A 57,671-nucleotide genomic window follows, 5' to 3' on the forward strand; every position below is an offset into this window, starting at 1 on the left:
TCGGAGACGTCGCAGTACTGGAACAGCGCCGTGCCCCCGGCCGCGTCGATCGCCTGGGCCACCGCCCGGCCGCCCTCGGTGTCGATGTCGGTGACCAGTACCGACGCGCCATCCGCTGCCAGCCGTTGCGCGGTGGCGGCCCCGATGCCCCGGGCCGCGCCCGTGACCAGGGCGGTGCGGCCGTGAAAACGCCCGGCTGCGCCGGGCGGGGGGGCAAAGGACTGGGGGTCGGGCATGGTGCTCCCTGTCGCTGCGGGCCGGCGAATTCATTAATTATGAAAACTTATTGGGAGGTGTGTGTCTACCGTCACTCCGGCCCGCAACGCCGACCACCGCCCGCCTGCGGGGAGAGGAGCGTCGTTCCGCGCAGGCCGAAGCGGTGGGTCCTGCCTTTTTCGTCGCCGGAACCGGGCGCGCTCCCCAGAGGAGCGGCTCGGCCGCGCCCGCCGCGGTCACGGTGGCGAAACACCCGGGGGAGGGGAGACCCCGGGCATCGCCCGGTCCGGCCCCGAAGGGACCGGCGGGCGCGGCGGCCCCGAACCATGCGTCCGAGTGGTCCCCGACGCGGATCCCAGGCAGCGCCGCCCCGGGCCGCAACCGCACCGCGAACCCACCCCGTGGGCACCGGCCGCGCACGTCCAGTGCCCACCCCACCCAGCCGAGGGCGGATGCGCGCCACCGCTGCCGTTCCCAGGGGGTGACCGCTGTCGGGTAGCGTCCCCGGTCCGCGCTCCCGGGCGTGTCCTGATTTTCCGTCCCGTCAGCCGGGCACGGCCCCCGTCGGCGCCTCCACCGGTTTTCGACGGGCCGGGGGCGCGATCTCTTCACCGCGCCGACAAAAAATCGAGCGCCGGCCAACAGGGGAGCAACCACACGGTCGGTTCGTCCGAATTCCGCCGGTGACCAGGGGAGAAGCCGCCCAGGGCGGACGTTTGCCCCGATCGCGACACATCCCCTCAGGGGTGGGGGCAGTGGCCTTTCAGGTGAAAAACGGTTCCGATCCACCAATCCGCTCGAAAAACGGCAACGGATAAGGAATGGGTCCGACGATCGATCGTGGGCCCGGTCCGTGTCGATCCACCTGGAAGGTCATCATGCGCACCATCTACCGACGTACCCTCGCCGTCGGGGTCTCCGGACTCTTCGCCTCCGCCCTGCTGCTGGGCGCCTCCGCGCCGGCCCAGGCCGCGGCCCCGCCCGCGCAGGGCTCCGCGAGCTCCTCGGGCCTGCTGGGCGGACTGTTCGGCGGTGGCGGCCTGATCAGCATCTTCATCGGCAACTACCAGATCAACAACTGACCTTCGCCGCGTTGCCGGCATCGAGGCCGCACCCCCATCGGGGTGCGGCCTCGCGCTTTGCGCGCGGGACCTTACCAAACGTCACCGAGCGGGATGCACGGCAAAAAATTTGTTTTCTGCCCGTTTCGTCGGGATGAAACGCCGGTTCGGTGGTCCTGTCCATCGGCCGGACAGCCGCAGCCGCAGGGGTTTTCGCTCCCGGGCCGCCTTGCTCGCCGTAACCGGGGAATGGCGTCCAGTCACCTCAAGTGACCTTGCTCACCCAAACTTCTTTCCCATTGGCCGCGAACCACCACCGATTGGAGTTTTCGGAGTGAAAGGAGGCCAAGGCGCACATGTCCTCGCGTGCCTCGCCGCCACAGCAGCGGATCGCGCCGCCACCGCGACCCGACTGACCCCCGCCCCGGGCCACACCGTTCCCGGCCCCCGACGCACTGGCCTGCGCCGGCTCCCCCCAAGAGCCCCGGCGCGATTGGAAGGTAAGCGATGACGAACGCCTCCGGATCCCCCCGTCTGCCCCTCACCGCCGCCCAGACCGGACTCTGGTACGCCCAGCAGCTCGACCCGGCCAACCCGGTCTACGCGATCGCCGAGTACATCGAGATCGAGGGTCCGCTGGACGTCGCCACCTTCCGCGCCGCGGTGCGCCGGGCCGTCCTGGAGACCGACGCCATCCACCTGCGCTTCGGGGAGGAGGACGGCCGGCCCTGGCAGCAGGTTGACCGCCCCGACGACTGGCAGCTCACCGTCGTCGACCTCACCGGCGAGACCGACCCCGCGGAGGCGGCCCGTGCCTGGATGCGCGACGACCTCGCCCAGCCTCTGGACGTGCACGGCGGCGCCCTGTTCGCCGAGGTGCTGTTCAGCCTGGGCCCCGAGCACTACTTCGTGTACCAGCGCGTCCACCACCTGCTGCTGGACGGCTACGGCGCCGTGCTCGTCCTGGGCCGCATCACCGAGATCTACGACGCGCTCGTCGCCGGCACCGACCCCGGCCCCGCGCCGTTCGGCTCGTTCACCGACCTCCTCGACGCGGACGCCGCCTACCCGGGCAGCCCGCAGCACGCCGACGACCTGGAGTTCTGGCGTGAGCGCACCGCCGGGACCGAAGAACCCGTCGGACTGGCCGGAACCCCGGCGCGCATGCCCCGCACGCTCCTGCGCGCCACCGCCCACCTGTCCCGTGCCGAGGCCAAGGCCGTCCTGGCCACGGCCCGCGCCCACCAGACCGGTATGCCGGCGGCGATCCTGACGGCGACCGCCGTCTACCTGCACCGCCTCACCGGTGCCCGCGACATCACCCTGGGCCTGCCGGTGACCGCACGCAAGGGCGGTCACGCCCGCTCGGTCCCCGCGATGCTCTCCAACATCGTTCCCCTGCGCGTGCGGGTACGCCCCGACGCCCCCGTCGGTGAACTCCTGCGCGAGGTCGCCGCCGAGACCCGTGCGGTCCTGCGCCATCAGCGGTTCCGCTACGAGGACCTGCTGCGCGCCGAGGGTGCCGCCGGGCGCCGGCTCACCGGCCCCTCGGTCAACATGCTGCCCGTCGCCGGGACGATGACCTTCGCCGGCCTCCCCGCCACCGCGCACAACCTCGCCATCGGCCCCGTGGACGACCTGTCCGTCATCGTGCACGGCGTCACCGCCGAGCGCGACATCCGCGTGGACTTCGACGCCAACCCCGACCTCTACGCCGCCGAGGACCTGGCCGACCACCAGCGCCGCTTCCTCGACCTGCTCGGCGCCTTCGCCGCCGCCCCCGAGACCCCCGTGGGAGCCCTGGCGCTGCTGGCCGAGCCCGAGCGCACCGCCCTGTTGGAGTCGGGGCGCGCCCCCGAGCGCGAGCGCCCCGCCCACACGGTCGTCGCCGAGTTCCAGCAGCGCGCCCGGCAGACCCCCGGGGCCACCGCCCTGGTCGCCCCCGACACCCGCCTCACCTTCGCCGAACTGGACGCCCGGTCCAATCAGCTGGCCCGCCACCTGCTCGCCCGGGGCGCACGCCCGGGAACGATCGTGGCCGTGCGCCTGCCACGCTGTGCGGACCTGGCCGTCGCCCTGCTCGCGGTGCTCAAGTCCGGTGCGGCCTACCTTCCGCTGGACCCCGGCTACCCCGCCGACCGGTTGGCCGCGATGACCGCCGACGCCCGCCCCGTCCTGACCCTGGCCCACACCGGGACCGCCGCGCACGACGCACCCGGCACCGTCGTGCTGGACGACGCCGACACCCGGGCCGCGCTCAAGGCCCTGGCCGACACCACCATCGGCGCGGGCGAGCGCCCCCGTCCCATCACCCCGGCCGACCTCGCCTACGTCATCTACACCTCCGGGTCCACCGGGCGCCCCAAGGGCGTGGCCGTGGAGCACGGTTCGCTGCTCAACCTGTTCCACTCCCACCGCGAGCAGGTGTTCGGTCCGGCCCGCGAGCGCGCCGGGCGCCCGCTGCGCGTGGCCCACACCGCGGGGCTGTCCTTCGACGCCTCCTGGGACCCCATCCTGTGGCTGGCCGAGGGCAACGAACTGCACCTGGTCCCCGACGAGGTCCGCCGCGACCCCCAGGCGCTGATGGCCCACCTGCATGCCGCGCGGATCGACGCCATCGAGACCACCCCCTCCTTCGCCCGCGCCCTGCTGGGCGAGGGACTGGCCACCCCGGGCGGCCCCACCGTCGTCGCCCTGGGCGGGGAAGCGGTGGACGCCGACCTGTGGCGTGCCCTCGCCGCGCTGGACCACGTCCGCGCCTACAACTTCTACGGCCCCACCGAGACCACCGTGGACAGCCTGATCGCCCCCATCACCGCCGACACCGAGCCCGACATCGGCCGCCCCGTGCCCAACACCCGCGCCTACGTCCTCGACAGCGGTCTGCACGCGGTCCCCGACGGCGCACCCGGCGAGCTCTACCTCTCCGGAGCCAACCTGGCCCGCGGCTACCTCGACCGCCCCGCCCTGACCGGCGAGCGGTTCGTCGCCGACCCCTTCGCCGCCGACGGCGCGCGCATGTACCGCACCGGCGACGTCGTACGCCGCCGCCCCGACGCCACGCTGCAGTTCCTGGGCCGCGCCGACGACCAGGTCAAGATCCGCGGCTTCCGCGTCGAGCCCGGCGAGATCGAGGCGGTCCTGCTGTCCCACCCCGACGTGGAACAGTCCGCGGTGGTGGTGCGCACCGACGCCGGGGACCCCCGCCTGGTCGGCTACGTCACCGGCACGGCCGACCCGGTCGAACTGCGCGAGCACACCGCCCGGATGCTGCCCGGCCACATGGTCCCCGCTCAGATCATGGCGCTGGACACGCTCCCGCTGACCCCCAACGGCAAACTCGACCGTGCCGCGCTGCCCCGCCCCGACGTCACCGGTACCGCGGGGGCCCGGGAACCCGGCACCCCCGAGGAGACCCTGCTGCGCGACCTCTTCGCCGACACCCTCGGCCTGGACGAGGTCGGCGTGGACGACGACTTCTTCGCCCTGGGCGGCCACTCCCTGTTGGCCACCCGGCTCATCGGGCGCATCCGCGACGCCCTGGGCACCGCACCGCCCATCCGCGACCTGTTCGAGCACCCCACCGTGGCCGGGCTGGCCACACGCCTGTTGGCCGGGGGGACCGACCGGCCGGTGCTCGCCCCCCGCGAGCGCCCCGAACGGATCCCGCTGTCCTACGCCCAGCGCCGCCTGTGGTTCCTCAACCGCTACGACCCCGCCTCGCCCGCCTACAACATCCCGGCCGCACTGCGCCTGCGCGGAGACCTCGACCCCGCGGCACTGCGCGGAGCCGTCGCCGACCTGGTTGACCGGCACGAGTCCCTGCGCACGGTCTTCCCCTGGACCGAGGAGGAACCGCGCCAGAACGTGCTGGCCGCCACCGATGCCGGACTGGACTACGCGGCCGTCTCCTGCACCGAGGCCGACCTCGCCCGCCTGCTGCGCGCGGAGTCCGCGCGCGGTTTCGACACCTCCGCAGAGCTGCCGCTGCGGGTCCGGCTGTTTCGCCTGGACTCCGGCGAGCACGTGCTGCTGCTGGTCCTGCACCACATCGCCGGCGACGGCTGGTCCCTGGCCCCGTTGGCCCGCGACCTGGCCGCCGCCTACTCCGCCCGCGTCACAGGAGGAGCACCCGCGCTCGCGCCGCTGCCGGTGCAGTACGCCGACTACACGCTGTGGCAGCGCGAGGCCCTGGGCGACGAGGACGACCCCGACAGCGACATCGCCCGCCAGCTCGCCTTCTGGCGCCGCACCCTGGCGGGGACGCCCGAGGAACTGGCCCTGCCCACCGACCGCCCCCGTCCCGCCGAGCCCAGCGGCCGCGGCGGCGCGGTTCCCGTGGAACTGCCCGCACGCCTGCACCGCGACCTGGCCGCCCTGGCCCGTTCGCGCGGCGCCAGCCTCTTCATGGTCCTACAGGCGGGGCTGGCCGCGCTGCTCACCCGCCTCGGCGCGGGAGAGGACCTGCCCATCGGCACCCCCGTCGCCGGGCGCACCGACCCCGCGCTGGACGATCTCGTCGGCTTCTTCGTCAACACCCTCGTCCTGCGCACGGACACATCCGGTAACCCGACCATGGGGCAGCTCGTGGACCGGGTGCGCGCCACCGACCTGGCCGCCTACGCCCACCAGGACGCCCCCTTCGAGCGCGTCGTCGAAGAGGTGCGCCCCGCGCGCTCCGCGGCCCGCCACCCGCTGTTCCAGACCATGCTCACCCTGCAGAACACCCCCGAGGCCCGGCTGGAGATGTCCGGTCTGCACGTCGGGACCGAACCGGGCGCCGACTCCGGCGCGGCCAAGTTCGACCTCTCGCTGAGCCTGGCCGAGCGCTTCGCCGAGGACGGAACCCCCGCCGGGGTGGTCGGCACCCTGGAGTACAGCGGCGACCTCTTCGACGCCTCCAGCGTCCGGGTGATCGCCGATCGCCTGGTCCGCGTCTTCCAGGCCCTGGCCGCCGACCCCGACACCCCCCTGTCCGAGACCGACATCCTGGCCCCCGGCGAACTGCGCGCCCTGGAGGCGGGCGCCCGAGGGCCCGTCCGCGCGGTGCCCGACACAACGATCGTCGGGCTCTTCACCGACCAGGCCCGCCGGACCCCCGGAGCGACCGCCGTGGTCGCGGGGAACCAGCGGCTCACCTTCGCCGACCTCGACGCCCGCTCCGACCGGTTGGCCCGCGTCCTCGCCGGACACGGCACCGGTACCGGCGACGTCGTGGCCGTCCTCCTGCCGCGCTCGGCCGACACGGTCGTGGCGCTGCTGGGCGTGCTCAAGAGCGGCGCCGCCTACCTGCCGGTGGACCTCTCCTACCCCAGTGAGCGCATCGCCCACATGCTCGCCGACTCCCGGCCCGCCCAGGTCGTCACCGGCGCGGCGGCCACGGTCAACATCGCCGTGGACGCCCCCGTGCTGCGCCTGGACGACCTTCCGCTGACCGTGCCCCGGTGCCCGGCGCCGGTCGGCCCCGCCGCCCACGACCTGGCCTACGTCGTCTACACCTCCGGGTCCACCGGGCGCCCCAAGGGCGTGGCCGTGGAGCACCGGGCCCTGGCCAACCTGTTCTACTCCCACCGCGAGCAGGTGTTCGGTCCGGCCCGCGAGCGCGCCGGACGCCCGCTGCGCATGGCCCACACCGCCGGTGTCTCCTTCGACGCCGCCTGGGACCCCATCCTGTGGCTGGTGGACGGCCACGAACTGCACGTGATCGACGACGAGACCCGCGGCGACGCCGAGCGCCTCACCGCCCATCTGCACGCGGTCGGCGCCGACGCCATCGAGACCACCCCCGCCTACGCCCGCCAGCTCGCGGCACTGGGACTGTTCGCCGACGGCGCCGGGCCGAGGGTCGTCGCCCTGGGCGGCGAGGCCGTGGACCCGGCCCTGTGGCGCACCCTGCGCGAGGTCCCCGGGCTCACCGCGCACAATTTCTACGGCCCCACCGAGGCCACCGTGGACAGCGTCACCGCCTCCGGCGACGACGAGCCCGAGCCCGTCATCGGCCGCCCCGTGGCCAACGTCGGGGCCCGGGTGCTGGACGCCCGACTGCGCCCGGTCCCGGCCGGCGTGGTGGGGGAGCTCTACCTGACCGGCGCGGGCCTGGCCCGCGGCTACCTGGGGCGTCCGGCCCTGACCGCGGAGCGTTTCATCGCCGACCCCGTCGCCGCCGACGGCACCCGCATGTACCGCACCGGCGACCTCGTCAGCCGCCGCCCCGACGGGGCCCTGCGCTTCGTGGGCCGCGTTGACGACCAGGTCAAGATCCGTGGTTTCAGGATCGAGCCCGGCGAGATCGAGGCGGTGCTCGCCGAGCACCCCGACGTCGCCCAGGCCGCCGCGGTGGTCGGCACCTCCAAGGCCGGCGACCCGCGCCTGGTCGCCTACGCCACCGCCCGGCCCGGCACCCGCCTGGACACCGCGGACGTGCGCGCCCGCGCCGCCGAGCGGCTGCCCGACTACATGGTGCCGGTGGCCGTGGTGGAACTCGCCGAACTGCCGCTGACCCCCAACGGCAAGCTCGACCGCGCGGCCCTGCCCGAGCCCGAGCCGGGCCCCGGCCAGGGCCGCCCGCCCCGCGGCGGTGACGAGTCGCTGTTGTGCGGCCTGTTCGCCGAGGTCCTCGGGGTGCCCACCGTGGGCGCCGACGACGACTTCTTCGCCCTGGGCGGCCACTCGCTGCTGGCGGTACGCCTCATCGCCCGGGTCCGAGCGGTCATGGGGGTCGAACTGGAGATCCGCACCCTCTTCCAACAGCCCACCGCCGCCCGCCTGGCAGCCGCCCTCGACAGCGGGCAGCGCGCCCAGCCGCCGCTGCGCCCGATGCCCCGCCCCGAGCGGCTTCCGCTGTCGCCGGCACAACAGCGCCTGTGGTTCCTCAACCGCATGGACGACACGGCCGCCGACTACAACATCGCGATGGCCGTGCGCCTGACCGGCGAGCTGGACACCCGGGCACTGCGCCTGGCCCTTGGCGACGTCACCGCCCGCCACGAGAGCCTGCGCACGGTCTTCCCCGACCTCGACGGCGTCGCCCACCAGCACGTCCTCGCCCCCGAGGAGGCCGCTCCGCCGCTGCTGATGTCGTTCCCCGGCTCCGAGGAGGCCCTGCGCGCGGAGATGGCGCGCGTCGCCGGCACCGGCTTCGACCTGGTGCACCAGACGCCGCTGCGCGCCCACCTGTTCCGCCTCCGCCCCGACGAGCACGTGCTGCTGCTGGTCCTGCACCACATCGCCGGCGACGGCTGGTCCACCGCGCCCCTTGCCCGCGACCTGTCCACCGCCTACACCGCGCGAGTGCACGGCACCGCGGCGCTGTGCTCCGACCTGACCGTGCAGTACGCCGACTACGCCCTGTGGCAGCGATCGGTCCTGGGCGAGGAGAGCGACCCGGCCAGTCCGGTCAGCCGCAGCCTCGACGCCTGGCAGCAGCGCCTGGCAGGCGCACCCGAGGAACTGCGCCTGCCCGCGGACCGCCCCCGCCCGGCCTCCTCGGCGCAACCGGCCGCCACCGTCGCGGTACGCATCGACGCCGCCCTGCACCGCCGACTGCTGGACCTGGCCCGCGGCTCCTCGGCCAGCCTGTTCATGGTCCTGCAGACCGGTCTCGCCGCGCTCTACACCCGCCTGGGAGCCGGAGAGGACATCGTGCTGGGCAGTCCCGTCGCTGGGCGCACCGACCCCGCGCTGGACGACCTCGTCGGGTTCTTCGTCAACACCCTGGCGTTGCGCACCGACACCTCCGGCAACCCCGGCTTCGCCGAACTGCTGGAGCGGGTGCGCGCCGGCGACCTCGACGCCTTCGACGACCAGGACGTGCCCTTCGAACGGGTCGTGGAGCGGCTGCGGCCGTCCCGTTCGCTGGGCCGCCACCCGCTGTTCCAGACCATGCTGACCCTACAGAACACCGAGACCCCCACCCTGGAGTTGCCCGGCCTGGATGTCCGGCCCGAACCGGAGGTCAGCGGGGGAGCGGCCAAGTTCGACCTGTCCTTCAGCCTCGCCGAGAGCGAGGACCACCTCGGTGCGGCCGACGGCATCCTGGGCACCCTGGAGTTCAGCACCGCCATGTTCGACGCCGCCACCGCCACCACCATCGCTGAGCGCTACGTGCGGCTGCTGGAGGCCGCCGCGGCCAACCCGCGCACCCCGATCGGACGCCTCGACATCCTGACCCGCGCCGAGCGCACCGGGCTCCTGGAGAAGGGGCGCGGCCCCGAACGCGTGGCGCCCGCCGCCACCGTCGTCAACCTCTTCGAGTACCAGGCCCAGGCCGCCCCCCGTGCCGTTGCGGTGGTCGCCGGCGGCGAGCGCCTGGACTTCGGCACGATCAACGCCCGGGCCAACCTCCTGGCCCGCACCCTCGTCGAGCAGGGAACCGGCCCCGGAGACGTCGTGGGGGTCCTGCTGCCGCGCTCGGCCGCAACGGTCGTGGCGCTGCTGGGCGTGCTCAAGTCCGGCGCGGCCTACCTGCCCCTGGACCCCGATTCGCCCGACGAGCGCCTCGCGGGGATGCTCGACGACGCCGGCCCGGCCCAGGTGATCACCGTTCCCGAGCTGCGGGAACGCTTCGCGGCACGCCACCCCGCCCTGTTCCTGGGCGACACCGCCCCGGGCGGACCGTCCCGGCCGGGGGCCGGGGCCGACCTGTCCGACACCGAGCGCGTCCGCCCCTTGAGCGGCACCGACACCGCCTATGTCATCTACACCTCGGGTTCGACCGGGCGCCCCAAGGGGGTGGAGGTCGAGCACGCCGCACTGGTGAACCTCTTCGCCAGCCACCGGGCCGAACTGTTCGCGCCCACCCGTGAACGGCTCGGCCGGCGCCCCAGGGTCGCCCACACCGCGGGCGTCGCCTTCGACGCCTCCTGGGACCCGATGCTGTGGCTGGTGGACGGACACGAACTGCACGTCATCGGCGACGACGTGCGCCGGGACTCCGCCGGCCTCGTCCGTTACCTCGCCCACGAGGGAATCGACGCCATCGAGACCACCCCCAGCCACATCCGCCGACTCCTCGCCGAAGGTCTGCTCGACGACGACCGGGGCCCCGGAGTGGTCGCCCTGGGCGGCGAGGCGGTGGACGCCGACCTGTGGCGCACGCTCACCGAGCACGCCGGGGTACGCGCCTACAACTTCTACGGGCCCACCGAGACCACCGTGGACAGCCTGGTCGCCCCCATCGAGGTCGGGCAGGCCCCCACCATCGGGCGCCCCGTCGGCAACAGCCGGGCCTACGTGCTCGACGGCGGTCTGCACCCCGCTCCCGTCGGCGCCGTCGGTGAGCTCTACATCGCCGGCGCCGGCCTGGCCCGCGGCTACCGCAGCCGTCCAGCGCTGACCGGTGAGCGGTTCGTCGCCGACCCCTTCGCACCCGCGGGGGAGCGGATGTATCGCACCGGGGACCTGGCGCGCTGGCGCGCCGACGGAACCCTGGAGTTCATGGGCCGCGCCGACGACCAGGTCAAGGTCCGGGGTTTCAGGATCGAGCCCGGCGAGATCAGCGCCGTCCTCGCTGAGCACCCCGACGTCGCCGAGGCCGCGGTGGTCGCCCACACCGGCGACAACGCCGGAACCCGCCTGGTCGCCTACGTCGTCGGCCGCACCCGTCCGGGGCCCGGCCCCGACGAACTGCGCCGCCACCTCGCGGCCACCCTGCCCGAGTACATGATGCCCGCGCTGTTCGTCCCGGTCGAAGGGCTGCCGTTGACCCCCAACGGCAAGCTCGACCGCGCCGCCCTGCCCGACCCCGGCGAGGGCGCGGCCACCGACCGGATCCACGGTGTCCCGCGTACTCCGCGCGAGGCCGAGCTGTGCACGCTGTTCGCCTCCGCCCTGGACCTGCCGCGCGTGGGCGTGCACGACGGGTTCTTCGAGCTGGGCGGCCACTCGCTGCTGGCCCCGCAACTGGCCGCGCGGGTCGGCGAGGCGCTGGGCGCCCCGGTCACGGTGCGGATGCTCTTCCAGGCGCCCACCGTCGCCGAACTGCTCGCCGCCGTTGACGACGGCGCCGAGGAGGGGGGCCTCGACCGGGTCCTGGCCCTGCGCCCCACCGGTTCGGCGACCCCGCTGTTTTGCGTCCACCCCGCCGGCGGTCTGGCCTGGAGCTACTCCGGGCTGATGCGTCACCTGGGCACCGAGCACCCCATCTACGGCCTCCAAGCGCCCGGCCTGGTTCCCGGTGAGCGCGACGCGGACCCCGCAGCCACCCTCACCGCACTGGCCGACGACTACATCGACCACATGCAGCGGGTCCAGCCCGAAGGGCCCTACCACATCCTGGGCTGGTCCTTCGGCGGCAACATCGCCCATGCCCTGGCCGCACGGCTGCGCGAGCGGGGCGAACAGGTGGACACCCTGGCGATCCTGGACGCCTACCCCACCAAGCAGGAGTCCAACGCCGACTTCGGCGGGGAGAGCGCCATGTTCGCCGCACTGGTGCACGCGCTGGGCTACGAGGCCGAACCCGAGGAACTGGTCGGCCTGGACGCCACCAAGATCCTGGAGATCTTCCACCGCAACCACAATCCCATGAGCAGCCTGGACGAGGCGACCATCCGCTCCATGGTGCACAGCTTCGGCCACCACGCCGCACTGCTGCGCACCGAGGAGCCGGCCCGTTTCGACGGCGACCTGCTGTTCTTCACCGCCACCCTGGACCGCAACCCCGGCGACCCGCTGGCCCGGACCTGGGAGCCCTACGTCTCGGGCGCCATCGAGGACCACCCGGTCGAGTGCGCCCACGCCCAGATGACCCAGGACGGACCCCTGTCGGTGATCGGGCCGGTCCTGGCCGACCGCCTGGAGCGTGCGGTGCGCAACGCCCGCTAGCGATCACCTCCCTCTTCGACCCGAACCGGCGCTTCGCCGGGACAGCACAGAAAGGCACCACCATGCAGAACCCCTTCGACGACTCCGACGCCCGTTTCCTCGTGCTCGTCAACGACCAGGACCAGCACTCCCTGTGGCCGGGATTCGTCTCCGTGCCCGCCGGCTGGGTCGTCCTGCACGGCCCCGACGACCGCCAGGTGTGCCTGGACTACATCGAGCGCAACTGGACCGACATGCGCCCGCGCCGCGTGCGCGAGCTCGACCGCGTCTGATCCAGACCCCAGCGCCGCCCCGTGCCCGCCGCGACGGGCACGGGGACGGCGGCCCTTCCCGTATGAGGAGAGACACCAGACATGGGCCACCCGGCACACGTCATAGAAGTTGACGGGCTCACCAAGTCCTTCGGGGCGCATCGCGCTCTCAAAGGCATCGACCTGCATGTTCCCCGCGGTCACGTCCTGGGGCTGCTCGGGCCCAACGGCGCGGGCAAGACCACCACCGTGCGTATCCTGACCACGCTGCTGCGCCCCGACGCCGGACGCGTCATGGTCGCCGGGCACGACGTGGTGCGCGATCCGGCCGCCGTACGCCGCCGGATCGGGTTGTCCGGCCAGTTCGCCGCGGTCAACGAGAAGCTCACCGGTTACGAGAACCTGCGCATGGTCGCCCGCCTCTACGGGATGACGCGCCGCAGGGCAGCGCAGCGGGCCCGCGAACTGCTGGAGCGCTTCCGTCTCGCCGACGTCGGCGACCAGCGCGCGGGTGCCTACTCCGGGGGCATGCGCCGGCGCCTGGACCTGGCCGGTGCGCTGGTGGCCGAACCCGACGTGGTGGTCCTGGACGAGCCCACCACCGGACTCGACCCGCGCGGCCGGCTCGACACCTGGGAGGTCGTGGGCGAACTCGTCGCCGACGGCACCACCGTGCTGCTGACCACCCAGTACCTGGAGGAGGCCGACCAGCTCGCCCACAGCATCGCCGTCATCGACCAGGGCGTCGTCATCGCCCGCGGGACCGCCGACGAGCTCAAGGCCAGGGTCGGGGGAGGCCGCATGGACTTCGTGGTGGCCGACGCCGCCGACGTGCCGGCCGCGGCCGGGCTCATCGCCCGCAGCGGTGCCGCCGAACCCGTGGTGGACGCCACGGCCCGGCGGATCTCGATCGCGGCGTCCGGCGGCCACGCCGCGCTCACCGACGCGTTGGGCGCCCTTGAACGCGACGGCATCCAGGTCCTGGACGCGGCCCTGCGCAGGCCCACCCTCGACGACGTGTTCCTGGAGCTGACGGGGCACGCTGCCCGGGAACCCGGGCCGGCTCCGGCACTGGCCGGTGCGGGAGGTACGGCGTGAGCGTCCTCACCCGGGCCGCCACCGACTCCGGTGTCGTGGCCCATCGCAACCTGCTCAACATCGTGCGCACACCGGGATCGCTGGTCACCGGTGTCGTGCAGCCCGTCATGTTCGTCCTGCTCCTGGCCTACGTCTTCGGCGGCAGCCTGGGCGGGGACGGTTACCGCGAGTTCCTCATCGGCGGGATCTTCGCCCAGACCCTCACCTTCAACGCCTCCTTCACCGCCATCGGCCTGGCCAACGACCTCCAGAAGGGCCTCATCGACCGGTACCGGTCACTGCCGATGTCGCGGGTGTCGGTGATCCTGGGGCGTACGCTCTCGGACCTGGCCACCAGCACGCTGTCCCTGGTGGTGACCGCCCTGTGCGGGCTGGCCATCGGCTGGCGGGTCAACAACGGACTGGGCGACGCGATCCTCGGCTTCGCGCTCCTGCTCTTCTTCGCCTTCGCGGTGTCGTGGATCGGCGCGGCCATCGGCCTGGCCGCGCGCAGCGTCGAGGTCGCCCAGAGCCTCGGACTGATCTGGTTGTTCCCGGTGACGTTCGTCTCAGGAGCGTTCGTGTCCATCGCCGCGATGCCCGGTCCGCTGCGCGTCATCGCGGAGTGGAACCCCGTCACGGCGGTGGCCTTCGCCGCGCGCGAGCTGTTCGGCAACCCGGCCCCGGCCGGTCTGCCCCAACCGTCGGGCTGGCCGGCGGAGAACGCGGTGCTCTACGCCCTGTTGTGCTCGGTCGCCATCATCGCGGTGTTCGCACCCCTGGCCATGCGCCAGTACCGCCGCATCAACCGCGGCTGAGAGGGCGCGACCGGTGCCCGGGGCCGATGGTTGACGTCGGCGGGGCCCTGCCCGCAGGCGTTTTCGGGCCGGGCCGCCACGACCCGAGCACTGCACGCGGTTCGTAAGGTATCGGGTGGATCGTTGGCGTTTCGGAGTTTTCGCGGCGGTACGTAGCAAGGCTCCCCGCCCGGACAGGGCGGGGACGACACACGATCGATGAGGAGTCAACTGATGGGGATCGGCACGACGGGCGCGGTGGTCACAGGGCTGGGCGCCACGACACCGCTTGGCGGCGACGTGGCCTCCACCTGGGCGGCGCTCGTGGCGGGGGAGAACGGGATCAGCCCGATCGAGCAGGACTGGGCGGTCAACTTCCCCGTGCGCATCGCCGCCCAACTGCGCGTGGAGCCCACCGAGGTCCTGGACCGGGTGCAGGCCAGGCGGCTGGACCGCTGCGAGCAGATCGCCCTGGTCGCGGCGCGCGAGGCGTGGGCCGATGCGGGTAGCCCCGACGTTGACCCCGAGCGCCTGGCCGTGGTCGTGGGCACCGGAACCGGCGGCGCCCTCACCATGCTGGGCCAGCACGACATCCTCAACGCATCGGGCAGCCGCCGCGTCTCCCCGCTCACCATCCCCAAACAGATGGCCAACGGCCCCGCGGCCTGGGTCAGCATCGAACTGGGTGCCCGCGCCGGTGCGCACACTCCCGTCAGCGCGTGCGCCTCGGGCGCCGAGGCCATCGCCCTGGGCCTCGACCTCATCCGCCTGGGGCGCGCCGACGTCGTCGTGGCCGGAGGCGCCGAGGCGTGCATCCATCCCCTGACCCTCGCCGGATTCGCCCAGGCCCGCGCCCACTCCACCCGCAACGACGAGCCCGAGCGGGCCTCGCGCCCCTTCGACAGCGGTCGTGACGGGTTCGTCATCGGAGAAGGCGCCGCCCTGCTGGTCCTGGAGAGCGCGGAGTTCGCGGCCGCGCGCTCCGCCCGCATCCACGCCGCCCTGGCCGGCACCGGAGTGAGCTCCGACGCCCACCACATCACCGCCGGCAGCCCGGAGGGCCAGATGCGGGCCATGCGCATGGCGCTCTCCTCGGCGGGCCTCGCCCCCGAGCAGGTCGCACACGTGCACGCCCACGCCACCTCCACACCGGTGGGCGACGCCATCGAGGCCCGCTCGATCACCGAGGCGATCGGTGTGCACCCTTCCGTCACCGCGACCAAGTCCATGACCGGCCACCTGTTCGGCGCGGCCGGTGCCCTGGGGGCGTTGTCGACGGTCCTGTCGGTGCGCGACGGGGTGGTGCCCCCGACCCGCAACATCGACGAGCTCGACCCCGAGATCGGCCTGGACGTGGTCACCGGCGCGCCCCGCCGCGGCCCCGTGAACGCGGCGGTGACCAACTCCTTCGGCTTCGGCGGCCACAACGTCTCACTGGCGTTCACCTCGATGCCCTGACCCGCCCGCACCCGCGTGCCGGGACGGCGACACGCCCCCGTCCCGGCACGCGGCCACGTCTTTGCCTCCTGGGGGACCGGAACCCGGACCACCAGGAAAGACGCCTGCCGTTCAGACGCCGGGCAGCCGGGGTACGGCCGCGCGCAGCGTCCGGGTGGAGGCGTGCTGCGGCGCGTGCAGCACCTGACGGGTCGGCCCCTCCTCCACGACGCGCCCCCGATGCAGCACAGCGGTGCGCTCGCACAGCCGTTCCACCACCGCCAGGTCGTGGCTGATCAGCAGGTAGGACAGTGCGTGGCGTTCGCGCAACCGCTCGAACAGCTCCAGGACCCGCGCCTGCACGGTCACGTCCAACGCACTGGTCGGCTCGTCCAGGACCAGCACACGGGGCTGCACCGCCAGGGCCCGGGCGATCCCGACCCGCTGGCGCTGTCCGCCCGACAACTCGTGCGGGAAACGACGGGCGTGTTCGGCGTCCAGACCGACATCGGCGAGCAGCTCGACGACCCGCGCGGCCTCGGCCCCGCGCGGCACCAGGCGGTGCACCCGCAGCACCTCCGTCAAGGCCGAACCCACCCGCATCCGCGGGCTCAGCGCGCCCTCGGTGTCCTGGAAGACGACCTGCACCGCCTTGCGGTAGGCGCCCAGGCGCCGCATCCCCAGCACGTCGGCGCCGTCGTAGCGCACCGTCCCCGACTGCGCCCGCACCAGGCGCAGCACGGCCCGTCCCACGGTGGACTTCCCCGATCCGCTCTCGCCGATCAGTCCCAGCCCCGCCGGGCCGTCGGGCAGGGTCAGGCTGACCCGGTCCACCGCCAGGGTGCCTCCGTAGCGCACCGTCAGATCCCGTACCTCAAGCACCGTCGGCCTCCTCTTCGCCCGACCCCAACCGCAGGACCGCGGCGAGTAGTTCACGGGTGTAGTCCGCACGGGGTGCGGTGAGCAGTTCCGGCGCCGGCCCCTGCTCCACCAGCCGGCCGGCGCGCATGACCGCGATCCGATCGCACAGGGCCCCCAGTACGGCCAGGTCGTGGCTGATGAACAGCACCGCCACCCCCTCGCTGTCGCGCAGCGCCCCCAGCAGCGCACAGATCTCGGCCTGCACGGTCACGTCCAATGCGCTGGTCGGCTCGTCGGCCACGAGCAGCCGGGCGCCCAGCGCCAGCGCCAGCGCGATCGCGACACGCTGGAGCTGGCCACCCGAGAGCTGATGGGGATAACGCCTCAGGTGCGCTGTCTCCAACCGCACCTTCGCCATCGCCTCCGCCGCCCGCTGCCGGGCCCGGCCCCGCGAGTCCCCGTGCAGCCGCAGGGCCCGCAGCATCGTCGTCCCCACGGTGAGCACCGGGTTGAACGCCCCGGCGGGACTCTGCGGGATGAGCGCCATGGTGCTCCCGCGCAACTGTTGGAGCCGCCGCCGGCGCGCTCCCACGAGCTCCTCGCCGGCCAGGACCACGCTGCCCGTGACCCGGGCGCCGGCGTACTCGCTCAGGCCGAGTACGGTCAGGCCGGTCAGGGACTTGCCCGCCCCGCTCTCGCCGGCCAGACCCAGGATCTCGCCCTCCGCCAGGTCCAGGCGGGCGAGGTCCACCACCGCACGCGTGCCGAAGGACACCGTCAGATCCCGCACGCTCAACAGCACCGCCATGACTACCCCGCCTCCGTGGTCCCGGGGCGGCGCCGCGGCATGCGCCCCCGTGGTGACGTCGAGCGCGGGTCCAGACGGTCGCGCAGCGCGTCCCCGGTGAGATAGCTCAGCGCCGCGACCCCCATGATGGCCAGCCCGGGGAAGGTGCCCACCCACCAGTGGGTCGCGAAGTGGTTCTGCGACTCCTGCACCATCAGCCCCCAGTCCGCGGTCGGCGCCTGCGCGCCCAGCCCCAGGAACGACAGCCCGGACGCCACCAGGATGACCCCGCCGATATCGGTGGACGCCTGGACCAGCAACGGGGTGGTGGTGCCGGGCAGTACGTGGCGCAACATGATCCGGCAGTGCCCCAACCCCAGCGCCCGGCACGCCTCGACGTGGCGCCGCCCCGCGACCGACGCGGCCTCACCGCGTACCAGCCGCGCGTACCAGGGCCACCAGGTGAGCGCCAGGGCGATGGTCAGCCCCACGACCCCGCGCGGCAGCACCGCTGCCAGCGCCAAGGCCAGCAGCAGCGCGGGGACGGCCAGGAAGACATCGGTGAGGCGCATCAGGATCTCGTTGACCCACCCCCCGAAGTATCCGGCGACCAGTCCCACGGCCGTCCCCACCACCACCGCCGAGGACACGACGAGTACCGCGATCGCCGGGCCCGTCCGCAGGCCGTACACGACCCGCGAGAACACGTCGCGCCCCAGGTTGTCCGTGCCCATCCAGTACGTGGCCGAGGGCGCCAGCAACCGCGCCGAGGAGTCGGTGGCGGTCCCCGCGTGTTCGGGGTGGGGGACCAGCAGGGGGGCGGCCAGTGCGGCTGCCGCGAGCAGCACGAACACTCCCGCGCAGACCGCCAGGGCAGTGTGCGTGACCGGTCGGCGATCAGTGGTCACCGGAGCCCCATCCGTGGGTCGAGGGCCGCCTGCAGCAGGTTGACGAGCAGGTTGGCCGCGATGTAGAGCAGCGCCACCAGCAGGGTGACGCCCACGATCGCCGGCAGGTTGACGACGTCGGCCGAGGCCGCGGCGTAACCGCCCAGCCCCGGGTAGGCGAAGATCGCCTCCACCAGGAAACTGTTGACCAGCGAGTAGCCGAAGATCAGCGCGCAGGTCTGTAGGACCGGGTTCCAGTTGGGGCGCAGCGCGAAGCGCGCCAGCACGGTCCGTTCGGGAAAGCCCAGGGCGCGGGTCATCTGCACGTGCGTCTCGCCCAGCGTGTCCAGGACACCGGCCCGCACCAGCCGGGTGATGACCGCGACCGGGTAGGCCGCGACCACCAGCGCGGGCAGCACCAGGTGGTCGAAGACGCTCGCGGCCATCGGCAGGTTCCCGGTGAGCAGCGCGTCCAGCAGCGGCATCCCGGTTATGCGGACCAGCGGGTTGGCCGCCAGGACCGCAGGGTCGTAGCTGCCGGCCACCGGCAGCAGCCCCATCCGGGTGGCGAAGAACATCTGCATGAGCAGAGCCAGCCAGAACACCGGTACCGACCCGCCGAGGACCGCACCCGTGCGTACCAGCAGGTCGGGCGAGCGGTGCGCCCAGCGCGCCGCGACCAGCCCGGCGGGCACCCCTACCAGCAGTCCGATGAGCAGTCCGGCCAGGACCAGTTGCAGGGTGTTGGGGAGCAGGGCCAACAGGTCGTCGAGGACCGGCCGGTGGGTGCGCACCGAGATCCCCCAGTCGCCGCGCAGCACCCCACCCAGGTAGCCGCCGATCTGCTGGGGCAACGGGAGGTCGAGCCCCAGCTCCGCACGGACCCGGTCCCGCTCGGCGGGGCCGGCGCGCGGCCCCGCCCAACCGGCGGCAGGATCGCCGGGTACCACGCGTGCGATGACGAAGGTCAGGACGACCACGCCGAACGCGACGAGCGCGGACAGCCCGATCCTGCGGGCCGCGTAGCTGAGCACCGTGTCTCCTGGAGGACGTAAGGGGCGGGGCACCCGTGCACGGGTGCCCCGCCCGGGCCGGGCCGTCGGGGTCAGGCCGGCGTGTAGTCGTGCACGAAGGCGACGTTGGCGTACATCGGGTTGTCCACGAACCCGCCGACCCCGGTGCTGACCGCGCGCAGGTAGCGGCGGGTGCCCAGGAACAGCGCGGGGGAGTCCTCGACGAGGATCTCCTGCATCTGCCGGTACATTTGCGCGGCCCCGTCCTCGTCGGTGGCCGTCACCGCGCCCACGTCGTCGATGAGGGCGTCGAGCTCGGGGTTGGAGTAGTACGCGAGGTTGAACACGCTCTCCTCCTCGGTGCGGAAGAGGTTCTGATACCACGAGATCGGCTGGGGGTCGTCGGGCCACCAGTACATGAGCAGGATGTCCTGGCGGTCCTCCGGGTCGGCCTCAAGCGCCCGCGGCCACTGCGCGGAGTCCCAGGGCAGAGCCTCCACGCCGAGTTCGACGCCCACGTCGGCCAACTGCGACTGCATCAGGCTGACCATGGTGGCGATGTCCTCGTCGCCCTCGGTGTAGGTCAGTTCCAAGGACAACTGCTCGCCGTCGCCGTAACCCGCCTCCCGGAGGAGCTCCTCGGCGGCCCCGGGGTCGTGCCCCAGAAGACCGGCGTCGTCCTGGTGGCCGAGCAGGCCCTCGGGGATCACCCCGTCGGACTCCACGAACACGCCCTCGGAGGTGTCGATCAGTTCGGCGTAGTCGATCGCGTGCGCCACCGCTCGGCGGACCAGGGGGTCGTTCAACGGAGCCTTCTCCGTGTTGAGCAACCCGAACAGGTTCTGCCAGGAGGTGGTGTCGGTGACGGTCACGGTGTCGTCGTCGCGCAGACCGTCGAGCAGCTGCGCGGGCATACTCTGCACGTAGTGCGCCTGCCCCGACTCCATGAGCTGGGCGGCGGTGGAAGGCTGGGACACGACCCGGTACAGCACCTTCTCGTAGTGCGGACCCTCCCAGCCCTTCCAGTAGTCCGCGTACTGGGTCAGGGCCAACTCGTTCTCGTCGCCGGGACGCCACGACTCCACCGTGTAGGGGCCGGTGCCGAACGACACGGCCTCGAAATCCTCGTCGGAGGACGGGATCTCGTAGACGTAGGCGCCGTAGGAGGCCGAGCTGATCAGGTCCAGCGGAGCGGCGTAGGACAGCTCGAACTCCACGGTCGAGGCGTCGGGAGCGCTGATCGACTCCACCGGGTCCCACAGGTAGGCGGCCCCCGAGCCCTTGTCGATGGTGCGTTCGATGGCGTCCTTCACCGCCGTCGCGTCCATCGGCGCCCCGGAGTGGAAGGTGACGTCCTCCCGCAGGGTGAACGTCCAGGTGGTGCCGTCGTCGGACCTCGACCATTCGGTGGCCAGCAGCGGCTCGACCGCTGAAGTCTCAGAGTTGTACCTGGTCAGCGTCTCGTAGATGTTGGGGAAGGCGAAGAGCTCGTTGGAGTAGGAGGCGGCGGGGTCCCACTCGGTGACCACCTCGGTGGGGGCCAGGTAGGTGAAGGTCGTGGAGTCGGCTTCGGAGGTTCCGTATCCGCCTGCGGAACACGCCGATACCAGCAGGGTCGCGGCGGTCGCCGCCGCGCCCAGGGGCAGAGCACGGTGGCTGCGAGAGCGTGCGGGGGAGGGCTCTGTCGGTGTCATCTTCTTCTGCTCGTCGTCGATGGGCCGGTCCGCGGCGTTGCCGCGGGCGGTGCGGGCCGTTGCCACCGGTTCGGGGACCGAGGACAGCGATCGGGCGGTGTCCTCCCGGTCGGAGGTCACATCCTGCTCAGAGGCCCCGCGGCCTTCACGCGCACCCGGACTGCCGGCTCGCGCAGATAGGACAACGGGATCTCGTCGATCTCGATGATCTCAACAGAGTCGGGTGCGGCGCCCGCCGCAATGGCACTCTCCACGGCCGCCCCGCGCGCCTCGTCCAGGACCCGGGCCCGGTCGCTCTCGCGCGACCCCACGGAGAAGACGCGGTTGACGTTGCCGCTCACGGTGCCGATCGCCGCGCCGATGGCGTTGGCCACGTCGTAGTGGTCGGGGCGGATGACCGTTGTGACCCCGGGCAGGCCCTCGGGAACGAGCACGCTTCCCCCGCCCACCGCGATCAGCGGCAGGTCGCCCCGGGTGACCTTGATCCGGTCCACCGCATCGGCGATGCGCTGGTCGCACACCTTCAATGCGGCGGCCAGCAGGGGATGAGTACTCGGCGCAGGTGCGCGGTCGCCGATCGTGGCGCGCCCCGCGGCAACGGCGGCGTCGGACAGGGTCGCCGTGGGGCCGCCGAAGACGAGGGCCTTCTCGCCCAGCTCGTAGCCCACGCTGCGCGGACCGACCGTCACACCGCCGGGCGAACCAGCGACCGTCGTGCCGCCGCCGATCGCGATGCTGACCAGGTCGGGCATCCGGAAGTTGGTGGCGACACCGCCGATCTCGACCCCGAAGGCCGACTCCCGCGGGAACGACTGGGCCAGGGCGCCGATGTCGGTCGAGGTACCGCCAACGTCGGCCACGAGCGCATCCGACACCCCGGTCAGGTAGGCCGCCCCGCGCAGGCTGTTGGCGGGGCCGCTGCCGATGGTCAGCACCGGTGTCCGCGCGGTGGACTCCAGGCTCATCAGGGTGCCGTCGTTCTGTGCGAAGTAGGGCACCGCGTGGTCCAGTCCCTGCTCCCGCAGCGCCTCTTCGATGGCCCGGATCACGTGTACCGCGACCCGGCCCAGTGCGGCGTTGAGGATCGTGGCGTTCTCCCGCTCCAACAGCCCCAGCGATCCCACCTGGTGCGACAACGAGACGGGAATGTCGCCCAGCTCCCGCCGCACCGTGGCCAGCGCCAGCTCCTCGTGCCGCGGCGAGACCGGTGCGAAGACGCTGGAGACGGCCACCGCCTCGGCCCCGCTCCGGGCCGCCTCCGCGCAGAAGCGCGCAACGGCGTCGGTGTCGAAGGGGGTGCTGTCGCTGCCGTCCAGCTCCAGTCCGCCGCGCACGATCGCCGAGTGCGCGCTCACGGCGGTGCGCAGGCTCGCGGGCCAGCCGTACATGGGGCGAACCGCGTTGGAGGCGGGTGCGCCCACGCGCAGCGCGGCCACCCGCACCAGGTTGCTGCGCTCCAGGAGGGCGTTCGTGGCGTGCGTGGTGCCGATCATGACGTGGCCCACCCGCTCCGCCGCCACACCGGGAGCGGCGAGCACCGCCTCCAGCGCCGCACCGATCCCACCGTTGACGTTGGCGGTGGTGGCGACCTTGGCGCGGGCGAGCGGGGCGCTGGAACCGTCCAGCACCACCGCGTCGGTGTTGGTGCCGCCCACGTCCACGCCGATACGCAGGTCGGTTCGTGGTGTCGTGCCGGTCATCGGGTCTCCTCCGCCGCAGTGGTGCCGCCCGTCGAGCCGATCGGCTCGTAGTCGAAGTCGTAGCCGAAGGCACGGGGCCCCACGAGCTCCAGGCCCCGGGGACTGCGCCAGATATCGGGGGAGGGCAGTACCAGCAGGCTCACGCGCTGGCCGTAGCGCAGCAGCTCGGTGAAGATCACGTCGCTGGTCTGGGCGTCCAGGAGGGTGATGATGTCGGGGACGGATGCCAGGATCTCACCGTCCTCCATGACCACCAGGTTCTCGTTCTGGATCTCCACGCGGACGAGGCGGCCCTTGTCCTCGCGGATGCCGTCGATGAGGACGCTGCCGCGCACGAAGCCGTCCACGGTGCGCCGGTACACGTCGCTGACCTTGCCGTTGATCAGGACCCGACCGTCGAGGTGGCGAAGCACCCCGCCGATGCGGTCGTGGCGTGCCGAGGAGATGACCTCACCGATACGGATGGCCTTGCTCACGCTGCCCAGCACCGTGGCGGTGCGGGCCTGGGCGCCGGTCAGGATGTGGTCGGAGGTGCAGGCGAACCCGCCGAAGGCGACCGCCACGGCTCGCGCGACGCGCTCCAGCCAGTGGGCGTCCATGTCGCGGAACATCATCGAGTGGCCGCGCTCGTCCACCAGGGCGGTGGGGGTGGCGGGGATGCCGGCGAGGTGCATGCTGATCATCTGCATCTCGGGGTAGGCACGTCCCATGCCGTCGGCGTCCACCAGTGGCAGTCCGGCGTGGGCCGCCCACATCACCGGGAGCAGGGCGTTGTTGCCGCCCACCTCGCTGGCCATCATCGCGTGGACGGGGCGACCGGTCTCGCGCTCGATCATGGCCCGCAACCATCGCCCCTGCTCGGGGTTGCCGATCTTCTCCAGCGTGATGTCGGGGGAGCCCAGGCCGGCGACCGGAAGCACCAGTTCGTCGTCGGGGACGGCATCCACCGGGATCACCTCGACCGGTCCCAGCTCTTCCACCGCCTGGAGCGCGGCGAGCAGGCCGACCTGTGTCGATCCGCCTCCGCCGGCACCCAGTATGGCTGCGCCTCGGGCATAGTCGGGCAGATTGTTCACGTCGAGTAGCACTGTTCGATCCTAGGAACATCCGACCTTTTGTGCCTTGGGCCCTCGGCACCCCGGTTTTCGGTTTTTTGGTCGTGGTGCACAATAAACACCATGCCGAAACTGTCGGAAGTGCTTTCTAGTCCAGGATTGGAAGCGCTTTCGTATGTGATTGCGGATGTTCCTGAGCGGAACGTGGGCGACGTCACCATGATATGGGACCCGGGGGAACTCGCCAAAGTTCCGTCGAATACCGCTGTCGTACTGGCATCGCCCATGACACAGGCGATGAGCGACTACCAACTGGACGTATGGTGCCGCACGGTCGGCCAGCGCCGGGTCAGCGCTCTGCTGCTGCTGGGCTATCCGGCCGAGGACGTCCCCCGCACCGCGCAGCGGATGGCCGCGCGCTACGGATTCGTCCTGGCCTGTCTGCCTCTCGGCGCCGACGAGAGCGCGGTACTGCGCGACCTGGCGCGGGCGGTTGACGGAGGGGCCGGCGAAGCCCTCAGCCGCGCGGTGCGACTGGCCCGGCTGCTCGCCGAGACCGGGAAGTCCGCGGAGTCAGCGGACTTCGACCCGAGCCGCCTGTGCGAACTCGCTCAGGAGGCGACCGGGATCGTGTTCGTCGCCCGCCGTCCCCGCGCGGGCGAGATCGGCGCACCGGTCCTGGCCGACGGGGTCGAGGTCGGCCACGTCAGCGCCGTGCTGCCCGGCGGGTCCGGCGACGCCTTGGCCGAGGTCGGGGTCCGCCTCACGGTGGAGGCCGCGATGCGGCTGATCGCGGTGCGCGACCGCGCCGACGAACTCCCCGTGCGCACCCGCGGCCAAGTGCTGCGCGAGATCCTGGTCGCGAGCGGTCAGCACCTCAACGAGCTCGTCCCGCGCGCACGTGCGCTCGGCCTGGCCATCGACGATTGGCACCTGGTGCTCGCGGTCGAGACGACCGGGCGCCAGCAGAGCGAACTGGAACGCGTGACCTTCGCCGAGATCGTCGGCGGCGCCGCTCTGCGCTCCGTCGGGCGCAGTGCCGGTGGCTCCGGCGAGGGGAGCGGCACCGGCTGGCACCTGGCCTTCGCCGAGGGCACGCCACTGCTGGTGCGCACCTGGCGGCGCGACCCCGGGGTGCGTGCGGCCCACCAGATCAGAACGACCGCGACAGCCATCCGCGCCGAACTCGCCGAGCGTTTCCCCGACTGGCAGGTCCGCTGCGGTGCCGGCAGCGTGCACGAAGGCGTCGAGGGGCTGCGCACCTCCTGGGCGGAGTCACGGGCCGCTCTGCTCAGCGACATGCCCGGTCACGGATCGGTACCCGACCCGGTCGTGCTCTTCGACGACCTGGGCCTGCACCGGATGCTGGTGGAGTGGTTCGCCACCGGTGCCGCCCGCACCGCCGTGCGCGACATCCTCGCACCGTTGGACGCACAGGGGCCGGCCAAGGCGGCGACGATGGTGCGGACCCTGCGGGTCTATCTGGACAACCAGGGGTCCATCAGTTCCACGGCGACGGCGCTCAACCTGCACCGCAACGCCATCACCTACCGGTTGAAGCAGATCACCGCCCTGTTGGAGACGGACCTGTCCGACCCCGACCACCGGCTCGCCGTGCACCTGGCCTGCCGGGCCTGGCAGTACCGCGCCGAGGAGTAGCGTCCACCGCGTCCCCCGGGCGGGCCGCGTCACGCCATTGCTGGTGGCGGGGTGTTTTGGCGACCTCTTGACGCACCGCATGTTTATGGTGGACCCCCTCGGGCAGGCGAGGGCGTGGTCCGGAAGCGAGGCCGAACGAGAGTCCGGCTCACGTGCTCCCGGCGGAGTATCCGCCGGAGACCACAGTGGGCGGGTTCCGGCGCGAACACCCGCCGCTCTCGATCGCCGCTCCCGACCTGCTCGACGAAGGAAGTCATGACCGTCCCCGACGTGCAGCGTCGCCCGTCGTATTCGAGTCCCCATGGCCGGCCCCCAGGGGCCTACGCAGCAGGGCCGGTAGCCGAGCGCCGGACCCTTCGCGCCTTCGACCGTGTCCGCCCCGACTCCACAGGAGCGCTTGTGCCCACTGGCTTTCACAAGACCCGTACCGCCGTCAACCTCATCTGGAACGCGAAGGCCGACCACTCCACCAGGACCAGCCTGCACGGGGTCTACCGCGCGCTGCGCGCCGCCGAACAGGCACTGACCAGGCTGCCCGAGACCGCCGAGCAGCGGCTGGCGGAGCTGCGCCGCACCGTTGCACCCCTGGTCGGGGAGAACGTGGCCGGACGCGACGCCGCCACTCTGGCGGGCCCCGGCTACACCGGCCTGTCCGACCTGGACGACACCATGGCCCGGCTCCTTCTCAGCCGGCACGCACCCCACGCAGCCGCGGCATCGGTGGGTGCCCCGGCGTAGTCCCGTGCGCGTGCCGTGGCCGCTCCTGCGGCCACGGCACGCGGAGTGGAGCGCGCCTGCGCCGCGCCGGGGCGGTCGATCCCGGACGGGTGACGGTGCGCGCTTGAATAATGAACGTCCCGCAAGTTCGGAGGCGACGATGCGCGATCCCAGAGGTCAACGACCGGTTGCGGTGCCCGTGGTCGCGGGGGAGGGGCCTCATGGCTGAACTGGTGCTCGTACGCCACGGCCAGACCGAGTGGAGCCGCGAGGGACGGCACACCGGCCGCACCGACGTGCCGTTGGACGAGCGCGGCGAGTGGCAGGCACGCGCGGTCGCGCCGCTCCTGAACGATCGGCGCGTCGCCCTGGCCCTGACCAGTCCGCTCCGCAGGGCGACCCGTACCGCGCTCCTCGCCGGTCTGGTGGACGCGCGCCCCGACGCCGACCTGATGGAGTGGGACTACGGCGGCTACGAGGGCATCACCACCGCCCGGATCCAGGAGGACCGGCCCGGTTGGGACCTGTGGGCCGACGGGGTGGTCCCCGGTGACGGCCAGCACCCGGGGGAGACGGTTGACGAGGTGGGCGCCCGTGCGGACCGGGTACTGGCCGCGGTCGCCGATCGCCTCGGTGACCCGTCGGGCGGTGACGTGGTGGTGGTCGCGCACGGCCACCTGCTGCGCGTTCTCGCCGTGCGCCGTCTCGGCCTGCCCGCGTGTGCGGGTTCGATGTTCGCACTGGCGACTGCGACACTGAGCAGTATCGGTGTGGAGCACGGCCGCCCGGTGGTGACCGCGTGGAACACCAGACCCCCCGCCCCGAGCGAATCTACGCCGTAAAGGCAGCGGTTGTAGCAACCGCCCGACCATCGGAGCCTCTGGTCAGGACGGTTCGTCGTCGGAGTCGTCTAGAAAACCCGCCACCGCATGGGCCACACCCTCGGGATCGTCGTCGTGGATCCAGTGCCCGGCGGCGGGGAACTCCACGAGCCGGGTGTTCGCCCTGCGCCGGACCATCTCCTCGGCAAGCGCGACGGGGAGCAACGTGCTTCGGCCGCCGCGCATGACCAGGGCCGGACAGGTCGAGCCGAGCCAGTCGTCCCACCAGTCCCCGAGCCCGCCCTCCTGGACCGCCATCATCGTGTCCCAGTCGAACAGCAGCCGCCAGTGATCGTCCTCGGCCACCGCGCTCCGCATGAAGTAATCGCTGTCGGGGGCCCCGGCGGCCTCGATCCGCTCGGCGAGCGCCCGACGGGTCGGAGCACGGTCGGGCCAGCCGCGGACGTCGAGGACGGGATGCTCGACCTCCGGTCGGCGCATGACCGGACCCACGTCCTCGATCACCAGTCCCGACACCAGGTCGGGATGGCGTGCGGCGAGCTGGTAGGCGGTGATGCCGCCCAGGGAGTGGCCGAACACCACGGCCGGCCCGATTTCCAGTTCCCGCAGGAAGAGTGCTGCGTCCTCGACGAACGCTTCCCGGGTGAACACGTCGGCGCCGTCACTGGCGCCGTGGCCGCGCTGATCGGGTGCCACGACCCGGGCGCGCCCGGAGAGCCCCGCGGCCAGACCCGCGAAGATCGAGCCCCGGCCGAAGGTGCCGTGGAGGGCGAGCAAAGGGACGCCCCTGCCGCCGAAGTCGGTGTAGCAGACCGTTCGTCCGGCGATCCGGGTCCGCGAGTATCCGTGCACGAAAGGAACCTACCCGCGCCGCAACCGGTTATGGATTCGGTCATGATTCGGTCCGGGCCCCGCCTCCTCCGGCGCGGCGAACAGGAGGAAGGGGCCGCAGCGGCGGGGCGGGTGCGGGCCGGCGGTTCGGAGGGGTCGTGTCAGGAGGGCGCCTCGGCGCAACCGGCGGGAGAGCCCGTCGCCTGCGCCTCGGCCGGGCCCCCGGCGTCGGGGGCCGCGGCGCGCAGCGCATCCAGGACGGCCGCGTGCAGGGGGTGGTGTTCACTGCCCCGGCGCAGCGCGGCGAAGACCCGGCGGGTGGGCGGGCTCCCGTTGAGCGGCCGGCGCACCGCCCCGGCCAGGGTCACCCCGTGCAGTGCCGAGCGCGGCACCAGCGCCACACCCGCTCCCGCCGCAACCAGCGCGGTCACCGCGCGAAAGTCGTCGGAGAGGCAGCCGGGCCGCAGTTCGAACCCGGCGTGTTCGCAGGCCAGCTGCACGACGTCGTGGCAGGGATTGCCCGGCCACGGGGTCACCCAGCGGTCCGCGGCCAGCGCGGTGATCGCGATGTCGCGGTCACCGGCCAGCCGGTGATCGCCGGGCAGCACCGCGTCGAAGGGCTCCACGAACAGCGACACCCGGGTGATGCGCTCGTCGTCGCGCAGGGCACCGCGGTACTCCGGGGTGATGGCGATGTTGACCTCGCCCTCCACCAGCATCGGCAGGCTGACGTTGCCCTCGGCGTCGCGGACCCGGACGTCCACCTGCGGTTCCGCGGTGGCCAAGGACGCGATGGCCGGAGCCACGACCAGGCCGATCGCGGTGGCGAACGCGGCCACCGTGACCTCGCCGGAGGTGCCCTGGGTGTGTGCGGCCAGTTCGGCCTCGGCCCGTTCGAGCTGGGCGGCGACCGCGCCGGCGTGCACGGCCAGGATCTCGCCCGCGCGGGTCAGGCGCACCGTACGCCCGCGCCGTTCCAGCAGTGGCTGCCCGACCTCGGCCTCCATGGCCGCAAGCTGCTGGGACACCGCGGAGGGCGTCAGGTGCAGGGCGGACGCGGCAGCGGTGACGGTGCGGTGGTCGGCGAGGGCGCGCAGCACGGCCAGCCGGCGAGGATCGATCACGGGTGCGAACCTAACAGTCCGTGCAGAATTCCTTAAAGAAAATACGAGAAAATACTGATGGACTTCACAGAATCTGTGTGGCGATAGTTGCACCATGAAGGCTCTGAGAAAGACGGTGGCGGGACCGGGCGTCGAACTGGTCGAGGTACCCGACCCCCAGGTCGGTGACCGCGACGTGCTCATCCGGGTGCTGCGCACCGGGATCTGCGGCACCGACCTGCACATCGACGCCTGGGACGACTGGGCCGCGCGCACGGTTCGGCCGCCGCTGGTGCTGGGGCACGAGTTCGTCGGCGAGGTCGCCGCGGTCGGCGCGGCCGTCACCGATGTCCGCCCCGGCGAGCTGGTCAGCGGGGAAGGCCACCTGGTCTGCGGTGCCTGCCGCAACTGCATGGCCGGCCGGCGCCACCTCTGCGTGCGCACCATCGGACTGGGCGTGCACACCGACGGCGCCTTCGCCGAGTACGTGGTCCTGCCCGAGGCCAACGTCTGGGTGCACCGCCAACAGATCGACCTCGACGTCGCCGCGGTCTTCGACCCCTTCGGCAACGCGGTGCACACCGCACTCGCCTTCCCCGTCCTGGGCGAGGACGTCCTGATCACCGGCGCCGGCCCCATCGGCATCATGGCCGCCGCGGTGGCCCGCCACGCCGGAGCGCGCCACGTCGTCATCACCGACGTGAGCCCCTACCGGCTCGAACTGGCCCGCAAGGTCGGAGTGAGCCTGGCGCTGGACGTGCGCACGAGCGCCATCTCCGACGTCTACGAGGAGCTGGGCATCAAGGAAGGCTTCGACGTGGGCCTGGAGATGTCGGGCCGCCCCGAGGCGCTGCGTGCCATGACCGCGGCGATGACCCACGGTGGACGCATCGCGGTCCTGGGCCTGCCCGCCGAGGACATCCCCATCGACATGGCCCGCGTCGTCACGCACATGCTCACCATCAAGGGCATCTACGGCCGCGAGATGTTCGACACCTGGTACTCGATGTCGGTGCTGCTCCAGGGCGGACTCGACATCAGCGCCGTCATCACCGACCGGTTCGGCTACCTGCAACACGCAGAGGCCTTCGCCGCCGCCCGCTCGGGCGACTGCGGCAAGGTCGTCATCGACTGGACCCGACCCACCGTCTCCTAGGGAGTAACCGATGTTCGACGGCATGCGCGACGACCTGCGCACTCAACTCGACGAGATCCGCGCGGCCGGCCTGTTCAAGGGCGAGCGGGTGATCTCCAGCCCGCAGGCGGCCGGCATCCGGGTCAACGGCCAGGAGGTACTCAACTTCTGCGCCAACAACTACCTCGGCCTCGCCGACCACCCCGACATCGTCGCCGCGGCCAAGACCGCGTTGGACGAATGGGGCTTCGGCATGGCCTCCGTGCGTTTCATCTGCGGGACGCAGGAGCCGCACAAGCGCCTGGAACAGGAGCTGTCCCGCTTCCTGGGCACCGAGGACACCATCCTCTACAGTTCCTGCTTCGACGCCAACGGCGGCGTCTTCGAGACCCTGCTGTCCGCTGAGGACGCGGTGATCTCCGACGAGCTCAACCACGCCAGCATCATCGACGGCATCCGGCTCAGCAAGGCCGCGCGTCACCGCTACCGCAACCGCGACATGGCCGACCTGGAGCGCTGCCTCAAGGAGTCCGCCGACGCGCGCCACCGGCTCATCGTCACCGACGGCGTGTTCTCCATGGACGGCTACCTGGCACCCCTGGACGAGATCGTGGCCCTGGCCGAGCGCTACGACGCGCTGGTGATGGTGGACGACTCCCACGCCGTGGGCTTCGTGGGCCCCGGCGGTGCCGGCACCCCGGCGCTGTTCGGCGTCACCGATCGGGTGGACATCGTCACGGGCACGCTGGGCAAGGCACTGGGGGGCGCCAGCGGCGGCTACGTCAGCGCCCGCGCCGAGATCGTGGAGCTGCTGCGCCAGCGCTCCCGGCCCTACCTGTTCTCCAACTCGCTGGCCCCCGCGATCGTGGCTGCCTCGCTCACGGTGCTGGAGCTGCTGGAGGCGTCCGACGACCGTCGGGCCCAGTTGGCGCGCACCACCGAACTGTTCCGCTCGGAGATGACCGCGGCGGGGTTCGACATCCTGCCCGGCGAGCACGCCATCGTCCCGGTGATGCTGGGCGATGCCGCCCTGGCCGGACGCATGGCCGATGCGCTGCTGGAGAAGGGGATCTACGTGATCGCGTTCTCCCACCCGGTGGTGCCCAAGGGCAAGGCCCGGATCAGGGTGCAGCTCTCGGCCGCGCACTCCAGCGACGACGTCCGGCGCGCGGTCCAGGCGTTCACCGAGGTCCGGGACGCGCTTGCCTGATCCGGCCGCCCTCGGCCCGCCCCCGTTCGGCGGGCCGAACGGCCGTCGGGCGGCGTGGTCGCACGCGCGTGCGACCACGCCGCCCGGTCGGTGTCAGTCCCCGACGCCGATCCGCAGTGCGGGGCCGTTCAGGTTGACCGCTCGCAACCACCCCGCGGGGATCAGGGTGGGCCGGGTGGGGGTCAGGCGCCTGCCCCGCCCGTGCCACAGCGTCCGCTCGCCCTGGGTGACGCGCAGTGCGGTGAACGCGGCGAAACGGTTGGGACGCAGGATGAACCGACCCCGCGCGGGCAGGTCCCCGGTGGAGCGGACCCGTCCGGGATGGACCCATTCCAAGGACGCGTCGGTTTCGATGGGGACCCCCGCCTGCGCAACGCGGGTGTCCCGCTCCACGAGCCACCGCGCGACGGCCTGCCCGGCATGGCGCCCGGACAGGGCCGCGATGTCGGCCTGCTCGACCGGGTGGCACAGGTTGCCCGCGGCGAACACCCCCGGCATCGAGGTCGCGCCGCTGGTGTCCACGACCGGACCGAGCGCGGCCGAGGCGACGTCGATCCCGTCGTGCAGTCGGGCCAGTTCGTTGTCGGCGATCCAGTCGCCGGTGAAGACGACCGTGTCGCAGTCCACGACCACCCGGCGGCCGTCGTCCAGCCGCTCCAGTTCCACCCCGCTCAACCGCGGTTTGCCGTGCAGCGCCCGCACCCGGACCCCGGTCATCGGCCGGACGCCGAAGGCCGCTGCCGCACCCAGGTGGAACACCGCATACGACTGTTGACGCGACAGCTCGGTGACCAGGCCGACCACCGACACGCCCGCATGGCGCAGCGTCGCCACCGCCGAGTAGCTGACGTGCTCGGCCCCCACTACCAGCGCCCGGCGGCCGATGGGGCGCCGGTAGAAGTAGACCTCCTGCTGGAGCTGGCCGGTGGTGTAAACGCCGGCCCCGCGGTCACCGGGGACCCACCGGGCCGAGCGGTTGCGCTCGCGCGCCCCCGACGCCAGCAGTACCGCGTCGGCGTGCAGGACCTCGCGCCCTCCTGGACTGGTGACCTCCAGCCCCAGCCCGGCTCCGGGGGCCCAACCGGTGACGGTGCTCTCGGTGCGCAGGTGCACGCCGGCCCGGCGCGCGGCCTGGACGTAGTGGCGGGCGTAGCCCGGGCCGGACAGCACACGGTGCAGGTCCCGGATTCCGTACCCGGGGTGGGCGCAGTGCCGCGGGATCCCGCCCATGGCGGACTCGCGGTCCACGACACTGACCCGGGCCACTCCGGCGTTGCGCAGCGCGATCGCCGCGGCCAGGCCTGACGGCCCGCCGCCCACGATCGCGACGTCGGTGGTGTCGTTCACTGGTTGACCTCCGCGGTCAAGGGGGCGTCGGGTCCGTCGTCGAGCAGTCGGCGCACGGCCGCGCCGCAGAAGAACCCCTGGCAGCGGCCCATACCGGCCCTGGTACGCCGCCGAAGCCCGTCGGCGGTGGCGGGAGGCAGGTCGCTGCACAGGGCGTCGCGGATCTCACCGCGGCTGACCCGTTCACAGAAGCACACGACCTGTCCGTAGGAGGGGTCGGCGGCGATCCGCTCGGGCTGTTGGTAGGGGCGCGACTGCGCCTGCCCGATCGGGGGCATACGGGGCGGCTCCGGGAGACCGTCGGGGGCGGGGGCCTCCCCGAGGTCCAGGCCGTGGCGCTGGCCCAACTGCGCGGCGACGTGCTCGGCGATGGCCATCCCCGAGGTCAGCCCGGTGGAGCGGATACCGCCCACGCAGGTGTAGTGCTGGTCGGGGTGGAAGGACACCTGGTAGTCGTCGTGCTCGGTGGCCGCGCGCAGTCCGGCGTAGATGGTCGTGACCTCCTCGCCGAGCAGTTCGGGGATGATGTGGGCGCCCTTGGCGCGCAGCTGGGCCAACCCCTCCTCGGTCAACTCCGTGGCGCGTTTGTCGTCGAGGTTCTCCGCGGTGGGGCCGAGCATGACGTTGCCGTAGACGGTGGGCGCGACCAGCACACCCTTGCCCATCGCCGTGGGTACCGGCAGGATCACGTGGTTGATCAGCCGCCGCGCCAGTTTGTCGAACACGATCAGCTGCCCGCGGCGCGGTGTCACCGTGAACGTCGCGTGGCCGAACATGCGGTGCACGGTGTCGCTGCCCAGCCCGGCGGCGTTGACGACCTCGCGGGCGCGCACCCCGCCGGCGGTGGTCGCCAGCTCCACGTGGTCGGCGCGCGGCTCGGCGCCCCGGACCCGGGTGGACAGCAGGACGGTGGCGCCGTGGCGCTTGGCCTCGGTCACGAAGGCCAGCGTCGGCGTCCACGGGCACACGATCCCCTCGTCGGGGACCTCCAGCGCGCCCAGGGCGTGTGCACCCACGTGGGGTTCGCGGGCGCGCACCTCGGAGGCACCGATGACGCGCGCCGACCGGTAGCCGTTGTGTTCGGCCTTCTCCCGCAGCCCCGGCAACGCCGCCAACTGCTCGTCGTCCCAGGCCACCAGTAGCGCCCCCAGCGGTTCCAACGGGATTCCCGCGCGGCGGGCGTAGGCCGACAGCAGCGTGTGGCCGCGCGCGACCAGCCGCGATTCCAGCGTGCCGGGCTTGGCGTCGAAACCGGTGTGCAAAATGGCGGTGTTGGCCTTGCTCGTGGCGTTGCCGACGTCGTCCTCGGCGTTGACCAGGACCACGTCGGCTCCGCGCACCGCGAGCTCGCGGGCGATCGCGGCCCCGACCACCCCTGCTCCGATCACTGCGACGTCGTACACGGTGTCTCCCCCAGAAGTCGTTCGTTCCATCGCCGGGCCAGGTCCAGTCCGGTGCGCCATCGCGCGAGCGTTTCGGCCGCCCACGCCCTGTCCTGGACCGGTTCGACCACGCGCCCGTTCGCGGGCAGCGCGACCGGCAGGCCGGTGAGGGCCCGCATCCCGAAGTCGGCCGCGCCCAGCACGGTCGCCTCGGTCACCGTGCAGACCTCGACGGGGGCGCCCAGCAGGTCGGCCTGGAGCTGCGCCAGGACCCGGGAACGGGTCAGCCCGCCGTCGATTTTCAGCGTGGTCACGGGCGTGCCCAGGTCCGCCGCGGCGGCCCCGGCCAGGTCCGCCACCTGGGCGGCGATCCCCAAGCACACCGCGCGCACCAGGTGGGAGCGGGTGGCGGCCAGGGTGAGGCCGAAGAACGCGCCCTGCACCCCCGGTTCCCAGTAGGGTGCCGCCAGTCCGGCCAGGGTCGGCACGAAGTACACCCCCGCGGTGTCGTCCACCTGTGCGGCCAGCGCATCGATCTGCGCGACGTCGTCGAGGACGCCGATGTCGCGCAACCAGGCCACGGCCCGGCCCGCGGTGTGCACCTGGCCGTCCAGGCACCAGCGCCGTTGTCCGTCCGCCTCCCACGCAAGGGAGAGGGCCAGCCCCGATCGGCTGCGCACCGGTCGGTCCCCGACGTTGACCACCAGGAACGCCCCCGTTCCGTAGGTGCACTTGGCCGCCCCGACCTCGGTGGCGCGCTGTGCCCACAGCGCCGCCTGCTGGTCCACGACGACTCCCGCGACCGGCAGGGACGGGCCGAAGGCATCGGTGCGTCCGACCACGGCGTCGCAGGGCACCACCTCGGGTCGCTGCTCGCCGTCCAGGCCGAACAGGCCCCACGCCTCGTCGGACCACTCCACCCGCTCGACGTCGAGCAGCATGCTGCGCGACGCGGTCGCGGCGTCGGTGACGAAGGCGCCGGTCAGGTGGTGCAGCAGCCAGGTGTCGGTACTGGTGACCACGCCCTCGGCGGTGACGTTGTCGCGCAACCAGCGCATCTTGGGCGCGGTGAAATAGGGGTCCAGGGGGAGCCCGGAGATCTCCGCCAGCCGCTCGGCGACGTGCGCGAGCCGGGCACAGGTGTCGGTGGCGCGCCGGTCCTGCCACACCACGCACGTTGACAACGGTGTTCCGGTGGAGCGGTCCCAGGCGAGGACGGTCTCGCCCTGGTTGGCCAGGGACACCCCCACGACGGGTGTCGCCGCGGCGGCCAGCGCCTCCCGGCCGCTGTCCAGAACCGAGGACAACAGGTCGTGGGGGTTGACCTCGACGATGCCGGGGCCCGGGCACGACACGGCCACAGGGCGGTAGGCCTCGGCGAGCAGGCGGCCGTCGGCACCGACCACGGCCGCCTTCGTCCCCGAGGTCCCCTGGTCGATGGCCAGGATCGCCGGGGTCACCGCTGCCCACCCCCCTCATCGGGATCGGGGGCGCGCCCCGCGTAGACCGTCGTCCCCGCCTCGCGAAACTCCGCGATCAGTTCGGGGTCGGCCTCGGAGTCGGTGATGATGGCGGTGACCGCGTCCCAGTCGCACACCTTGCGCAGGGCGACGTGGCCGAGTTTGCTGCTGTCGGCGAGGACGTAGACCCGGCTGGCGTTCTTCACCGCGGCGAGGCGCACGGCGATCTCGTCCACGTGGTAGTCGGTCAGACCGATCACGGGGTGGGCGCCCCCGGAGCCGATCACGGCGATGTCCGGGTAGAACTTGCGGACCTGCGCCTCGGTGTCGGCCCCCGAGACGACCAGCTCGTCGTGGCGCAACCGGCCCCCCGCCAGATGGACGTCCACCCCCGGACGGTCGGTGAACGCCGCGGCGACGGTGATGCTGTTGGTCAGGATCCGGCCGCGGAACGTGTCGGGCAGGCGTCGGGCAACGGCCAGCACGGTGGTGCCCACGTCCATGAACAGCGTGTCCTCTTCGCCCACGAGGGAGGCCGCCACCGCGCCGATCTCGTTCTTGGCCCGCTGTTGGAAACCCTCCCGCTCGGCGCGCAGCGGCTCGCTGCTGCGCGAGAGCCGCTGACCGCGCGCCACCCCGCCGTAGACACGGCGCACCGCGCCCTCGCGTTCCAGCGCGACCAGGTCACGGCGTACCGTCTCCGCCGACACGCCGGTCTGCTCGGCGATGTCGTTGGGGCGGAGCACCTCGGTCCCCTCCAGCAGCGTGAGGATGAGTGTGCGCCGTTCGTCGGGCAGCATCCTGAGTTCTCCTTCTACCGTCATGGTCACTTCCGGCGAAGGATAAGCCGGAGCCTGCTGGGTTTCTGACCCAGTTCGTCCAGTCCGGCGGCGGCGATGAGTGCCAGGCCGGTGGCGATCGCCTGGCCGTAGTAGGGGACGTTCATGAGCGTCATGCCGTTGTGCAGGACCCCCAGGAAGAGCACTCCCAGCAGGACGCCGACCATGGTGCCGCGGCCGCCGCTGAAGGCGATGCCGCCCAACAGCACCGCGGTCAGGACCTCCAGTTCGAAGTTGACGCCCAGGGTCCCGGGCGGCGCCGAGTCCAGGCGTGCGGCGTAGAGCAGCCCGCCCAGCCCCGCGGCGGCGCCGATGGCCCCGTACAACAGCAGCGGGAGCCGTTTGACGGCGACCCCCGACAAAAAGGACGCTTCCTGGTTGACGCCGATGGCGTAGACGTGGCGTCCGGCGGGGGTCCCGTAGAGGAAGAACGCACCGAGGGCGAACACGGCCAGTGCGATCCAGACCGGGACGGGAACCCCGAGGTAGACGCCGCGGCCCAGCAGACCCATTTCGGCACCGAACCCGGCCGGGGGGTTGTCCCGCAGGAACTGGGTGATGCCGCGGAACAGTTGCAGGGTGCCCAGGGTGACGATGATCGGACTGAGCTTGGTGAAGGCCACGAAGAAGCCGTTGAACAGGCCGCAGGCGATGCCGACCAGGATGCCGGCCAGAGCCGCCAGGTACCACGGCGTGTTGTGGTTGACGATGAGCAGGCCGGTGATCACCCCGGCCAGTCCCACGGCTGAGCCGACCGACAGGTTGACGTAGCCCATGATGACCAGCAGCGCTTGGGGCACGGCCACCACGAGCAGGACCGCGCTGGACAGCGCGATGTTGCGGACGTTGCCCACTGTGAAGAACAGCGGGCTCTGGACGGCGAAGAAGGCGATCAGGACGAGGAGCCCGATCATCAGGGCCGAGCGCAGCGCGATCTCCACCGGGTCGCGCCCGGTGCCCGGGCCGCTGGAGCGCGGGGCGGCAAGAGTGGTGCTCATCAGTGCTCTTTCGGTGCGTTGGGGGCGTCCATCGTGTCGGTGGTGACACCGGTGAACTGGTGGGCGCGGTCCAGGAGGGCCGACTCGGTGATCGCGTCCCCGGTGAACTCCGCGACGGCGCGGCCCTCTTCGACGACGACGGCTCGTTCGGCGAGTTCGGCGACCTCTTGGGCGTCGGAGGACGCGAAGACGACGGCCAGGCCGCGGTCGGCCAGTTCACGGCACACGTCGTAGATCTGGCGCCGAGCCCCCACGTCCACCCCCTGGGTCGGCTCGTCCAGCAGCAGTACGCCCAGCCGGTCCGCTTGGGCCAGCCAGCGCCCTAGGATCAGTTTCTGCTGGTTGCCGCCGGAGAATTCCGCTCCTTTGCGGCGAGGGGCGAGAGGTTGGAGGTTGACCCGCTCGCCGATCCGGGCGAACGTCGCCCGTTCTGCGGATGCACGGCGCACCCCCAGGGTGCCCAGGCGGGTGAACGAGGGCAGCAGCAGGTTGTCGGCGGCCGAGCGCGAGCCGAGGAGGGCTTGGCGCAGGCGGTCCGAGGGAACCAGGGCCACCCCCGTGCGCAGTGCCGCGGCCGGTGTGCGGGGACGGTGCGCCCGCCCCCCGACCATCGCCGTCCCGCCGGTGGCGCGGAACCGACCGGCGAGTGTCTCCAGCAGCGAACTGCGGCCCGAGCCGAGCACTCCGTAGAGGCCGACGATCTCGCCGGCGCGCACGTCCAGGTCGATCGGGCCGAACCGTGGACCCCGCAGGCCGGAGAGCTCCAGTACCGGTGGGCCGGTGGCTGCCGCACGCGTGGCCCGCTTTGTCGGGGCGACCGCGCCCGAGATCGCGGCCACGATCTCGTCGGGCCGGACCTCGGCCACCGGGCGGCTCATCGCGACCGCGCCGTCCCGGATGACCGTCAACCGGTCGGCGATGCGAAACACCTCGCCCAGCCGGTGCGTGGTGTAGATGATGCGCGCCCCCATTTCCTTCATCTTCGCCACCTCGGTGAAGAGGCGCTCGCTCTCGCTCTGGGACAGGGAGGCGGTGGGTTCGTCCAGGATCAGCACCCGCACGGACGTGCGGTGCCACGCCTTGGCGATCTCCAGGAGCTGCTTGGTGCCCATGGGAAGGTCACCGACCCGTGCCTTGGGGGAGACGGCGATACCGAACCGCTCCAGCAGTTCCCGGGCCTGGGCGAGTTGGCCGCGCCGGTCGATGACGCCCAGGCCCCGCATCTCCTGTCCGAGGAACAGGTTGTCCACCACCGACAGGACGTCGATGAGGGACAGGTGCTGGTGGATGGTGGCGATCCCGGCGTCGAAGGCGCGGGCCGGGCTCAGGTCGGCCAACGGCCGGCCGTCGAGGGTGATGGTTCCCGAGTCGGGGACCACGACGCCGCCGACGCACTTGATCAGGGTGGACTTTCCGGCCCCGTTGGGGCCCAGCAGCGCGTGGACCTCCCCGGGCTCGACCGTGAGGTTGACCCCCTTGAGGACGGTGAAGGAACCGTAGCTCTTCACCACATCGCGCATCCGCAGCGACATCGCGTTCTCCCCTCGTGGTCGTGTGGTCGGGTCAGGAGGAGTAGTCGCCGAGGTAGTCCTGCAGCTCCGGGTGGTCGGAGTCGATGGCCACCGGAGGCACGTTGACGCCGTCGGTCTCCTTGCCCTCGAGGATGTCGGCGGGCACGTCGGTCACCGCGTAGCCGATGTCGCGGATGCGCACCGCCACGGAGACGCGGTAGATGCCGCCGTCGGAGACGGCCTGGAGCCCTTCGGCGGACCCGTCCTGGCCGCCGATGAACACCGAGGGGTCGTCGGCGTCACGGCCGGCGTTGAGGAACGCCTGGCGTGCGCCCAGGCCCACGTCGTCGTTGTAGGCCAGCACCATGTCCAGGTCGGGGTTGGCCTGCAGGACGGTGCTGGTGATCTTCTCGCCGTCGGTACGGGTGCCGGCCTTCTGGGTGGAGACCACCTCGATGTTGTCGGCGTCGCCGGGGAAGACCTCGTTGAGGCCGTCGTCGCGCTCGGCGCCCACGGCAAGGTCGCGGTTGTTGAGGATGAGGACCTTGACGGTGTCCTCCTGCTCGGCGGCCCACGCCGCCGCGGCCTTGCCGAGTTCCTGGCCGCTCTCCAGGCCGCTGAACAGGACCGAGGCGTCCTGGTTCTCCAGCGGTGAGGCGTAGGAGACGAAGACGGTGCAGTTGCCCATGGCCTCCTTGGCGAGCGGTTCCATGGAGGCCGGCTCCAGCGGGTAGGACACGATGGCCGGGATCTGCTGGGTGACCCAGGTCTGGACGTTCTGGGTCTGCTTCTCCAGGTTCTCGTCGTCGGCGGTGAAGCGGATCTCGTAACCGCGCTCCTCGCCGCGCTCCTGGGCGAAGCGCTGGAGGTCTCCGTAGACCGACAGCGAGGTCAACGGGTAGTCGAAGCCGATGACCTTCTCGGCGGAGCGTTCGCAGTCGCCGCCCGACCCGCCGGCCTCCTGGATACCGCCGCAGGCGGTGCCGCCGAGCAGCGCGGTCAGGGCGAGGGGCGCGGCCCACAGGGAGCGGCTGGTGGCGGATGACTTCTTCATGGTCATGACAGGTTCCTTCGCACAAGGGAAAGGTGGGGCGGGGGCACGATCGGAGTGCGCGGTGATGCGCGACGGGCACCCGGGGTCGGGGTGCGTGGCTCCCGGGCCGCGGACCCCGAGGGTGGGCGGGGCAGGCGGCGGGGGAGCGGGAAACGGGCGCCGGTGGGGACGCGGGGACGCTCAGCGCGCGGAGGCGGTGTTCTTGGCGCCGCGGTCGCGGAAGTTGCGCAGGACGTTGCGCAGCAGGTGGGAGACGTTGTTGTCGTAGTCGTTGACGGGGACACAGCCGGTGAAGCAGATGGATCCGACGGAGAACACCGCACCGCCGCTGGGCTGCTCCACGACGACCATGTCCGATCGCACGTCGGTGCACTCGCTGCCGCCCAGACCGGGGGCGAGCATGAGCACGTCCTCGACGGCGAGCTGGTAGTAGTCGCTGTGCCGGCGCGAGGTGGCAAGGACCGCGGTGTTGGGCGGGCTGCCCAGCGCGAAGTCGCAGCGGTTGACCTCGTCACCGCTGGCGCCGTCCATGATCAGGCCGAAGTCGCCGATGACGCGGTCGTCCACGCCCTCGAAGACCCAGGACCACTCGGGCGCGTAGGACAACTCGGTGCGTTCGAAGGGCGGTGCCTTCTCGTCCCATCCCTGGCTGCACATGCCGACCCCGAGCATGGCGTTGGGACTGCGGCCGCGCCAGCGCCAGAGACCGCCCTGTTCGCCCGTCGTGGAGTGGTGCTGCTCGCCCGGCCGCACTTCCCAGGTGCGGATTCCCGACGAGCGGCGGACCTCCAGCGCGTGCGGGCGCTCGGGGTCCTGGGAGGTCACCCAGTAGAAACCGTTGCCCCCCAGGTACATGAGGCTGCCGCCGCTACCGGTGTGGCGTGCGATCGAGTCGAGCATCGACTGGCTGTGGTACTCCGGGTGGGACCCGGTGACCACGACCTGGTAGTCGTCGAGCAGATCGGGATCGGCGTGCAGGTCGTGGTCGCTGATCACGTCGTACTCGAAGCCCTGACGCCGGAACCAGGGGATGAGGTAGAGGTCGGCGCCCAGGTGGCGGGGCGCGTTCTGTAGCCACATCCGGTAGTCGGGACGCATGTTGGGGATCGGCCGCAGGAAGCTGGAGTAGCACACGCCCGAGCCGTCGGAGTGGTGGTCGTAGAGGCTGCCGCCGAACTCCGGATGGTCGGCCAGCGCACGGTCGAAGCGGTCGGGGGTGATCGGGTGGTCGGTGATCCCCTCGGCTTCGTAGTCCAGCCGGTGCTGCAAGCGCTCGTTGGCGTAGGCGACGTAGGTGAACGTGGGGATCAGGTAGGCGACCGGGGCCTTGGCCTGGTGGTCCGCCGGACGCACCACCACCGGGATGTGGTCGGTCTCGCCCCCTTCGGGGGTCCGGACCCGGACCCGGACCGCGTAGATTCCGCTGGGCAGGTCGGCGGGCAGCCCGACCCTGGCACTGACCTGCCATCCGGCGTCGATCAGGTCGTCGTCGTGGAAGTGGATCGCCCCGTACTGTTCGGGAGCCGTCCTCGGGTCGGAGGCGGAACCGTCCCAGGAGTGCCCGGTCATGGCGCGTGCGGGCATGTTGACCAGTCGGGCATGGTGCCGGTTGCCGCTCACGTCGGGCACGCCGGCCTCCGCGTGGTCCTCGGAGAAGGCCCATTCGGCGACCACTTCTCCGTCGGAGCGCACGACGGGGCGTTCCAGCTTGCCGTTGTAGAGGCCCTCGGGGCGGGCACGGCCGGGGCCGACCTTTTCCAGCCGGGTGGCCGCGGCGAGTACACCGGATGCCCGGTCCAGGCCGGGGGCACCTGAGCCGGAGCGTTCGGAGTGGGCGGCCTCCCCGGCGAAGGGGGTGACGGCGGTGGCGCAGACCTGGGTGCGGTCACCGTCCAGTGTGGCGCGCACCCGGTACCAGCGGCGGGCCGACAGCGGTGCGTCGAGCCGGACCGCCGTCCCCTCCGCTGTGATTACGGCCGGACGTCCATGGTCCAGAACCAGTGCCGCGACCGTGCCGCCCGCGTCGTTGACCACGCTGAGCAGCCCCTGGACGCCTTCGGAGTCGGGGGTCGTGGGCCAGGCCAGGACCTCCAGTGTCGTTCGGGGGCCGAGCCGCCCGGCGAACACCCCCTCGGCGACGAGGTAGGAGCCGGGCAGGGTGATCTGGGGGCCCACTGCGGTCTCGACGGGAGCCCAGGAATCGACGGGTTCGGTCACGAAGCCGGGGCCGCGTGGGTTCTCGTCCCCGTGCACCAGGCGGACGAGGTCGAGTGTCGCTGTTCCCTCAGGCGCACTGATCATTACTGAGAGTTCATCGCCGGGCTGCGCGGACAGCCGATCGAGGTAGCCGAAAAGCCGCATTGCCACTACTCCAATCAGGGGGGCTTGGTCGAAACAGTCGGAACAACACACAAATCCTCAGTCGCGACCAGCTAGAAGCCGATTTGACGGTAACACCTCCACAAAAGAACACGCAATACCTCAAAGTTCCACGAATGTCTGTGCAATGAAGAGCTAACGTTCGACACCTGACCGAAACCTCTACAGCGGCCCAAGTGATTACTAAGAGTGAAAATTGCTGGGAGGGGGGCAGGTTCCGCGCCTGTGGCGAACGATGGACGAGGGCCGGTGCGGGATCGGTTCCCGGCCGACGACGGCCATGCGCGGATCGGGGCGGGACGCTGCCGTCCTCAACTCCACTCGGCGGTCTCGACCGGACGCCCCAGTTGACGCGCGGCCCTCGACCGTGTCGCGCGCGTGGCGTTGACCAGCACGGCGCGGCGCGCCCCGCGGAGCAGTGGCAGATCGGCGAGGGAATCGGTGTAGACGACGTCCCAGGGCGGAGCCGCCCCGGCGCGGACGAGTGCCCCGGGTTTGCGTCGTCCGTGGTTGTGCGGTGCCAGCCCGAGCCCCAACCGCCCGGTACGCACCCCTGAGGCCACCAGCACCACGTCGCGAACGCCGATCGCGCGGAGCAGTGCCGCTGCCAGGCCCCGGTCCGTGGCGGTCGCGACCGCCACCAGGTCGCCCCGCTCCTGGTGGTCACGGATGCGGCGTACCGCGTCGTGCACCACCCAGCCGGGAGTGCGCGCCAGCTCGGCGCCGAACCGTTCGGCGTATCCGGTGAACCATTCCTCGGTGCGTCCCAGCAGCGCGATGCGCACCAGTGAGCGGGACAGGCGGGCACGCACCCGCGGTAGCCGGGCCGACAGGGCGAAGGCCGCCACGACGGGCAGCGACAGCAACAGCCGCCACCGGGCGCGCATCAGCTGGGCCCGGACCAGCGCGCCGAACGTGTCGTGGTGGGTCAGGACCCCGTCCAGGTCGAACACCACCGTGACGGTGCCCTCGTGCGGTCGGTCCGCTCCGGGGAGACGGGCGCTCATGACGGGTCAGCATGGCACAAGGGTCCGGTGGGAAGGCCCGGCCCCCCGGTGTGTCGGACGGGTCGGTGCCACTGGGGAAGGGCGCGCGCCGGAGCGCCCTGGCCGTTCGTCCTTCCCGCAGAGCGGTGGGCGGGCAATGGGCGGGCAGTGGTGATCCGGTGCGCCGCGTGCCCCCTGATTTCGATCCCCTCGGTTATGGTGATCGCGGTCGAAAGGGTTTTCCCGACGTTTCGGTCCGGCTCGGTGTGCCATTTTCGTAAGGGCGCGCATTTGCCTTCCCTTTCACGGCGTCGCACTTTTCGGTAATGGAAACGGTGGAAACCCCGATCGGCCCCGCCGTCCCCAGAAGGGAAGCAGTGCCGATGACCGTTTCGCCCCCGAAACCGATGCGCCTGCCGTCGCTTACCGGCCTCCGCTGCGTTCTCGCGATCCTGGTGTTCCTCTGCCACGCCCTTGAAACGGCGCGGCTTTACGCCGATGACCGGTTGAACCATCTCGGCGTCATTTTGCCCTACGGAATATCGTCCCTGTCGTGTTTCTTCATCCTGAGCGGGTTCGCGCTCACCTGGTCGGCCGCCCCGGGGGACACGCCCGCGCTTTTCTGGCGCCGCCGCGTCGTCAAGATCTTTCCCAACCACATCCTCACCTGGGCCCTGACCCTCGCCCTGCTCGGGATCGTGTTCGGTCCACTGCCCATGCTGGGACCGCCGCCCGACGCCGGGCCGGCACTGGCCAACCTCGCACTGGTGCAGACCTGGATCCCGGTGCCCTCCTACCTGCTCAGCGTCAACGGGATCTCCTGGTCGGTGTCCTGCGAGCTCTTCTTCTACCTGTTGTTCCCGTTGCTGATCGGACCGCTGCGACGGATTGCGGCCAACCGGCTGTGGTGGTGCTTCGGCGCGACGGCGGCCGCCATCGCCCTCCTGCCGGCCCTCATCGACGCAGCGATCAGCGCACCGGCGTGGCCGTTGTGGCCGCCGTTCTCTTTCACCGAGACCTGGCTGGTCTACTTCTTCCCGGTCGTGCGCATGCCCGAGTTCCTGCTGGGGGTCCTGCTCGCCCTGATCGTGCAAGCCGACCGCTGGCCTCCCGTGCGCATGAGCTGGGTGGCCGGCGCCACCGTCCTGTTCTGGCTGATCACGCTGGCCCTACCGCCCATCTACGGTCGCAGCGGTTTTCTCGCGATTCCGCTCGCCCTGCTGATCCCCGTCCTGGCCACCCGCGACCTGCGCGGCGAGACCGGCTGGTTGCAGAACCGGACCGTGGTCGCCCTCGGGGAGGCCTCCTACGCGATGTACCTGCTGCACTACCCCGTCATGGCGGTCACCCGCCACCTGCTCGGGCCCGACCGCTACTTCGGTGTCGTGGAGGGCACGCTGGTCATCGTTGCCATGTTCGTGATCTGCCAGCTCCTGGCCATCGCGCTGTTTCGGTGCGTGGAGGACCCCCTGGTGCGGCGCTTCTCCCGTCCTGCCCGGGGGCGGGCCCCCCGCGGTCCCGAACAGGCCGAAGGCCCGCCCCGCGGATAGAGCCGGCGCACCGCACCCCGGTACCGAGAAGTGCCGGCCACGCCGAGGGTTCCCCGCGTGGCCGGCACCGGTCAGACCGCGTGTTCCTTGAAGCCGATCACCATCGACCGGTTCGCGTCCAGGGCGCGCACCGAGGTCCGGGCGAAGCCGGCGTCGCGCAGCCAGCCCTCGCACTCGGCCCCGGTGAAATCGAAACCACCGCCCAGTGCCAGGTTCATCCTCAGGCTCATGAACAGCGCGCCCAGGCTGCTGCGTCGATCCTCGTCCACCAGCCGCTCATAGACCACCACCGCACCACCGGGCGGAAGCGCCTCGTAGGCCTTCCCGATGAGGATCCGTTTGCGCTCCAGGTCCCAGTTGTGCAGGACCTGCCCGAAGACCACCACGTCGGCCTCGGGGAGCGCCTCGGCGAAAAAATCACCGGCCTGGAAGCGCACCCGGTCGGTCACGCCGGCCGCTGTCGTGAACTCCTCGAAGGCGGGACGCACGGGGGGAAGGTCGAACCCGATGGCGCTCAGATGCGGGTGCCGGTCCACGATCTGCGCCGCCACGGCCCCTTCCGCACAGCCCACGTTGACCAGGCGGCGGTACCGCTCCCAGGGGAACCGTTCGGCCATGGCCTGGGCGGGGCCCGTGCTCTCCGCGGTCATGATGCGCAGGAACCCCCGGCTCCCCTCCTCGGAGGTGTAGAGGCCGGAGTAGAACTCCTGGGCCGAGGGCAGGGCATCGGGGGAGTGGCCGGCGCGCAGGTCGGCGGCCACGTCGATGACGGGTCCGTCGAGCGCTTGGTCGATCGCCGCCCCGAGGTAGACCTCGGGTCTGCCGGCGTCCAGGTAGTGCGCTGCCTCGGGACCGTTGCGGTAGCGGCCTTCCTCCCGGAGCAGCAGGCCCAGTGCCACGAGCGAGTCCATGAAGTCCTCGACGGCCCTGGGCCCGGCGCGCAGGCCCAGTCGTGCACGGATCTCGGGGGAGGTCAACGGGGAACGTCCCAGCTCGGTGAACACCCGCAGCTGGATCGCGCTGTGCAGCGTCTTGGTCTTCCACTGGTCCCACAGCAGTTCGGTGATCGTGTCCGGTGCCGTCATGGTGCTTCTCCTGGCTTTGGTTACGAGGGTTCCTCCGCCGGTCTGCCCGGTGCTTCGGGTGGCGCGGGTGTCTCGCGGGCGTCCGACGGGGCGGGGGGATGCGGCGGCCTACCGGAGGAACGCGCCGCGACGAAGTCGATGACCGTCAAGAGCGGTGCGGTCAGACACGTGGTGATCAGGGTCATGCCCAACAACGCGAGGAACAGCGCGGGAGGGAGAATGCCGGCGCTGTACCCGGCCTGCAGGACCACGATCTCGGTGAGGCCGCGGGTGTTCATCAGCGCGGCCAGGCGCAGCCCGGTCCAGTGCGATTCCCCGCCCAGCCGTCCACCGAGGTAGCCGCCCGCCGTCTTCACGACGATCGCCACGGCCGTGACCGCGGCCATCATCGTCCACGACATGCCACTGAGTGGCCCGGAGAGCACGGTCGCCCCGGTCACCAGGAAGAACACGGGCATGAGCAGGCTGCCGACCCGAGAGACCCGGCCGACGATCTCGGGCCACGGGGCCAGTGAACCGGGGCGGGGCAGGACGAAGCCGACCAGGAACGCGCCGAACAGCGAGGTCAGGCCGAGGTGCTCGGTCGTCCAGGCCATCGCGAGGGTGAAGCCGCCCACCAGGACGGCGCCAAGGAGAGGCGACCTGGCGAACAGGCGGTCGGCGGGGCCGCTGCGCACGAGCGGTCGCACCAGGGCCACCAGCACGACACAGCCCACCAGGACCGCCAGTGCCACGAACAACCCGCTGCCGGCACCCCCCACGGCAACCGCCAGCAGCAGCCATGCGGGGACGTCGATGACGACCGCCGCCTGCAGGGACAGCCGTCCCGCTGTTGTCGTGGTCATGCCGCGGTCGGCGAGAATCCGGGCGAGCACGGGGACGGCGGTGACCGCCAGGGCCACGGCGAGCAGGAGCAGGAACGACGGCAGGGGGGCATCACCGCGCAGGGCGGTGGGGCCGGTCCGGTCGATCCACAGGGCCAACAGTGCGCCGGCGGCAAGGGCCGGGAGGAACGACGTCACCGCCACCCACGCCACGGGGCGCGACCCGGTGCCGGCGCCGCGGACGCGCATCTCGTAGGCGATGCCCAGCAGGAACAGCATCAGCCCGGCGTGCCCCAGGTGACGCAGTACCTCCACCACCGTGCCGGGCAGCAGCGCCTCCAGCGCGGCCCGACCGGCCAGGGCGATGACCGCCGGGCCGAGAAGCAGGCCGACCACGATCTCGCCGATCACCGGTGGCTGTCCGATCGCGCGGAACACGATTCGGCCCAACCAGGCGAGGAGCAGGACGACGGCCAGCGCCACTGCCGCGTGCAGTGCTTCGACGGGTGTGGCGGGCACGGTCAGCGCACCTCCGCCCGGGCCGCCCCGGTCACGTCATCAGTCCGGTTATGGTTTTGAGCCGGCGGATCTCCACGGACGTGAACCTGGCGTCGGGCACCTGGGAGGCGACCTCCGCGGCGCGCTCGTCATCGGCGCAGTTGACGAGGTAGTAGCCGCCGAGTTGTTCCTCGTCGGTGCTGCGCGGCCCCTCGATGATCTCGGTCCTGCCGTCACGGACCCGCACCGTGCGCGAGTCGGCCGGCACGGAAAGAACCGCGCTGTCCACGTGCTCGCCACTGGCGATGATCGAGCGGGTGAAGTCAACGTGCTCGGTCAGGCGCTGGTCGCGCTGTGCCTGTGTCAGGGTCGCCCAGTGCGCGGCGTCGGTGGGAATGAGCAGGAGGTAGCGCACAGGGGGCCTTTCAATAGGGAATTTCCCCCGGATGAAGGGGTCGCTGAATATTTGAGCGGAAGCCCCAGGGGCTTGTCAACGAATTGTTTCACCGTTTTTCGAGTGATTCCGGTTGCGCCGTGGAAAATGGTTCCCGCGAAGTTCTGGTTGCCGTCCGGTGGGTCGGCAATGGAAAAGGGGAACTGTTCGGTGCGGGTTTATTTTTTTATCATGATGGCGCCGTCCTGCCCGCAGGGAAAACGATTCCTGCTTCCGCGTTCGGTCAACCTCCATCGCTCTCGTCTGGTTCGGTGAATACAATGCTGGTACTCGGCCTGAACGGGAATTTCTCCGCTGAGGACACCGACCTGGTGCCCGACATGTTGGAATTCTTCTTCCACGACGCCTCCGCGAGCCTGATCCGCGACGGCGTCCTCATCGCTGCGGTGGAGGAAGAACGGCTCAACCGCATCAAGAAGACCACCAAATTCCCGGCCAACGCCATCCGGGCCTGTCTGGCCACCGCAGGGGTCACCCCTGACGACATCGACGCCGTGGGGTACTACTTCCGCGAGGACCACATGGACGCGGTCCTCAACCAGCTCTACACCGACGACCCCCGTGTCCCGGTCCGCCACTCCCGCAGGCTGATCAAGGACCGTCTCAAGGCCGAGTTCGGCTGGGAATTGCCCGACGACCGCCTCGTCTACATCCCCCACCACGTCGCACACGCCACGTCCGCGCTGGTCCGTTCGGGAATGGACGAGGCGCTGGTGGTGATCATGGACGGCCGGGGCGAAGAAGAGTCGGGAACGGTGTTTCGCTCCGCCGGCGGGCACCTGGAAAGCCTCGCCACCTACCCGGCGGGAAAATCCCTGGGATCGGTCTACCTCAGCGCCACCCAGTTCCTGGGGTACAAGTTCGGCGACGAGTACAAGGTCATGGGACTTGCCCCCTACGGCGACCCCGCCCGCTACCGCGACGTCTTCCAGGAGCTCTACACCCTGGAGGAGAAGGGCGAGTACACCGTCCACCACAGCACGGCCGTTCCCAACCTGATCGGCCCGCCCTTCGCCGCTGTGGGGCTGCTGCCCAGGCGCAAGGGGGAACCCTTCGCCCAGGAGCACAAGGACTTCGCCGCCGGTCTCCAGGAAGCGGTCGAGAAGATCGCCCTGCACGTGCTGCGTTATTGGGCCGAGACCACTGGACTCACCCGGTTGGCCTTCGGCGGCGGTGTCGCACACAATTGCAGCCTCAACGGCGCGATACTGCGTTCCGGTCTCTTCGACGAAGTGTTCGTCCACCCGGCCTCGCACGACTCCGGCGCCGGTGAGGGCGCCGCGCTGGCGGCCGGGCGCCTGCTCGGCGCCTCGCCCCGGCCGCTACCGCGACTGCGCAGTGCCTCGGTCGGCCCCGATCTCGGCTCGCTCCAGGAGATCGCCGCGGCGCTGGCGGGCTGGGCGCCGATGGTCGAGGTCGAGCAGCCCCACGACATCGTCGGGACCACCGCGCGACTCCTGGCCCAAGGAGCGGTGATCGGATGGGCCCACGGCGGCTCGGAGTTCGGCCCGCGCGCGCTGGGCAACCGCAGCATCATCGCCGACGCCCGCCCCGCGCAGAACCAGACCCGCATCAACGCGATGGTGAAGAAACGCGAGAGTTTCCGCCCGTTCGCCCCCGTCGTCACCGTCGAGGCGGCACACGACTACTTCGAGCTTCCCGCGACCGCCGCGAACTACGACTTCATGTCGTTCGTGGTGCGGGTCCGGGAGGAGCACCGCCGCCTGTTGGGCGCGGTCACCCATGTCAACGGCACCGCTCGGGTCCAGGTGGTCAACGCCCGCGCCAATGAGCGTTTCCACCGCCTGGTCAACGAATTCGGCCGTCTCACCGGCACCCCGGTCCTGCTCAACACCTCCTTCAACAACAACGCCGAGCCCATCGTGCAAAGCGTGCACGACGTCATCACCGGTTTCCTGACCACCGGGCTGGACGCCCTGGTGATCGAGGACTTCCTGGTCCGACGCGGTCCCGGCGGACCCCTGGGGTTCGACAACCTGGCACTGCGATTCAGGCCGGTGACCCGGCTGGCCACCCGGGTGCGTCCGTTGCCGGCCGGACAGCGCGTCACCACCCACGAAATCTTCCTCGACTATTCCACCGGTCCGCGCGCCGAGGTTTCCGCCGCCCTCTTCTCGTTGCTCACGGAGGTCAACGACACCCGTTCGCTCGCCGCTCAAAGCGTTGCGCTCACCGATGGGCTCAAATCCGAGCTGTTCGACCTGTGGCAGCAGCGGTTCTTCGAGCTGCGGCCGCTGTGAGGCCCCGGGGAACCGGGCCGATACGGCGGGTGGGATGAGTCGGCTGGGCATCGACATCGGTGGGACCAAGGTGGCGTTGCGGCTGGAAGGGGCGGGTCGTGCGCCCTGGCAGACGGTCTTTCGCTGGCCGGAGCCGGGACCGGATCGCGGTGCCGACCCCGATGCCGACCTCGCGGCACTGGCCGAAGCGGTCAGGGGATTGTGTGCACAGTGGGGCGGAGCCGTCGAAGGCGTCGGGGTGGCGTCGCCCGCGACCCTGGACCGCTACGGCCGGGTGAGCGCCTGGCCGGGGCGGCCGGGGTGGGTCGGTGTCAACCTGCGCTCCGCGCTGCGCGCGCTGGTCCCGGGGGTCCCGGTGCACTGTGCCGATGACGGTGACCTCGCGGCACTGGCCGAGTCCTACGCGGCAGGGCGTACCGACCTGCTCTATCTGGGTGTGGGCACCGGGGTGGGCGGTGGAATCGTGATCGGCGGACGTTCGTGCCTGGACACCCGTCGAGGGTCGTGCGAGATCGGGCATCTGCCCATCGATCGGGCCGGTCCACGCTGTGATTGCGGCCGCCGGGGGTGCCTCCAGGCGGTCGCCTCGGGCCCGGCGACGCTACGCAGGGCGTCCCGGTTGCGCGGTGCCCACGTGGATTTCGCCGGGCTGCGTGACGCGTTGGCCGCCAACCGGGCCTGGGCGGTGTCGGCGGTGCGCGAGAGCTGTGACGCATTGGCCGCCGCGGTGGTCGGGGTGGGGGAACTACTGCACCCCTCGCTCGCGGTGGTCGGCGGGGGGTTCGCCACCGGACTGCCGGGTTTCGTCGCCGCGGTGTCCCAGCGGGCCGCCGCACTGGGGCGGCCCGGTCACCCCCCACCCCAGGTCCGGGAGGCGAAACTGGGCGGTTTCTCCTCGCTGCACGGCGCGGTCCACGCCGCGGCCCGCCCCGAAGCCGGATGAGCGGTCCCGGGCGCCTGATCGTGTGCCCACCTGCTGGTGGGCACACGATCGTGGGAAGTCCGCTCCCTCCGGAGGGCATCCGCTGACGGATCGTTTCGGTGCGGCGTCCACCGGTGTGCCCACTGCCGGCGTCCAGGGCACGCATGAGGCCGCGACCCCTCAGGAGAAGATCGTCGCGAGTACGGGATACCTCCGGATCGCGGCCTTCGCTCCGCCTGGCTCCGGAACGCCGAGACCGGTTGAGGGGCGATCGTCCCTTCCCGCCAAGTTCGGTGCGGGAGCCGTGAGCCCGATCTTCTCCGGCCGGAAGGGCCCAGTGGGCCCTTTCGATCGGCTTCTCGAGGGTGGAGCACGAGCACGGGGCCGGTCGTCCTTTCGGTCCTTCTGCGACTTGCCCAGGAGGGTGGGGAGCCGGTTCGGCCTCCCCGTCGTGATCGCCCAGGACACGCGCTCGAAGGCGTATTTCCACTGTGCGCGCTCCGGTCTCAGGCGTTGTCTGGTGGTGGACCTGGGAACCAGCCTGGGCGGTGCCTGTATCGATGCCAGGGGAACGATTCCCGCCCTGCTCGGCCAGGTCGGCAGAGTGGCCCATGATCTCTCCGACGACGCCCGGCGGCGAAAGGACGGCCGTGGTCAGGGACTGCTTTCCCAGTGGACGTCTGCCACCGGGCTCCGTGAGACAGCCGGGAGGCTCGGCTTGGCCGTCACCGATCCGAACCGGCTCGACTCGGCGGTCGAGTCCGGGGAGCCGGCGGTCCGGTCACTGATTCGAGAATTCAGTTCGCAATCGTGGAGCCCACGCTTTCCCGCGAACTGGTCGCGCGAACCGGATAGACGGCCGGCCCCCGGCGACGCCGACGCCGATCGGGACAGGAAAACACTCGACCGACACGCGGACTTTCGAATACCCTGAACAATCAGGGTGGTTTTCATGGTCGTCTTCGATCGGGTTGTCGGCATCCTTTCCACGATTCTGGCCTTCTTCGCGATCGTTATACGAGATTCCGGCCGCGAGTGGCTTCTGATCCAGCGCCGCAACCCCGACAAGAACTTTCACGGCAAACAGGATTTCACGTGCGCGGCGGCGGGGATGGTCAGCGCGACCCGGGACCGCCGCTCGGAGGAGCTCGACGTCTACGCGACGGCCTGCAACGAACTTCGGGAAGAGGCCGGTGTCAGAGTTCGAGAGGACCAGGTCGTCTTCCTGGCCCTCCTCCACGAGACCAACCTGCGCGAGGTGGGGCTCGTCGCCGAAGTGGAGGTCCAGGCGTCGCCCGCCACCCTCATCGGACCTCACGCGGATTCTTTCGAGAGCAAGGGGTTCCTGCTCTGCGAGGCGACGCCGGAGGCGTTCGCCGACTTCCTCTCCCGCAATCTCCCCGTCGAGCGGTTCGCGCCGTTGAGCGCGGGGGCGATCCTGTTCTCCCTGTTGCGCCGCTTCTCCCGGGAACGCATCGAGTCCGCTTTCGGCCGGCCCAAGGCTTGATCGGCCCGCCGTTCCCGTGGAATCACGACGGGGAGGCGTCCGTCTGCGGTACCCACCATGTTCCCCCGGTTCCGCGGCGTCCCCAAGAGCAGGGGGCCGCGGTCGAAGGCGAACCCGTCACGGGCCGGAGCGCCCCGAACAGCCGACCGGCGAACACGTTGCCGAGACCACTGGACCCCGGCCGGGAGCCCGGCCGCCCGGTCAATCGGCGGCGACCGACAACAAGGCGCGCGCCGCGAGACGGTAGCCCAACGGCCCCAGACCCGCGATCACACCGTTGGCCAGGGGAGCCAGCACCGACTCGTGCCGGAAGCTCTCCCGCGCCCAGACATTGGACAGGTGCACCTCGATCCAGGGCCGCGGGTAGTTGGCCAGCGCGTCGCGCAGGCTCCAACCCGCGATCATCAGGGCACCCGGGTTGACGACCGCCCCGACCGCCCCGTAATGCCCCTGCAGCGTCCCGATCATCTCCCCCTCGCTGTCGTGCTGGCGGGCCACGACCCGCCAACCGCGGTCGGCGACCTCCTCGCCGACGGCCTTCTCGATGTCGAAGAGCGTGTCGGTGCCGTAGATACCGACCTCCCGCTGCCCCAGCATTCCCAGGTTGGGGCCGTTCAACAGCAGTACGTCCTTCACCAGACACCCTTTCTGCTCGCGTGCCGGCCTGTTCGCCTCGACCACGCGACAACGCGTTTTCTCCCGGTGCGCTCGAATCGAAGGTAGGCCAGGGCACAAGGAGAAGCCAAAGACAGTCCGATAAATCCCCCAACTAAGGGGGGTGCCCACACAATTAGGGGGTTGGAGTGTTCCGGGCACATCATTAAGCTCCTGGGAAATCCGGTCCCGACGGGTGTGCTCACCCTCCCTGCCGAACAGGGCCGACGGGCTTCCCCGGGGCATCGCCGCCCCGGGAATTCCATAATTCAGCCGATGATGTTTCCCTTTTGTCCGAGTGGAATGGGAGTGGGATCAATTGAGTCCTCGAACAGGCCGGGATCTCGACTTCCCGACGTGGCCCCAGTACGACGGCGGAGAGTACACCGGGTTGGTCCGCGCCCTGGAACAGGGCCAGTGGTGGCGGATGGGTGGCGGAGAAGTCGATGCTTTCGAGCGCGAGTTCGGTGACTACCACGGAGCCCCGCACACGCTGGCGGTCACCAACGGGACCCACGCGCTGGAACTCGGCCTCGAAGTACTGGGGGTCGGCCCCGGCACCGAGGTCATCGTTCCGGCCTTCACCTTCATCTCCTCCTCGCAGGCCGTCCAACGACTGGGCGCGGTGGCGGTGCCCGTCAACGTCACCCCCGACACCTACTGCCTCGACCCCGTCGCGGTCGAAGCCGCGATCGGCCCCCGGACCCGTGCGATCATGCCGGTGCACATGGCCGGCCAGTTCTGCGACATGGACGCCCTGGCCAAGATCGCCGACGAGTCCGCGGTCCCGCTCATCCAGGACGCCGCGCACGCCCACGGGGCGCGCTGGCAGGGCCGGCGGGTCGGGGAACTCGGCTCGATCGCCACGTTCAGCTTCCAGAACGGCAAGCTCATGACAGCCGGGGAGGGAGGCGCGGTCCTCTTCCCCGACGACGCCACCAGCGCGGCCGGCTTCCTGCGCCACAACTGCGGGCGGCCCCGCGCCGACCGCGGCTACTTCCACCGGACCTCGGGATCGAACTTCCGGATGAACGAGTTCTCGGCGGCTGTACTGCGCGCCCAATTGTCCCGCCTGGACGCGCAGATCGCCGTTCGCGAGGAGCGCGCCCCGCTCCTCGCGGACCTGCTCGCCGCGATCCCGGGGGTGGTCCCCCAGGCACGCGATCCCCGCTGCGACCGCAAACCGCACTACATGGCGATGTTCCGTCTCCCCGGCATCGGCGAGCACAGGCGCAACGCGCTCGTGGACGCCCTTGTCGAAGAGGGAATACCTGCCTTCGCCGCGTTTCGGGCGATCCACCGTACGGACGCCTTCTGGGAGACCGGGGCGCCGGAAGAATCCGTCGAGGACGTCGCCCGACGTTGCCCCAACGCCGAGGCCATCAGCACCGATTGCGTGTGGCTGCACCACCGGGTCCTCCTCGGCTCCGAACAGCAGATACACGACGTCGCCGCCGTCCTCGCCGACGTAGTGGGGCGGGTGTGAACCTCCCGCCTGCCCAGGCCGATCCCGGGGCGCCCATCAGAGTCGCCCTGGTCGGCCTGGGGTGGGCCGCCACGTCCATCTGGTTGCCGCGGCTGCGGCGCCACCCCGGTTTCGCGATCGTTGCCGCCGTGGACCTCGACCCGACGGCACGGGAGGCGTTCGCCCGGGCCGCGCCGGGCGTCCCGATCCTCGCAGACGTCGGCGGGCTCGCGCCCGGGCAGGTCGATCTGGCCGTCGTCGCGGTCCCCAATCATGCCCACTGCGCGGTCGCCGTCCAGCTCCTCCGGCGAGGGCTGCCCGTATTCGTGGAGAAACCCGTCTGCCTGGACATCGAACAGGCCGACCGGTTGGCAGCTGCTGAGCGGTCGGGCGGCGCCGCCCTGCTCGCCGGTAGCGCGGCCCGTCTGCGCGGTGACGTCCGCGCCCTGCACGACGTGCTGCCCTCCCTGGGGCCGATCCGGCACCTCGATGTGGCCTGGGTCCGTGCGCGGGGCGTGCCCGACAGTGGGGGCTGGTTCACCCACCGGCAACTGGCCGGTGGCGGAGCACTGCTCGACCTGGGATGGCATCTTCTGGACACCGCGCTGGCTCTACTCGGACCGGTCAGCTTCGCGCAGGTGGTGGGTGCCACCTCCGCCGACTTCGTCAACGCCCACTCCCGCCGGGCCGTATGGCGAGGAGAGGGTACCGCATCGACGAGCCCGGCTTCCGCCGGCGACGTGGAGGACACCGCGCGCGGTTTCCTCACCACCGATGAGGGGACCTCCATCGCGTTGCGGGCGTCGTGGGCTTCCCACGAGGCCCACGACACCACCCTGCTCCGGGCCGAGGGCAGCCGGGCGACGGCCACGCTGAGCTGTACCTTCGGCTTCAGCCCGAACCGGTCCGGCCGTTCGTCGCTGACCCTCACCCGTGACGGCCACACGGTCCACCTCCCCCTGCCGGACGATCCCGTCGGTGCCGAGTACGACCGCCAGCTCGACCTGATCCCCGCGCTGCTCGCCGACCCGGCGACCCACGGGGACGCACTCGACGACGCCCGCCAGATCATCGCGGTCATCGACGGCATCTACGCCTCCGCCCGAGCAGCGCAGATCCGTCCGGTCGCCGCCGCACGCTAGGTCCTGCCGGCGCCACAGCGACACCCCAAGGAGCGACGAGCATGCAGACCGACTCCACCCCGCGACCGGACCTGCCGGAAGTCCCGGGAACCGATCACCCGCTGCGCGCGGTGGTCTTCGACCTCGACGGTGTGATCGTCAACAGCTTCGAGGTCATGCGCGAGGCGTTCACCATCGCCTACGCCGAGGTCGTGGGCCCCGGTCCCGCGCCGTTCGCCGAGTACAACCGCCATCTGGGGCGCTACTTCCCCGACATCATGGCCGTCATGGGCCTGCCCCCGGAGATGGAGGTCCCCTTTGTTCGGGAAAGCTACCGGCTGGCCCATCGTGTTCCGCTCTTCGACGGGGTGACCGAGACGCTCACGACCCTGCGCGAGCGCGGCCTGGGCCTCGCGATCGCCACGGGGAAGAGCGGGCCCCGCGCACGTTCCCTCCTGGCCGTCCTCGGTGTTCTGGACCTGTTCGACCATGTGGTCGGTTCCGACGAGGTTCCCCGGCCCAAACCCGCACCCGACATCGTGCTGCGCGCACTCGACCTGCTCGGGGTGGCGCCGGGCGAGGCGATGATGGTCGGGGACGCGGTGACCGACCTGGCCAGTGCCCGGGCCGCGGGGGTCATGGCGGTCGCCGCGCTGTGGGGCGAGACCGACGAGGCGGCTCTCCTGCGCGAACGCCCCGACCGCGTGCTCACGTCCCCCGCAGGGCTGTTGGCCTGGTGCCCCGCCCCGGTGTCCGGCTGACCGGCCAGGCTCCTTCTCCACCCACACGACGCCGGTACCGCGCGGATCGGTCACGGGGGCCGGCGGCTCGGGGAGGTCGTCGTCGGGTTAGGGGGACTCGCTGGGCATCGCCCGCAGTGTCGCGGCGACGGCCGTCTCGGGTACGCCACGCACCAGTTCGGCACCCCGCGGACCGTCGAGGACAAAAGCCAACCCGGAGGTCGCCTTCTTGTCCAGGCGCATCAGTTCCAACAGCCGCGGCACCGGGACACCGGCCGGCAGCGCGCTGCGCAGGCCGTACCCTTCCACCACCTCGGCGTGCTCGCGGACCCGGTCGGCACCGATCCGTCCCAGGAGCCCGGCGAGCCGGCCGGCGAACACCGTCCCGATCGCGACACCTTCGCCGTGGCGCACCGAGTAGTCGCTGGCGCGCTCCAGCGCGTGTCCCAGCGTGTGCCCGTAGTTCAGCAGGTGGCGCAGGCCGTGGTCGCGCTCGTCAGCGGCGACGATGGACGCCTTCAGCGCCACGCTCGCCGCGATCTGCTCCTGAACGGTGAGGCCGCGCAGGTCGCCGGCCCCAATGAAGTGGCAACGGGCGATCTCGCCGTACCCGTTCAACAGTTCGGCCCGGGGAAGCGTCGTCAGGTAGTCGCTGTCGCACAGTACCGCGCTGGGCTGCCAGAAGGCACCGACGAGGTTCTTCCCCTCGGGGAGGTTCACCGCGGTCTTGCCGCCCACACTGGCATCGACCTGCGCGAGCAGCGATGTGGGCACGTGGACCACCGCCACCCCGCGATGGTAGAGGGCGGCCGCCAACCCCACGAGGTCGGTCACGGTCCCCCCACCGCAAGAGACGACCGCGTCGTCGCGGGTCAGCCCGAATCCGACGAATTCGCTGCACAGTTGCTCCACCGCAGCCAGATTCTTGCTCGGCTCCCCGTCGCGCACCGGTACGACCCGCGCGGGAACGCCCGGGTCGGGAACCCACTCGGCCGGGCGCGCCGAAGCCACGACCACCCGCTGGGCCCCGAGACCGGCGATGACCTTGGGCAGTTGACGGCGAACACCCGCCCCGATCAGCACGGGATAGGTGCGCTCGCCCAGCGCCACCTCGATTCGAGCGGTGGGTTCCCCTGATCCGTCGTCCACGCCGTCCGCCGTGCTCACCGCCACGTACTGCCTCCCTTGTCCCGCATCAGCAACAGTGGCCGAAGCGGACCGGTGCTCCTGCGAACACGAAAGAACGATCCGGCGAGAGAAAAGCCGCAGACCGCCTGCCAATTCTAGGTTCGGGGGCGGTAAATCCCAGGCCCTCATCCAATTGTTCGCCCATTACCGGGTAATCGGTCGAACGGAAGATTCCTGCCTGCCCTTGGCCGTCGCATTCGACGACGCCTCCATTCGCCGATCAACCGTTTTGTCGCGGTTGTATTTCCCCAGGCGTTCGATACCGGGTATGGGGAGCAGCCCCGAAAAA

General features: G+C 71.4%; 42 protein-coding genes (1 of these 42 cut by a window edge). 18 read left to right on the top strand and 24 right to left on the bottom strand.

Annotated elements, in window-relative coordinates; translation table 11 throughout:
• A protein-coding gene (locus AC0VYP_RS11235) for an SDR family NAD(P)-dependent oxidoreductase (RefSeq protein ID WP_475473916.1) crosses the window boundary here: on the bottom strand, positions 1 to 236 show its start. It extends 556 nt beyond the left edge of the window; only the first 236 of its 792 coding nucleotides appear in the window; the start codon lies at positions 234 to 236; its stop codon lies off the left edge, out of view.
• A gap of 858 nt (positions 237 to 1,094) precedes the next feature.
• On the opposite strand from AC0VYP_RS11235, the gene AC0VYP_RS11240 reads away from it, so the two are divergent.
• From AC0VYP_RS11240 to AC0VYP_RS11265, 6 genes are all read left to right on the top strand, one after another.
• Positions 1,095 to 1,298 carry a hypothetical protein gene (locus tag AC0VYP_RS11240; RefSeq protein WP_285761842.1) on the top strand — a complete coding sequence of 68 codons (204 nt, stop codon included), beginning with the start codon at positions 1,095 to 1,097 and terminating at the stop codon, positions 1,296 to 1,298.
• 486 nt (positions 1,299 to 1,784) lie between these two features.
• On the top strand, positions 1,785 to 12,101 hold the full coding sequence (locus tag AC0VYP_RS11245; RefSeq protein ID WP_475473919.1) for an amino acid adenylation domain-containing protein: 10,317 nt from the start codon (positions 1,785 to 1,787) through the stop codon (positions 12,099 to 12,101).
• 62 nt (positions 12,102 to 12,163) lie between these two features.
• Positions 12,164 to 12,373, top strand: coding sequence for an MbtH family protein (locus tag AC0VYP_RS11250; RefSeq protein WP_285761844.1), 210 nt, complete (start codon positions 12,164 to 12,166; stop codon positions 12,371 to 12,373).
• Positions 12,374 to 12,454: 81 nt separating this feature from the next.
• A complete protein-coding gene (locus tag AC0VYP_RS11255) occupies positions 12,455 to 13,450 on the top strand; it encodes an ATP-binding cassette domain-containing protein (RefSeq protein WP_475473921.1) in 996 nt (331 codons plus the stop codon).
• Positions 13,447 to 14,247, top strand: coding sequence for an ABC transporter permease (locus AC0VYP_RS11260; protein WP_285761846.1), 801 nt, complete (start codon positions 13,447 to 13,449; stop codon positions 14,245 to 14,247). The genes AC0VYP_RS11255 and AC0VYP_RS11260 overlap by 4 nt, the downstream gene beginning before the upstream one ends.
• Before the next feature lie 219 nt (positions 14,248 to 14,466).
• Positions 14,467 to 15,684, top strand: coding sequence for a beta-ketoacyl-[acyl-carrier-protein] synthase family protein (locus AC0VYP_RS11265; RefSeq protein WP_475474229.1), 1,218 nt, complete (start codon positions 14,467 to 14,469; stop codon positions 15,682 to 15,684).
• A 111-nt stretch (positions 15,685 to 15,795) separates the two neighbouring features.
• Here AC0VYP_RS11265 and AC0VYP_RS11270 read toward each other — a convergent pair whose 3' ends face one another.
• The 7 genes from AC0VYP_RS11270 to AC0VYP_RS11300 form a co-directional block, all read right to left on the bottom strand.
• The gene (locus AC0VYP_RS11270) at positions 15,796 to 16,545 is read right to left on the bottom strand and encodes an ABC transporter ATP-binding protein (RefSeq protein ID WP_475473924.1); all 750 of its coding nucleotides are present in this window, start codon (positions 16,543 to 16,545) and stop codon (positions 15,796 to 15,798) included.
• The gene (locus tag AC0VYP_RS11275; protein WP_475473925.1) at positions 16,538 to 17,332 is read right to left on the bottom strand and encodes an ATP-binding cassette domain-containing protein; all 795 of its coding nucleotides are present in this window, start codon (positions 17,330 to 17,332) and stop codon (positions 16,538 to 16,540) included. Before AC0VYP_RS11275 ends, AC0VYP_RS11270 begins: the two co-directional genes overlap by 8 nt.
• A 2-nt stretch (positions 17,333 to 17,334) precedes the next feature.
• Complete coding sequence (locus AC0VYP_RS11280; RefSeq protein ID WP_475473927.1) at positions 17,335 to 18,219, bottom strand: ABC transporter permease; 885 nt, start codon at positions 18,217 to 18,219, stop codon at positions 17,335 to 17,337.
• Complete coding sequence (locus tag AC0VYP_RS11285) at positions 18,216 to 19,232, bottom strand: ABC transporter permease (RefSeq protein ID WP_475473929.1); 1,017 nt, start codon at positions 19,230 to 19,232, stop codon at positions 18,216 to 18,218. Before AC0VYP_RS11285 ends, AC0VYP_RS11280 begins: the two co-directional genes overlap by 4 nt.
• Positions 19,233 to 19,303: 71 nt before the next feature.
• Positions 19,304 to 21,025 (bottom strand): ABC transporter substrate-binding protein, encoded by a 1,722-nt coding sequence (locus AC0VYP_RS11290; protein ID WP_285761852.1) that lies wholly within the window; start codon positions 21,023 to 21,025, stop codon positions 19,304 to 19,306.
• The gene (locus tag AC0VYP_RS11295; protein ID WP_475473930.1) at positions 21,022 to 22,605 is read right to left on the bottom strand and encodes a hydantoinase/oxoprolinase N-terminal domain-containing protein; all 1,584 of its coding nucleotides are present in this window, start codon (positions 22,603 to 22,605) and stop codon (positions 21,022 to 21,024) included. The genes AC0VYP_RS11290 and AC0VYP_RS11295 overlap by 4 nt, the downstream gene beginning before the upstream one ends.
• On the bottom strand, positions 22,602 to 23,693 hold the full coding sequence (locus AC0VYP_RS11300; protein WP_285761854.1) for a DUF917 domain-containing protein: 1,092 nt from the start codon (positions 23,691 to 23,693) through the stop codon (positions 22,602 to 22,604). The genes AC0VYP_RS11295 and AC0VYP_RS11300 overlap by 4 nt, the downstream gene beginning before the upstream one ends.
• Before the next feature lie 264 nt (positions 23,694 to 23,957).
• Here AC0VYP_RS11300 and AC0VYP_RS11305 point away from each other — a divergent pair, with 264 nt between their 5' ends.
• The 3 genes from AC0VYP_RS11305 to AC0VYP_RS11315 all read left to right on the top strand — a co-directional run bounded on the left by AC0VYP_RS11305 (position 23,958) and on the right by AC0VYP_RS11315 (position 26,878).
• A complete protein-coding gene (locus tag AC0VYP_RS11305) occupies positions 23,958 to 25,319 on the top strand; it encodes a PucR family transcriptional regulator (RefSeq protein WP_475473932.1) in 1,362 nt (453 codons plus the stop codon).
• A 255-nt stretch (positions 25,320 to 25,574) separates the two neighbouring features.
• On the top strand, positions 25,575 to 26,057 hold the full coding sequence (locus AC0VYP_RS11310; RefSeq protein WP_475473933.1) for a hypothetical protein: 483 nt from the start codon (positions 25,575 to 25,577) through the stop codon (positions 26,055 to 26,057).
• A gap of 200 nt (positions 26,058 to 26,257) precedes the next feature.
• Positions 26,258 to 26,878, top strand: coding sequence for a histidine phosphatase family protein (locus tag AC0VYP_RS11315; protein WP_285761857.1), 621 nt, complete (start codon positions 26,258 to 26,260; stop codon positions 26,876 to 26,878).
• A gap of 42 nt (positions 26,879 to 26,920) precedes the next feature.
• On the opposite strand, the gene AC0VYP_RS11320 is transcribed toward AC0VYP_RS11315, so the two are convergent.
• Together AC0VYP_RS11320 and AC0VYP_RS11325 are read right to left on the bottom strand one after the other, a co-directional pair.
• A complete protein-coding gene (locus AC0VYP_RS11320) occupies positions 26,921 to 27,730 on the bottom strand; it encodes an alpha/beta fold hydrolase (protein ID WP_285761858.1) in 810 nt (269 codons plus the stop codon).
• 140 nt (positions 27,731 to 27,870) lie between these two features.
• Positions 27,871 to 28,833, bottom strand: coding sequence for a LysR family transcriptional regulator (locus AC0VYP_RS11325; RefSeq protein ID WP_475473935.1), 963 nt, complete (start codon positions 28,831 to 28,833; stop codon positions 27,871 to 27,873).
• Positions 28,834 to 28,927: 94 nt separating this feature from the next.
• Between AC0VYP_RS11325 and tdh the strand changes: the two genes are divergently transcribed.
• Together tdh and AC0VYP_RS11335 are read left to right on the top strand one after the other, a co-directional pair.
• Positions 28,928 to 29,968, top strand: coding sequence for an L-threonine 3-dehydrogenase (tdh, locus tag AC0VYP_RS11330; protein WP_285761860.1), 1,041 nt, complete (start codon positions 28,928 to 28,930; stop codon positions 29,966 to 29,968).
• Between the two features lie 10 nt (positions 29,969 to 29,978).
• A complete protein-coding gene (locus AC0VYP_RS11335) occupies positions 29,979 to 31,157 on the top strand; it encodes a glycine C-acetyltransferase (RefSeq protein ID WP_285761861.1) in 1,179 nt (392 codons plus the stop codon).
• Positions 31,158 to 31,250: 93 nt separating this feature from the next.
• Here the strand turns inward: AC0VYP_RS11335 and AC0VYP_RS11340 are convergent, their stop codons facing one another.
• From AC0VYP_RS11340 to AC0VYP_RS11380, 9 genes are all read right to left on the bottom strand, one after another.
• Entirely contained in the window at positions 31,251 to 32,504 is a 1,254-nt protein-coding gene (locus AC0VYP_RS11340) for an NAD(P)/FAD-dependent oxidoreductase (protein ID WP_475473936.1), read from the bottom strand.
• A complete protein-coding gene (locus AC0VYP_RS11345; RefSeq protein ID WP_475473938.1) occupies positions 32,501 to 33,907 on the bottom strand; it encodes an FAD-dependent oxidoreductase in 1,407 nt (468 codons plus the stop codon). Before AC0VYP_RS11345 ends, AC0VYP_RS11340 begins: the two co-directional genes overlap by 4 nt.
• On the bottom strand, positions 33,889 to 35,346 hold the full coding sequence (locus AC0VYP_RS11350) for an FGGY family carbohydrate kinase (protein WP_475473940.1): 1,458 nt from the start codon (positions 35,344 to 35,346) through the stop codon (positions 33,889 to 33,891). Before AC0VYP_RS11350 ends, AC0VYP_RS11345 begins: the two co-directional genes overlap by 19 nt.
• The gene (locus AC0VYP_RS11355; RefSeq protein ID WP_285761865.1) at positions 35,343 to 36,170 is read right to left on the bottom strand and encodes a DeoR/GlpR family DNA-binding transcription regulator; all 828 of its coding nucleotides are present in this window, start codon (positions 36,168 to 36,170) and stop codon (positions 35,343 to 35,345) included. Before AC0VYP_RS11355 ends, AC0VYP_RS11350 begins: the two co-directional genes overlap by 4 nt.
• A 2-nt stretch (positions 36,171 to 36,172) precedes the next feature.
• Complete coding sequence (locus AC0VYP_RS11360; RefSeq protein ID WP_475473941.1) at positions 36,173 to 37,183, bottom strand: ABC transporter permease; 1,011 nt, start codon at positions 37,181 to 37,183, stop codon at positions 36,173 to 36,175.
• Positions 37,183 to 38,715, bottom strand: a complete 1,533-nt coding sequence (locus tag AC0VYP_RS11365; protein WP_475473942.1) for a sugar ABC transporter ATP-binding protein — start codon at positions 38,713 to 38,715, stop codon at positions 37,183 to 37,185. The genes AC0VYP_RS11360 and AC0VYP_RS11365 overlap by 1 nt, the downstream gene beginning before the upstream one ends.
• A gap of 31 nt (positions 38,716 to 38,746) precedes the next feature.
• Positions 38,747 to 39,754: a sugar ABC transporter substrate-binding protein gene (locus AC0VYP_RS11370; protein ID WP_285761868.1), complete on the bottom strand. Its 1,008-nt coding sequence runs from the start codon at positions 39,752 to 39,754 to the stop codon at positions 38,747 to 38,749.
• A gap of 174 nt (positions 39,755 to 39,928) precedes the next feature.
• A complete protein-coding gene (locus tag AC0VYP_RS11375; protein WP_475473944.1) occupies positions 39,929 to 42,049 on the bottom strand; it encodes a N,N-dimethylformamidase beta subunit family domain-containing protein in 2,121 nt (706 codons plus the stop codon).
• Between the two features lie 389 nt (positions 42,050 to 42,438).
• Positions 42,439 to 43,134: an HAD family hydrolase gene (locus tag AC0VYP_RS11380; protein WP_475473946.1), complete on the bottom strand. Its 696-nt coding sequence runs from the start codon at positions 43,132 to 43,134 to the stop codon at positions 42,439 to 42,441.
• A 362-nt stretch (positions 43,135 to 43,496) separates the two neighbouring features.
• Between AC0VYP_RS11380 and AC0VYP_RS11385 the strand changes: the two genes are divergently transcribed.
• Entirely contained in the window at positions 43,497 to 44,663 is a 1,167-nt protein-coding gene (locus AC0VYP_RS11385) for an acyltransferase family protein (RefSeq protein WP_285761871.1), read from the top strand.
• 71 nt (positions 44,664 to 44,734) lie between these two features.
• On the opposite strand, the gene AC0VYP_RS11390 is transcribed toward AC0VYP_RS11385, so the two are convergent.
• Genes AC0VYP_RS11390 through AC0VYP_RS11400 form a run of 3 tightly spaced genes read right to left on the bottom strand, consistent with a single transcriptional unit; the run spans position 44,735 to position 47,485 of the window.
• Positions 44,735 to 45,748 carry a methyltransferase gene (locus tag AC0VYP_RS11390; RefSeq protein ID WP_475473948.1) on the bottom strand — a complete coding sequence of 338 codons (1,014 nt, stop codon included), beginning with the start codon at positions 45,746 to 45,748 and terminating at the stop codon, positions 44,735 to 44,737.
• A gap of 20 nt (positions 45,749 to 45,768) precedes the next feature.
• Positions 45,769 to 47,091 (bottom strand): cation:proton antiporter, encoded by a 1,323-nt coding sequence (locus AC0VYP_RS11395; RefSeq protein ID WP_475473950.1) that lies wholly within the window; start codon positions 47,089 to 47,091, stop codon positions 45,769 to 45,771.
• Positions 47,092 to 47,122: 31 nt separating this feature from the next.
• Positions 47,123 to 47,485 carry a YciI family protein gene (locus tag AC0VYP_RS11400; RefSeq protein WP_475473952.1) on the bottom strand — a complete coding sequence of 121 codons (363 nt, stop codon included), beginning with the start codon at positions 47,483 to 47,485 and terminating at the stop codon, positions 47,123 to 47,125.
• A 299-nt stretch (positions 47,486 to 47,784) separates the two neighbouring features.
• Here AC0VYP_RS11400 and AC0VYP_RS11405 point away from each other — a divergent pair, with 299 nt between their 5' ends.
• From AC0VYP_RS11405 to AC0VYP_RS11415, 3 genes are all read left to right on the top strand, one after another.
• Entirely contained in the window at positions 47,785 to 49,785 is a 2,001-nt protein-coding gene (locus AC0VYP_RS11405) for a carbamoyltransferase family protein (RefSeq protein WP_475473953.1), read from the top strand.
• Positions 49,786 to 49,819: 34 nt separating this feature from the next.
• Complete coding sequence (locus AC0VYP_RS11410) at positions 49,820 to 50,728, top strand: ROK family protein (RefSeq protein ID WP_475473955.1); 909 nt, start codon at positions 49,820 to 49,822, stop codon at positions 50,726 to 50,728.
• 931 nt (positions 50,729 to 51,659) lie between these two features.
• Complete coding sequence (locus AC0VYP_RS11415) at positions 51,660 to 52,214, top strand: NUDIX hydrolase (protein WP_475473957.1); 555 nt, start codon at positions 51,660 to 51,662, stop codon at positions 52,212 to 52,214.
• Positions 52,215 to 52,415: 201 nt separating this feature from the next.
• Here AC0VYP_RS11415 and AC0VYP_RS11420 read toward each other — a convergent pair whose 3' ends face one another.
• Positions 52,416 to 52,850: a type II 3-dehydroquinate dehydratase gene (locus tag AC0VYP_RS11420; protein ID WP_285761879.1), complete on the bottom strand. Its 435-nt coding sequence runs from the start codon at positions 52,848 to 52,850 to the stop codon at positions 52,416 to 52,418.
• A gap of 337 nt (positions 52,851 to 53,187) precedes the next feature.
• Here AC0VYP_RS11420 and AC0VYP_RS11425 point away from each other — a divergent pair, with 337 nt between their 5' ends.
• From AC0VYP_RS11425 to AC0VYP_RS11435, 3 genes are read left to right on the top strand one after another with little or no spacing between them, the layout of a single operon-like run.
• Positions 53,188 to 54,354 (top strand): DegT/DnrJ/EryC1/StrS family aminotransferase, encoded by a 1,167-nt coding sequence (locus AC0VYP_RS11425; protein ID WP_475473959.1) that lies wholly within the window; start codon positions 53,188 to 53,190, stop codon positions 54,352 to 54,354.
• A complete protein-coding gene (locus AC0VYP_RS11430; RefSeq protein WP_475473961.1) occupies positions 54,351 to 55,475 on the top strand; it encodes a Gfo/Idh/MocA family protein in 1,125 nt (374 codons plus the stop codon). Before AC0VYP_RS11425 ends, AC0VYP_RS11430 begins: the two co-directional genes overlap by 4 nt.
• Before the next feature lie 41 nt (positions 55,476 to 55,516).
• Positions 55,517 to 56,215, top strand: coding sequence for an HAD-IA family hydrolase (locus AC0VYP_RS11435; protein ID WP_475473963.1), 699 nt, complete (start codon positions 55,517 to 55,519; stop codon positions 56,213 to 56,215).
• A gap of 87 nt (positions 56,216 to 56,302) precedes the next feature.
• Here the strand turns inward: AC0VYP_RS11435 and AC0VYP_RS11440 are convergent, their stop codons facing one another.
• Entirely contained in the window at positions 56,303 to 57,367 is a 1,065-nt protein-coding gene (locus AC0VYP_RS11440; RefSeq protein WP_285761883.1) for a 3-dehydroquinate synthase family protein, read from the bottom strand.
• Between the last annotated feature and the right edge of the window lie 304 nt (positions 57,368 to 57,671).

It is taken from the genome of Nocardiopsis sp. iso_186, from assembly GCF_056173365.1.

What these genes read in the sequence shown, in the direction of transcription:
- AC0VYP_RS11240 (WP_285761842.1), top strand. Translation starts at nt 1,095, where the DNA reads ATGCGCACCATCTACCGACGTACCCTCGCCGTCGGGGTCTCCGGACTC.
- AC0VYP_RS11245 (WP_475473919.1), top strand. Translation starts at nt 1,785, where the DNA reads ATGACGAACGCCTCCGGATCCCCCCGTCTGCCCCTCACCGCCGCCCAG.
- AC0VYP_RS11250 (WP_285761844.1), top strand. Translation starts at nt 12,164, where the DNA reads ATGCAGAACCCCTTCGACGACTCCGACGCCCGTTTCCTCGTGCTCGTC.
- AC0VYP_RS11255 (WP_475473921.1), top strand. Translation starts at nt 12,455, where the DNA reads ATGGGCCACCCGGCACACGTCATAGAAGTTGACGGGCTCACCAAGTCC.
- AC0VYP_RS11275 (WP_475473925.1), bottom strand. Translation starts at nt 17,332, where the DNA reads ATGGCGGTGCTGTTGAGCGTGCGGGATCTGACGGTGTCCTTCGGCACG.
- AC0VYP_RS11295 (WP_475473930.1), bottom strand. Translation starts at nt 22,605, where the DNA reads ATGACCGGCACGACACCACGAACCGACCTGCGTATCGGCGTGGACGTG.
- AC0VYP_RS11305 (WP_475473932.1), top strand. Translation starts at nt 23,958, where the DNA reads ATGAGCGACTACCAACTGGACGTATGGTGCCGCACGGTCGGCCAGCGC.
- AC0VYP_RS11310 (WP_475473933.1), top strand. Translation starts at nt 25,575, where the DNA reads ATGACCGTCCCCGACGTGCAGCGTCGCCCGTCGTATTCGAGTCCCCAT.
- AC0VYP_RS11315 (WP_285761857.1), top strand. Translation starts at nt 26,258, where the DNA reads ATGGCTGAACTGGTGCTCGTACGCCACGGCCAGACCGAGTGGAGCCGC.
- tdh (WP_285761860.1), top strand. Translation starts at nt 28,928, where the DNA reads ATGAAGGCTCTGAGAAAGACGGTGGCGGGACCGGGCGTCGAACTGGTC.
- AC0VYP_RS11335 (WP_285761861.1), top strand. Translation starts at nt 29,979, where the DNA reads ATGTTCGACGGCATGCGCGACGACCTGCGCACTCAACTCGACGAGATC.
- AC0VYP_RS11355 (WP_285761865.1), bottom strand. Translation starts at nt 36,170, where the DNA reads ATGACGGTAGAAGGAGAACTCAGGATGCTGCCCGACGAACGGCGCACA.
- AC0VYP_RS11360 (WP_475473941.1), bottom strand. Translation starts at nt 37,183, where the DNA reads ATGAGCACCACTCTTGCCGCCCCGCGCTCCAGCGGCCCGGGCACCGGG.
- AC0VYP_RS11365 (WP_475473942.1), bottom strand. Translation starts at nt 38,715, where the DNA reads ATGTCGCTGCGGATGCGCGATGTGGTGAAGAGCTACGGTTCCTTCACC.
- AC0VYP_RS11370 (WP_285761868.1), bottom strand. Translation starts at nt 39,754, where the DNA reads ATGACCATGAAGAAGTCATCCGCCACCAGCCGCTCCCTGTGGGCCGCG.
- AC0VYP_RS11375 (WP_475473944.1), bottom strand. Translation starts at nt 42,049, where the DNA reads ATGATCAGTGCGCCTGAGGGAACAGCGACACTCGACCTCGTCCGCCTG.
- AC0VYP_RS11380 (WP_475473946.1), bottom strand. Translation starts at nt 43,134, where the DNA reads ATGAGCGCCCGTCTCCCCGGAGCGGACCGACCGCACGAGGGCACCGTC.
- AC0VYP_RS11385 (WP_285761871.1), top strand. Translation starts at nt 43,497, where the DNA reads ATGACCGTTTCGCCCCCGAAACCGATGCGCCTGCCGTCGCTTACCGGC.
- AC0VYP_RS11390 (WP_475473948.1), bottom strand. Translation starts at nt 45,748, where the DNA reads ATGACGGCACCGGACACGATCACCGAACTGCTGTGGGACCAGTGGAAG.
- AC0VYP_RS11405 (WP_475473953.1), top strand. Translation starts at nt 47,785, where the DNA reads ATGCTGGTACTCGGCCTGAACGGGAATTTCTCCGCTGAGGACACCGAC.
- AC0VYP_RS11410 (WP_475473955.1), top strand. Translation starts at nt 49,820, where the DNA reads ATGAGTCGGCTGGGCATCGACATCGGTGGGACCAAGGTGGCGTTGCGG.
- AC0VYP_RS11415 (WP_475473957.1), top strand. Translation starts at nt 51,660, where the DNA reads ATGGTCGTCTTCGATCGGGTTGTCGGCATCCTTTCCACGATTCTGGCC.
- AC0VYP_RS11435 (WP_475473963.1), top strand. Translation starts at nt 55,517, where the DNA reads ATGCAGACCGACTCCACCCCGCGACCGGACCTGCCGGAAGTCCCGGGA.